Annotated in this window: 49 protein-coding genes and 4 pseudogenes; 24 read left to right on the top strand and 29 right to left on the bottom strand. The window is 60.3% G+C overall.

All coding sequences use genetic code 11. The features are described from left to right. Window positions 1-284: 284 nt before the first annotated feature. The 4 genes from A6V37_RS24385 to A6V37_RS24370 are packed head-to-tail and all read right to left on the bottom strand — an operon-like array spanning window position 285 to window position 3,091. Window positions 285-1,016 carry a hypothetical protein gene (locus A6V37_RS24385; RefSeq protein WP_131799899.1) on the bottom strand — a complete coding sequence of 244 codons (732 nt, stop codon included), beginning with the start codon at window positions 1,014-1,016 and terminating at the stop codon, window positions 285-287. Between the two features lie 58 nt (window positions 1,017-1,074). Further along, on the bottom strand, window positions 1,075-1,698 hold the full coding sequence (locus tag A6V37_RS24380) for a glutathione S-transferase (RefSeq protein WP_064269485.1): 624 nt from the start codon (window positions 1,696-1,698) through the stop codon (window positions 1,075-1,077). A gap of 27 nt (window positions 1,699-1,725) precedes the next feature. After that, window positions 1,726-2,559 carry a PhzF family phenazine biosynthesis protein gene (locus A6V37_RS24375; RefSeq protein ID WP_064269484.1) on the bottom strand — a complete coding sequence of 278 codons (834 nt, stop codon included), beginning with the start codon at window positions 2,557-2,559 and terminating at the stop codon, window positions 1,726-1,728. Between the two features lie 40 nt (window positions 2,560-2,599). Further along, window positions 2,600-3,091, bottom strand: coding sequence for a gamma-glutamylcyclotransferase family protein (locus A6V37_RS24370; protein WP_064269483.1), 492 nt, complete (start codon window positions 3,089-3,091; stop codon window positions 2,600-2,602). A gap of 223 nt (window positions 3,092-3,314) precedes the next feature. Between A6V37_RS24370 and A6V37_RS24365 the strand changes: the two genes are divergently transcribed. Then, window positions 3,315-4,799 (top strand): aminotransferase-like domain-containing protein, encoded by a 1,485-nt coding sequence (locus A6V37_RS24365; protein WP_064269482.1) that lies wholly within the window; start codon window positions 3,315-3,317, stop codon window positions 4,797-4,799. A 112-nt stretch (window positions 4,800-4,911) separates the two neighbouring features. Beyond that, window positions 4,912-5,547, top strand: a complete 636-nt coding sequence (locus A6V37_RS24360; RefSeq protein WP_423213135.1) for a nuclear transport factor 2 family protein — start codon at window positions 4,912-4,914, stop codon at window positions 5,545-5,547. Here the strand turns inward: A6V37_RS24360 and A6V37_RS24355 are convergent. From A6V37_RS24355 to A6V37_RS24345, 3 genes are all read right to left on the bottom strand, one after another. Next, on the bottom strand, window positions 5,544-5,726 hold the full coding sequence (locus A6V37_RS24355) for a hypothetical protein (protein WP_064269481.1): 183 nt from the start codon (window positions 5,724-5,726) through the stop codon (window positions 5,544-5,546). The two genes, A6V37_RS24360 and A6V37_RS24355, sit on opposite strands and share 4 nt — an antisense overlap. A 761-nt stretch (window positions 5,727-6,487) precedes the next feature. Continuing rightward, on the bottom strand, window positions 6,488-8,041 hold the full coding sequence (locus tag A6V37_RS24350) for a sensor domain-containing diguanylate cyclase (protein ID WP_341272024.1): 1,554 nt from the start codon (window positions 8,039-8,041) through the stop codon (window positions 6,488-6,490). 1,289 nt (window positions 8,042-9,330) lie between these two features. Then, the gene (locus A6V37_RS24345; protein WP_064286415.1) at window positions 9,331-12,153 is read right to left on the bottom strand and encodes an AAA family ATPase; all 2,823 of its coding nucleotides are present in this window, start codon (window positions 12,151-12,153) and stop codon (window positions 9,331-9,333) included. A 217-nt stretch (window positions 12,154-12,370) separates the two neighbouring features. Between A6V37_RS24345 and A6V37_RS24340 the strand changes: the two genes are divergently transcribed. Continuing rightward, window positions 12,371-12,850: a conjugal transfer protein TraD gene (locus A6V37_RS24340; RefSeq protein WP_064269479.1), complete on the top strand. Its 480-nt coding sequence runs from the start codon at window positions 12,371-12,373 to the stop codon at window positions 12,848-12,850. A gap of 261 nt (window positions 12,851-13,111) precedes the next feature. Here the strand turns inward: A6V37_RS24340 and A6V37_RS24335 are convergent, their stop codons facing one another. Then, window positions 13,112-15,103, bottom strand: a complete 1,992-nt coding sequence (locus A6V37_RS24335) for a ParB/RepB/Spo0J family partition protein (RefSeq protein WP_244174051.1) — start codon at window positions 15,101-15,103, stop codon at window positions 13,112-13,114. A 219-nt stretch (window positions 15,104-15,322) separates the two neighbouring features. Between A6V37_RS24335 and A6V37_RS24330 the strand changes: the two genes are divergently transcribed. From A6V37_RS24330 to A6V37_RS24295, 7 genes are all read left to right on the top strand, one after another. After that, window positions 15,323-15,736: an antirestriction protein gene (locus tag A6V37_RS24330; protein ID WP_064269478.1), complete on the top strand. Its 414-nt coding sequence runs from the start codon at window positions 15,323-15,325 to the stop codon at window positions 15,734-15,736. A gap of 52 nt (window positions 15,737-15,788) precedes the next feature. Beyond that, window positions 15,789-16,622, top strand: a complete 834-nt coding sequence (locus A6V37_RS24325; protein WP_064269477.1) for a DUF932 domain-containing protein — start codon at window positions 15,789-15,791, stop codon at window positions 16,620-16,622. A 53-nt stretch (window positions 16,623-16,675) separates the two neighbouring features. Further along, the gene (locus tag A6V37_RS24320) at window positions 16,676-17,029 is read left to right on the top strand and encodes a hypothetical protein (RefSeq protein ID WP_242665844.1); all 354 of its coding nucleotides are present in this window, start codon (window positions 16,676-16,678) and stop codon (window positions 17,027-17,029) included. Then, on the top strand, window positions 17,022-17,279 hold the full coding sequence (locus A6V37_RS24315; protein WP_064286414.1) for a hypothetical protein: 258 nt from the start codon (window positions 17,022-17,024) through the stop codon (window positions 17,277-17,279). Before A6V37_RS24320 ends, A6V37_RS24315 begins: the two co-directional genes overlap by 8 nt. A gap of 54 nt (window positions 17,280-17,333) precedes the next feature. Continuing rightward, a complete protein-coding gene (locus tag A6V37_RS24310) occupies window positions 17,334-17,696 on the top strand; it encodes a single-stranded DNA-binding protein (protein WP_064269475.1) in 363 nt (120 codons plus the stop codon). A gap of 689 nt (window positions 17,697-18,385) precedes the next feature. After that, window positions 18,386-19,096, top strand: a complete 711-nt coding sequence (locus tag A6V37_RS24300; RefSeq protein WP_064269474.1) for a DUF7673 family protein — start codon at window positions 18,386-18,388, stop codon at window positions 19,094-19,096. Window positions 19,097-19,123: 27 nt separating this feature from the next. Next, the gene (locus A6V37_RS24295) at window positions 19,124-19,384 is read left to right on the top strand and encodes a hypothetical protein (protein WP_064269473.1); all 261 of its coding nucleotides are present in this window, start codon (window positions 19,124-19,126) and stop codon (window positions 19,382-19,384) included. Between the two features lie 260 nt (window positions 19,385-19,644). On the opposite strand, the gene A6V37_RS24290 is transcribed toward A6V37_RS24295, so the two are convergent. Beyond that, window positions 19,645-20,286 carry a DNA methyltransferase gene (locus A6V37_RS24290; protein ID WP_064269472.1) on the bottom strand — a complete coding sequence of 214 codons (642 nt, stop codon included), beginning with the start codon at window positions 20,284-20,286 and terminating at the stop codon, window positions 19,645-19,647. 1,146 nt (window positions 20,287-21,432) lie between these two features. On the opposite strand from A6V37_RS24290, the gene A6V37_RS24280 reads away from it, so the two are divergent. From A6V37_RS24280 to A6V37_RS24255, 6 genes and pseudogenes are all read left to right on the top strand, one after another. Beyond that, window positions 21,433-24,366 carry a Tn3 family transposase gene (locus A6V37_RS24280; RefSeq protein ID WP_064269470.1) on the top strand — a complete coding sequence of 978 codons (2,934 nt, stop codon included), beginning with the start codon at window positions 21,433-21,435 and terminating at the stop codon, window positions 24,364-24,366. A gap of 799 nt (window positions 24,367-25,165) precedes the next feature. Continuing rightward, window positions 25,166-25,651, top strand: a pseudogene (locus A6V37_RS24275) (IS110 family transposase); the annotation flags it as partial. A gap of 644 nt (window positions 25,652-26,295) precedes the next feature. Next, window positions 26,296-26,895 carry a TadE/TadG family type IV pilus assembly protein gene (locus A6V37_RS24270; RefSeq protein WP_082902764.1) on the top strand — a complete coding sequence of 200 codons (600 nt, stop codon included), beginning with the start codon at window positions 26,296-26,298 and terminating at the stop codon, window positions 26,893-26,895. Between the two features lie 47 nt (window positions 26,896-26,942). Then, window positions 26,943-28,151 carry a TadG family pilus assembly protein gene (locus A6V37_RS24265; protein WP_064269468.1) on the top strand — a complete coding sequence of 403 codons (1,209 nt, stop codon included), beginning with the start codon at window positions 26,943-26,945 and terminating at the stop codon, window positions 28,149-28,151. Window positions 28,152-28,578: 427 nt separating this feature from the next. After that, window positions 28,579-28,869 carry a hypothetical protein gene (locus A6V37_RS24260; RefSeq protein ID WP_064269467.1) on the top strand — a complete coding sequence of 97 codons (291 nt, stop codon included), beginning with the start codon at window positions 28,579-28,581 and terminating at the stop codon, window positions 28,867-28,869. A 254-nt stretch (window positions 28,870-29,123) separates the two neighbouring features. Further along, window positions 29,124-29,546: a response regulator gene (locus tag A6V37_RS24255; RefSeq protein WP_075643548.1), complete on the top strand. Its 423-nt coding sequence runs from the start codon at window positions 29,124-29,126 to the stop codon at window positions 29,544-29,546. Window positions 29,547-29,678: 132 nt separating this feature from the next. Here A6V37_RS24255 and A6V37_RS24250 read toward each other — a convergent pair whose 3' ends face one another. The 7 genes and pseudogenes from A6V37_RS24250 to A6V37_RS24220 all read right to left on the bottom strand — a co-directional run bounded on the left by A6V37_RS24250 (window position 29,679) and on the right by A6V37_RS24220 (window position 35,997). Continuing rightward, window positions 29,679-30,125, bottom strand: coding sequence for an SET domain-containing protein (locus tag A6V37_RS24250; RefSeq protein ID WP_064269465.1), 447 nt, complete (start codon window positions 30,123-30,125; stop codon window positions 29,679-29,681). Between the two features lie 73 nt (window positions 30,126-30,198). Further along, window positions 30,199-30,552, bottom strand: coding sequence for a hypothetical protein (locus tag A6V37_RS24245; protein ID WP_064269464.1), 354 nt, complete (start codon window positions 30,550-30,552; stop codon window positions 30,199-30,201). Between the two features lie 33 nt (window positions 30,553-30,585). Beyond that, window positions 30,586-31,518: pseudogene (locus A6V37_RS24240) on the bottom strand (DNA-binding protein); the annotation flags it as partial. A 233-nt stretch (window positions 31,519-31,751) separates the two neighbouring features. Next, window positions 31,752-32,405 (bottom strand): hypothetical protein, encoded by a 654-nt coding sequence (locus A6V37_RS39445; protein ID WP_082902762.1) that lies wholly within the window; start codon window positions 32,403-32,405, stop codon window positions 31,752-31,754. Further along, the gene (locus tag A6V37_RS24230; protein ID WP_064269462.1) at window positions 32,371-33,351 is read right to left on the bottom strand and encodes an AAA family ATPase; all 981 of its coding nucleotides are present in this window, start codon (window positions 33,349-33,351) and stop codon (window positions 32,371-32,373) included. The genes A6V37_RS39445 and A6V37_RS24230 overlap by 35 nt, the downstream gene beginning before the upstream one ends. A gap of 22 nt (window positions 33,352-33,373) precedes the next feature. Then, a complete protein-coding gene (locus A6V37_RS24225; RefSeq protein WP_064269461.1) occupies window positions 33,374-35,365 on the bottom strand; it encodes a hypothetical protein in 1,992 nt (663 codons plus the stop codon). Beyond that, window positions 35,362-35,997 (bottom strand): hypothetical protein, encoded by a 636-nt coding sequence (locus A6V37_RS24220; RefSeq protein WP_064269460.1) that lies wholly within the window; start codon window positions 35,995-35,997, stop codon window positions 35,362-35,364. The genes A6V37_RS24225 and A6V37_RS24220 overlap by 4 nt, the downstream gene beginning before the upstream one ends. A gap of 187 nt (window positions 35,998-36,184) precedes the next feature. Between A6V37_RS24220 and A6V37_RS24215 the strand changes: the two genes are divergently transcribed. After that, entirely contained in the window at window positions 36,185-37,345 is a 1,161-nt protein-coding gene (locus A6V37_RS24215) for a tyrosine-type recombinase/integrase (RefSeq protein ID WP_064269459.1), read from the top strand. 639 nt (window positions 37,346-37,984) lie between these two features. Here A6V37_RS24215 and A6V37_RS40935 read toward each other — a convergent pair. The 10 genes and pseudogenes from A6V37_RS40935 to A6V37_RS24165 all read right to left on the bottom strand — a co-directional run bounded on the left by A6V37_RS40935 (window position 37,985) and on the right by A6V37_RS24165 (window position 49,051). Continuing rightward, window positions 37,985-39,253: a hypothetical protein gene (locus A6V37_RS40935; protein ID WP_131799898.1), complete on the bottom strand. Its 1,269-nt coding sequence runs from the start codon at window positions 39,251-39,253 to the stop codon at window positions 37,985-37,987. Window positions 39,254-40,028: 775 nt separating this feature from the next. Further along, window positions 40,029-40,550, bottom strand: a pseudogene (locus tag A6V37_RS24210) (ATP-binding protein); the annotation flags it as partial. Window positions 40,551-41,012: 462 nt separating this feature from the next. Continuing rightward, window positions 41,013-41,315, bottom strand: a complete 303-nt coding sequence (locus tag A6V37_RS24205; protein WP_131799897.1) for a hypothetical protein — start codon at window positions 41,313-41,315, stop codon at window positions 41,013-41,015. Window positions 41,316-41,746: 431 nt separating this feature from the next. After that, complete coding sequence (locus A6V37_RS24195) at window positions 41,747-42,085, bottom strand: DUF3579 domain-containing protein (protein ID WP_100249410.1); 339 nt, start codon at window positions 42,083-42,085, stop codon at window positions 41,747-41,749. Then, window positions 42,082-43,707, bottom strand: coding sequence for a methyl-accepting chemotaxis protein (locus A6V37_RS24190; RefSeq protein ID WP_064269455.1), 1,626 nt, complete (start codon window positions 43,705-43,707; stop codon window positions 42,082-42,084). Before A6V37_RS24190 ends, A6V37_RS24195 begins: the two co-directional genes overlap by 4 nt. Window positions 43,708-43,820: 113 nt before the next feature. After that, window positions 43,821-44,951, bottom strand: coding sequence for a porin (locus A6V37_RS24185; protein ID WP_064269499.1), 1,131 nt, complete (start codon window positions 44,949-44,951; stop codon window positions 43,821-43,823). A gap of 192 nt (window positions 44,952-45,143) precedes the next feature. Beyond that, entirely contained in the window at window positions 45,144-45,818 is a 675-nt protein-coding gene (locus A6V37_RS24180; RefSeq protein ID WP_064269454.1) for a response regulator, read from the bottom strand. A 421-nt stretch (window positions 45,819-46,239) separates the two neighbouring features. Further along, the gene (locus tag A6V37_RS24175; RefSeq protein ID WP_064269453.1) at window positions 46,240-47,100 is read right to left on the bottom strand and encodes an ABC transporter permease; all 861 of its coding nucleotides are present in this window, start codon (window positions 47,098-47,100) and stop codon (window positions 46,240-46,242) included. Window positions 47,101-47,139: 39 nt separating this feature from the next. Then, window positions 47,140-47,937, bottom strand: a complete 798-nt coding sequence (locus tag A6V37_RS24170; RefSeq protein WP_064269452.1) for an ABC transporter ATP-binding protein — start codon at window positions 47,935-47,937, stop codon at window positions 47,140-47,142. Window positions 47,938-48,037: 100 nt separating this feature from the next. Next, window positions 48,038-49,051 (bottom strand): ABC transporter substrate-binding protein, encoded by a 1,014-nt coding sequence (locus A6V37_RS24165; RefSeq protein WP_064269451.1) that lies wholly within the window; start codon window positions 49,049-49,051, stop codon window positions 48,038-48,040. Between the two features lie 693 nt (window positions 49,052-49,744). Between A6V37_RS24165 and A6V37_RS24160 the strand changes: the two genes are divergently transcribed. From A6V37_RS24160 to A6V37_RS24155, 3 genes and pseudogenes are all read left to right on the top strand, one after another. Further along, window positions 49,745-50,026 carry a hypothetical protein gene (locus tag A6V37_RS24160; protein WP_064269450.1) on the top strand — a complete coding sequence of 94 codons (282 nt, stop codon included), beginning with the start codon at window positions 49,745-49,747 and terminating at the stop codon, window positions 50,024-50,026. 49 nt (window positions 50,027-50,075) lie between these two features. Next, window positions 50,076-50,327: a hypothetical protein gene (locus A6V37_RS39430; protein WP_075643547.1), complete on the top strand. Its 252-nt coding sequence runs from the start codon at window positions 50,076-50,078 to the stop codon at window positions 50,325-50,327. A gap of 152 nt (window positions 50,328-50,479) precedes the next feature. Continuing rightward, window positions 50,480-51,085 (top strand): annotated as a pseudogene (locus tag A6V37_RS24155) (2-hydroxycarboxylate transporter family protein); the annotation flags it as partial. A gap of 512 nt (window positions 51,086-51,597) precedes the next feature. On the opposite strand, the gene A6V37_RS24150 reads toward A6V37_RS24155, so the two are convergent. Continuing rightward, on the bottom strand, window positions 51,598-53,259 hold the full coding sequence (locus tag A6V37_RS24150; protein ID WP_064286412.1) for a Na/Pi cotransporter family protein: 1,662 nt from the start codon (window positions 53,257-53,259) through the stop codon (window positions 51,598-51,600). A gap of 90 nt (window positions 53,260-53,349) precedes the next feature. Further along, window positions 53,350-53,607 (bottom strand): hypothetical protein, encoded by a 258-nt coding sequence (locus A6V37_RS40930; protein WP_131799955.1) that lies wholly within the window; start codon window positions 53,605-53,607, stop codon window positions 53,350-53,352. 233 nt (window positions 53,608-53,840) lie between these two features. Between A6V37_RS40930 and phoU the strand changes: the two genes are divergently transcribed. Then, on the top strand, window positions 53,841-54,548 hold the full coding sequence (phoU, locus tag A6V37_RS24140) for a phosphate signaling complex protein PhoU (protein ID WP_064286411.1): 708 nt from the start codon (window positions 53,841-53,843) through the stop codon (window positions 54,546-54,548). A gap of 48 nt (window positions 54,549-54,596) precedes the next feature. Here phoU and A6V37_RS24135 read toward each other — a convergent pair whose 3' ends face one another. Then, window positions 54,597-54,944, bottom strand: a complete 348-nt coding sequence (locus tag A6V37_RS24135) for a hypothetical protein (RefSeq protein ID WP_064271314.1) — start codon at window positions 54,942-54,944, stop codon at window positions 54,597-54,599. Between the two features lie 339 nt (window positions 54,945-55,283). Between A6V37_RS24135 and A6V37_RS24130 the strand changes: the two genes are divergently transcribed. From A6V37_RS24130 to A6V37_RS24120, 3 genes are all read left to right on the top strand, one after another. Next, window positions 55,284-55,718, top strand: coding sequence for an NUDIX hydrolase (locus A6V37_RS24130; protein WP_082902879.1), 435 nt, complete (start codon window positions 55,284-55,286; stop codon window positions 55,716-55,718). 226 nt (window positions 55,719-55,944) lie between these two features. After that, entirely contained in the window at window positions 55,945-56,217 is a 273-nt protein-coding gene (locus A6V37_RS24125) for a hypothetical protein (RefSeq protein ID WP_064271315.1), read from the top strand. Window positions 56,218-56,436: 219 nt separating this feature from the next. Next, window positions 56,437-57,671 (top strand): Na/Pi cotransporter family protein (locus A6V37_RS24120; RefSeq protein ID WP_244174050.1); only part of this gene is annotated, 1,235 nt, incomplete at its 3' end.

The following is a 57,671-nucleotide window of genomic DNA, read 5'->3' as shown; positions in this document are numbered from 1 at the left end:
CAGTCTTCTGCCCTCGGGCGGAGAATCCGGTCCGGACGCCAAAGCGCCCCAGCCGGCGTGATCACCGGCCGGAGGCCCTCGGTAAGCGGGGCTCAAACAGAATCGGCCGAACCGGGTCTCGCGTCGCTTTGACCGGCGCCGACCGACGGTGCACTATGCGAGGGGCACAAGCCGTGCCAGCGGCAGTCATCAGGACGTTGTCTCCAAGAGATCTGCGGCAGTTCGCTGCTGCATACGTCGGGCTGTTTCCGAAGCCGTAGCAGTTCAAGTTGATATCGGATGGATTACCGCGATGCTTCCGTGAATGGTTGCCCAGCAGCGATCTTCTCAACGAGGGCCACGGCACCTGGCGCACCACCGTGTGAAGCAATCCATTGAATCGTACGACATGCTGCCTTTGCGTAAAGTTGGTGGTCCACCAGTGCGGTCTTATTCCACTCGAACATGCCGGCAGGCAGATAGGTGGGGGCCGGAACCAGACAGCGGTTCGCTTCGCTAGCAGGCGACAGATATCGGAGATCATTGGATGAGTACATCGCTATGCCTTCGTCAAACCAGATGGGGATTCGTCCCGTTGCGAACGCCCATAGGCCAATACGGTGGTGTAATTCGTTCATCGAGAGTTCGTGAGCGGCAATGGTCACGTTGCTGCCTCGTGGAGATAGCACGGCTACCTGGTCAAAGAGCGACATGCCCCTTCGCCTGCCGCCACCGAGGCGACGGAAACAATCATCGTCCGAGCAAACAAGAATCCGGGGCGTCGCTTCGAGCGGCCCCCAGAATTGGGTCAGTTTCCTGCGAGCCTGCTCGACCGTACCGACGATTGCAAGGCGCTCGTCTTCTCCGGTCTTCTTCTGAACATAGATTTCGGGCCGCACTTCCTGAAAGCCATAACATGCGGGACAGACTGCAGCGGCGGAAGAAGGTAACGCATAGACCGTTCCTGCTATGACTGTAGCAAGTATTGCGAGAGTGCCGACGCCAGCGATGCGAAGCGTTTTTCTAATCATTTGCATCAACCGTTTGCTTGACGAGAGGAATAACCGTTTATATCGGAGCTGGACCGGGCGAGCGTCACGGGGTGCCATTTCGTCCATGCAACATGAACGCCGGACGCTGACTCAGTCGCTCAAACCAGGACTGCACAGCGGGCAGTTCCGGGCGCTCCATCGGCGTCATATACCACCGGTTCGTGGACAGTCCAAGCACCACGTCGGCGAGCGTGAAGCCAGGGCCTGCGGCATATGCACCGGTTTTCTCGAGCTGTGCGTCGAGCATCTGCATGTGTCGATTCCAGCTCGCAACGCTGATTGCGAGAGCTTGCGGGTCGTTGTGCGCCGGGCTCTTGCGCACCAGAGCCATAAACGCAAAGCGCCAGGCATTATTTAGCTCCGTGGCCTGCCAGTCCATCCACTGCTCGACGCGTGACCGATTCTCCGGATCTGCAGGAAGAAGATCGCTTCGCTGACTCCGGCTCGCGAGATACCTGCAGATCGTGTTCGACTCCCATAGGACCAACGAGCCATCCTTGATCACGGGCACCATTGCATTGGGATTGAGTTCTACGAATTCGGGCGCTTCTGTAGACCTATACCCTGAACCCCATTCCTCGTGCTCATAACTCATCTCCATCTCGGCACACAGCCAGAGCACCTTTCGCACGTTAATCGAGGAGGATTTGCCGAGGATTTTGAGCATGATTGTTACCTTTCAAGAGATGGACGTTCAGGACCGCATGATCCGCGCAGTACCGGAGACGCGGATTGAGCTTCCGCAGTTCGGTGTGATGTCGGCTCGCAGGTAAGAGCGCATGCCCATGTCCTCGCCCTGAACGACCTCAATTGCCCCCGCATGCGGCCACCGGATGTCCCGCAGGTACCCGGCGAGGGCAGCCGTCGCTGCACCGGTCGCAGGATCTTCGTACACTCCGCCATACGCAAATGGGTTGCGCGTGCTGAAGCACTGCTGCGTCTCGGCGTGCCCTAACAGAATGGTTGTCCACCCTTCCCGGATCATCAGCGCCCTGCCGGCATCGAATTCGTACTTCATCGCCGCCAGGGCCTGCCGGCTGTCAAGCATCAGCAGCAGATGACCTGCACCTGCATGAATGAGTGCGGGCGGGATGCGGAAGTCCAGATCCCTGTCCGTGTAGCCGAACAGATCCAGCGCCGCAGAAACGAGCGGGGCCGGAACCGGGGCGCTGCGCGTGGGTGGCGATTGCAGGGCAGCCATAACGAGATCACCTGTGCGCCACGCCTCGACCGTAATCTCGGCCTGGTTGAGAACCAGGGCGAATACACCGTCGCCGTGCCTGAGCGCTAGCGCTGCGCCGAGGGCAATCGTTGCATGTCCGCAGAATGGCACTTCGGATGCCGGTGAGAAATAGCGCACCCGCCAACCGCTACCCGCTCGAGCGGCAAAGGCCGTCTCCGAGAATCCAACTTCCGCTGCGATCCCCTGCATTTCGGTACTCGTCGGGAGTTCATTGACGATGACGACTCCCGCGGGATTACCTCCGGCATCCCCGTCGGAGAATGCAGCAATCCTGAGGACTTCCATTTCTTCTCCTTGATCAAAACAGTAGTACGTTGCAAGTGACTCAATCTGCCCCGGTTGATGCGCCATCTGGAAATCCCAGTTGCCGAACGAGATTTTTCCAGCGCGTGCAATAGGCGGGGTCGTGGTTCGAGTCGACGGGAGGGTCCCGGTGCACCATGCTGATGGCCGCCACAGGCCTGGCATCCTCGTCGGCGTTCACGAGGATTGCCGTAAATGGCTCGGGACGGTAGTCGTGCAGGCCGGCGTACAACGTGTCCATCTCCCGATGCGTCAACCGGAACAGCATGCCGTACGCCCGTCCTCCGTGCGAACGCAGCAGCATCGCTTTTGCCCCGAGGATTACGACGTGATCCTCGACCAACGCCGCCCGCGGGTCGCGCGGCACGACGCCTTTGGAGGAAAGCAGTTCGGCATCCATGTTGAGGCCGTAGAAGAACACGTCAAAGGTATGTTCCTGAGCCTTCGAAATTGCCGCGTTTCGCTGCGTGGCGCCCGGGAAGTCGCGGCAGGTAGATTCAGTGATCGTCGTCATATCCATTCAAGCCAATAAAGTGTCATGTGCAGACAGCAATCTATCGACATCACCGCGCTGGGGATGCCTGCAAGCTGGTGGAAAGTACTCACCAATCTGAATATCAGCGCAAATCAAGATGTAGTTTTCAAAAGACCACCTGAAGCAGTCGATTGGTAACTTAAACTACCTTCATACCAATGTTAATATCCAATTTCAAATTGGATATGAGTAAGGGCTCGACATGGTGACACCGTCAACGCTGGACAAGCTTGGCTTCCAGCCCGATCCCAAAGCGTCCCAGCCGCTCTACGTTCAATTGACCGCGGCCCTCTCTGACGCAATCCGCACCGGCCGTATCGCTATCGGATCGAAGTTGCCTTCCGAGCGCATCTACGCCGGAGAATTGGGCGTCAGTCGTACGACCGTCACCGCCGCCTATCAGGAGCTGAAAGACTCGGGCCTGGTACGGGGTTATGTGGGAAGAGGAGCGATAGTCGTTGCTGACAACCCGGATCGATCGTCCATCGACACGGTCGCCTGGTCGCGACTCGGACGACTTGCTCAACCTCGCAGTACCGCCACAGATTCCGGCCTTATCTCCTTCGGGGACGGCTGGCTGCATCCGGGTCTCACGCCTCATGCCGCACTTGCGGGCTGCGCGGCAAGTGCGATGGAGGACGCGGATGTGTTGTCAAAGGCAGCGCCGATACTGGGGTACCCGGCTCTGCGCGAAGCGCTGAGTGACATGCTGTGCACGAATGGGGTGAATGCGACCTCCGGCGAGGTTCTCATCACCGGCGGTGCTCAGCAGGGCCTCAACGTCATCGCCCGCGCGCTGCTCTCGCCTGGCGATACGGTGGTCTGTGAAAGTCCTACCTGGCACGGTGCCTTTCGGGCCTTTCAGGCCACGGGAGCGCACGTGGTGAGTATCGCCATGGATCGCGAGGGAGTCGATCCGGATGCGCTGGAGGGCGCGCTGGGCCGACTACGGCCCAAATTTGTTTATCTCATCCCGACCTTCCACTGCCCGACAGGCCGGCTGCTGAGCCTGGAGCGTCGTCGCCGGATTCTGGCGATCTGCACCCGCTTCGGCACGCCGATCGTGGAAAGCAACGTCTATGGCGATATCGCCTTTGGCGACACGCCGCCCTCATTGAAGGCCCTCGACACGGCGGGCATCGTTATCCAGCAGGGGAGCGCGTCCAAGACCATCAGCGCTGCCTTGCGCCTTGGATGGCTTGTCGTACCCCGTGCCGCAGTGCCGCTCATCGCGCAAGCCAAAGCAAGCGAGGATCTCGCGACCCCCACCTTGACCCAGGCCGTCCTGACCAGGTTCCTGAAAAGCGGCGGCTACGTCCGCCACCTGCCGCAAATTCGCGCAGCGGTGCACGCGCGCCGTGACGCCCTGATCGATGCACTCGCAACGTGGTGCCCTGAACTGAACTATGTCATACCGCAAGGCGGGCTCTATCTCTGGGCGCAACTGCCCGAGGGTATCCACGCGCATCAGATCGAGGCTGTGGCCGCGAGCGAGGGCGTATCCGTTCGCAGTGGGGAGGCTTTCCTGCCCGATGGTGGGACATCTGGCCACATCCGGCTGTGTTACGCGGCTCCGGCTCTGGCAGACATTCCTGCTGGTATCCATCGCCTTGGTAAGGCCTTACGGACTGTGTTGCAGCAACAGAGAGATCCAGCCGCAGGAGCCTCCGCGTTTGCTTCGGTCTAGTGTTGAAGTTCGCAGATTCGGGGAGTGGACAAAATCTGGGGGAGGCACGCCGGGTCGAAACTGCAACAGTTGAACGAACACTCCCCCCACTTTTCGTCCGCTCCCAGCATTTGTGAACACCGACAGCAGCAGGCCATTCGGCGCGGGAGCGTCGATGCACTGGCAAGATCCGTCTCGTCGTCGCCACCTGCAGATGCTAAAGTCCTTGCAGCCGCCGGCTTCCAACGAAAAGAAGGGGACCGTCATGACAAACAGAAACTCCCTGCTCCAGCGCGCGGCAGCCGCCGCTGCGTTCTTCGCGCTGATCGCGAGCCATGTGGCCCGCGCCGAAGATAGCGTCGCGCCGGTTCATCCGGCCGTTCGCGATATTGCCCAGGAAGAGCGCAACCGCGCGCTGGTCGTGAACTTCTATGATGCGGTGTTCAACCGGCACGATCTCACGACTGCCAGCACCGTGCTCGCCCCGAATTACATTCAGCACAATCCGCACGTGCCCACCGGGTCCGCGCCGTTCATCAGCTTCTTTACCGAATACTTCAAGCATGCCCCCGATGCCCGTTCGGCCATCGTGCGCAGTGCGACCGACGGCGATCTCGTCTTCCTGCATGTTCACTCGACCAGCAACCCGCAAGACCGCGGCAACGCGATCGTGGATATGATCCGCGTCGAGCACGGCAAGATCGCCGAGCACTGGGATGTGATTCAACCCGTGCCCGAGCAGTCGGCCAACGACAACACGATGTTCTAGTCGATCCGGCTAAACACGATGTCTGCCGCGGGCCTCGCCTCGCGCAGCGCTGCTCCGTCCGGTTTCATGAACCGAGTCTCGGGGTTTTCGTCCTTGCTCATTCGAAGCACAGATGCGACGATCACGCCAAGGCTCGCGCCAAAGGACACCCCCACTCCCAAGCCAAGCAAGAATTCCATCGTTTCCCCCGATTGCCTTTGATTGCGGGATAGAAGCCAACCGTTCATTCACCGGCAGTGTGAAACCAGCAGTCGAAATGCGGCGCCCAGACCAGCAGTTTTTGATATCGCTAGACCTCAGCGTATGGTCCTCACGGAAATCGTCCGTGATCACGTTGTGCCTATGGCGCTCCTGTTGCATCGTGTAGATCATCTCGCCTGACGCGAGAAACAATACGGCAAGGGCAATACATAGCACGCGCTTCATGTTTTCGTTTTCCGTCTTCGCGGAAATGCGAATGAAGCATTGCCGACCTGATGGCGCTGTCATCCAGAGCGCCATCGAACTGGTTCGTTGCGCTTATGGTGGAGTGCGGCGACAAGAAGCACAGATGGCAGTGTCGCCAGGAGGGCGGCCGGAGTGTGTGTGAACATGATTTTCCCCGATTGGCGTACTGTTTTTCTGCTGCCGTTTGAACTTGCTCGATGCAGCGTCTTCGTGGTCTGCAATGTGTCTACGCAAATTGCGGACCATCCCTGATTTCATCAAGGCGGGCACCCGAGGCAGAGGCGGGGCGGTTCTTCCAAAGCTCTACACCTGCACGAACCGTTTCAATCCTGTAACGCTCCTGAGCGAAAGCGGCGGTATCAACCGGTCGACTTCGACGCTCTGGCAGTCCCCGCTTCTGTTGCAGCGGGCGAGCGAAGGCGGTGTTCATCCGCATCATGGACGCGAGCGCCGAAAACGTCGCAGAAATGAGAACAGGGTGCGCTGCAGTAGATCAACGTAAAGTCGTTGTCGATGAGAGAAAGCTACCCCGGGCGGCAAGTACCCGATTTCGCCCTTTTTCCTTTGCCTCATACAGTGCCTTGTCGGCCGCCAGTATCAGCGCCGCAGGCTCGTCCGCGCCTCGAATCGGGACCCAGGCATCAACACCTGCGCTTATCGTCACGAAGCCCGTTGGATTGCCCGAATGTTCAATTTCCAGAGCACGAATGGCGCTACGGATATTGTCCGCGATTGCCACGGCGCGGGCTACATCGGTGTCCGGAAGAAGCACTGCGATCTCCTCTCCACCATAGCGGGCAGCAAGATCTCCCGGACGTCCGGCGGTCAGATCCCTGATGAGGTGGCTAATCGTTCGCAGGCAGTCATCGCCTGCGGCATGCCCATAGATGTCGTTGTATTGCTTGAAGCAATCGACATCCAGCATGATCAGTGCAAGCGCACTCGCTTCACGCGCGGCGCGGCTGAATTCGTTATGCAATGCGACATCGAATTGACGGCGATTCGCGAGCCCGGTCAGGCCGTCCTGCATGGCAAGTCGTTCAAGCGTCCGATTGAGCGTTTCAAGGGTGGCGTGCGTCTTTGTCAGTTCCGCTTCGGCGGTCGTTCGCAATTCGATTTGCAGGATCAGATGCCAGCCGAACAAGCCCACCACAATGACAAGGCAAAGCACGCCAGCGGAATGCCAGACTGTGTCACTCCACCAATCGTGCAAAATCTCGTCCTTGGACAACGCAGCGGCTACAAAGACCGGGTAATTCGGGAGGCTTCGATAATTGTTCAGCCGCGTGACGCCATCCTGCGCCGACTTGATGAAAGCCGTTCCGGCCGGCCCCTGCGTCGTGTAATAGCGGTACAGCTCGGTTCCCTTCATGTTTTTGCCGATTATTTTTACGTCAAACGGTCGACGCATCAGCATCACGCCACTATCCAGGACGAGGGCAACGGCTCCCGCATTGCCGATCTGAAGGCTATCGTAAAACGTCTTGAAAAATTGGATATCGACGGTGGCCAACACAACGCCGCCGAAACTGCCACCCGGTTTATTGATTCTCCGTGAAACGGGAATAACCCATTTTCCACTCGATCTGCTTACTACCGGGACGCCAATGTGCGGACCAGGATCAGCGTTGTGTCGATGAAAGTTGAAATATTCGCGATCCGAGTTGTTGAATCGATCGAGTGGCACCGACGTGGAATTGACGATCCAGATTCCGTTTTCGTCAAATACAAACAGACCGTCAAGCTGGGAAAGCTCCTGCCGACGCATCACCAGAACGTCGTGCAACCGGTTAAGAGCAGCCGGGCCCGTGCCATCGTGCTGCACGCGCTCGACGATGCCCAGCAACGCCGTGTCTGCTTCCTTGAACGTGTCGTCGGCCTGCTGGGCCATTGCCCGTGAGAGATTCGAGGTGGCGACATCCATTTCGCCCAACTCGACTGCCCGTGCGGTCCAGCTTCGCCAGCCATCAAGCACGACGAGAGACAGGCACACGATCACCACGAAGGTGATCGCGCGCCAGATGATGGACGGTCGGTTCAAAATCAAACAATTCTCCGTGGGCGGCCTGGAGGCGCCTGGCGGCGGGGGGTTTTCTGCCGGGAAAGTCGCCATGTCCGTAAATGCGTAGCGAGTATATCGGCATCCGGGCTCACATCTTGACGTCCGAACACCTGCGAGAGGTCCGTGCCCGCCATCGCGTGTTCGCAACCGGAGACAGGCGAGCGCGCTGGAACGCACCAACTTCGGACGCTCCGCATTTGCGCAGAAGCCTGAATCGATCGATGCCCGCTCACACAACTAAAGTTGTTACTACGGTTGTGCATCGCAAAAATTCCAGCAAACCTCCTTCCCGCAAGGCTTCCGGGCCAAATCCCATTTCAACTAATGTTGTAACCATCGCGTCGACGTCGGCAACTAAAGCTGTAACGCGATGCGCAATTTCAACGAAAGTTGTATCGCAGTGCGCGGCGGGGGGCGGCCAGACGGTCGTCGCGCGCAAGGTCGGCGGCCTGTTCCAGCGGCGACGCGGGGGAAAGGCGCACCGGATGGCAAGGCGCGCGGGCAGTCACAACTTTAGTTGAAATTTAATAACAACTTTAGTTGTGTGAGCGCACATCACCCATAAAATTGGGGCCGTATCGCATACAGTTTTGATAACTGCTATTAGCAAAACCGCGCTTAATAGCCACAATTTGTCGAGGTATCAACGAAGGTCCGCAAATGATGTCAGGCATGACGGTCTCCGCTGTCGCCAGCGAGCCAGCGAAGGGCGACCTTGGATATCCCAACGTGCGCCCTATACTGGAAGGGAGCCGCGCGGAAGCCGGTCCTAACAGCAGCAAGGGGCTCGAAGTCGCCCCATAGGACGCGGTAGCGGGGCCACGGAAACGCCTGCGACAGAACGCGGGCGTTTTCTTTTGCACTGTTCAACCCTGATAACACCACTAATCGGGGTTGATTCTAATGTACTAGCTTTTGATCCACGAGTTCACCAAAGTAATTCCCAGCGCCGAAAGTCATTTTCAACCGTGACAGCCTGACTAATGGCCGTTGATTTTAATAGGACGAATTGCCCACGGATTCAATCGTCGAAACCAGAGTGTCATGATCTGAATCAGGCGATGCCAATCGGGGTCGTCTAACAAATCCTGCAATTATTGAAATCGTTTCCTTCTCATATGGAAAATGCAGAAAACGATCCCATTGCGCACAGCTCATCTGTTCGAGTGATTGATATGGTGGCCGCATCGCCTGAAGAGACCAGTCAGATCTGAATTGAGGACTCAGGTAATTCACGTAATTTTTATCTCATTCAGTTATTCTGATATCCGAAGTCAATCGCCGAATTCCGGCCCGCCTCGACCACGGTCCTTCGTACTTTGTGACCGGTCGAGCGCGACTGGCTCACTTGCCGCCTCACGCAATGGCGCCTTGGATTCGCTACGACGATTCTGCCGTTCCTCACGCGTCATGTCCGCAAAACGTCTGAACGTTCCGCTACGCGATCCCGGTAGCGTGCCTTCAGTTGCTCGCAGATCAAGTCCGCGTTGCTGCGCCCGCGCGGCGACGACCTCGTTCACCAGAGCAGCTGCCCGCTCGGCGCCGCTGAGCTCAACGAGTGCCCTCCAGGCACGATCGTCCCTCTCAACAACGTAACGGATCTCGCGTCGCATCGTGGAGTCACGGCGGTCTAGCGCAGCCCCTGCCCGTTTCAGCGCAGCACGCTCCTTTGCAGCCAGCGGCCTGCTGTCGCCCTTGGCGACCGACGCGCGGGATAGCGCGTCGGCATACTGTTCGACGGCCCGACCGAGCGTCATTTCCGTCCGTCGCGGCCGCGGCGCATTCGAAAATTCGACGCGTCGCTGGTTCAGTGTGTGCCGGTAGCCCGTCTCCGGCCGACGATCGCGATCCGGCCTTAGTTCGTGCTGTGCACTGAACGATTTTTCGTCGGCACGCGACAGGCTGCGCATCAGCGCCGTGCCGTCCGCAAATTCGTCCCGTCCGGCCGCCACAACCAGATTTTCCTTGTGCCGGGTCATCGCGACGTAGGCCAGTTCGGCGTGCATGCTCTTCGTGGCCAGCACATACGCGCCGTCGACTGTTACACCTTGGCTCTTGTGGACCGTGAGCGCGTAACCGTAATCGAAATGGCCGTACTGTGCCGTATCGACCGCGAGTCGCCGGCCGTCATCGAGCCGCACATGCAGGACGGCACCGGTCGCTTTCCTGTCCGCCGGCGCGTCGATCCGTTCGACGGCGCCCAGCGTCCCATTCTTGACCTGCATCACGTACTCGTTCTGCAGAAACACGATCCGCTCGCCGGCGGCGATCGCAATGTGCCGGTCTTCGGCTCGCACGGTCTGTTCGGCACCCAGCTCGCCGGCGGACCGTCGCAATTCGCGCACTCGCGCATTCAGCGCGCAGCGCTCTTCGTTGGTATGAGTCAGCAGCAACAGGTCCTTGCCAGGGCTTCTCCGGCGATCATCCTGCCATTGCGCAATCAGCTGCTCGCGCGCGTCACCGACGGTGGCATACAGCTGCACGCCACCGCGCTCCGCATACGCGGACACCGCCGTTTGCACATCATGCCGGGCCAGCGCCAACGTTGCTTCGCGCTGCCAGGCCTCGTTCTGGCGCTTGATCTCGGTCAGGCTTTCCAACCGGTCCCCGGCGAGCGCTTCGCGCGATACCGCGCGGAAAGCATCGCCTGCATCGACCGCATGCAGCTGCCACGCATCGCCCACCAGGCGTACGCGCGCACCGGCCGCCTGCGCGTGGCCGAGCAGTTTTTCCATTTGCCGCGAGCCGACCATGCCGGCCTCGTCGATCACCAGAACCGTTTTTGCATCGAGCGTAACGGTGCCGCGCTCGATGCCCGAAAGCAGACTGTGCAGCGTCCGGCTCGCGATGCCGGCATCGCGCTGCATATCGTCGGCCGTCTTACCCTGCAGCGCTGCGCCGACTACGCGCAGCCCGTCCGCCTCGAGCGCTTCGCGTGCTGCCGCGAGTACGTAGCTTTTGCCGGTACCCGCTGCGCCATTCACGACCACCAGCTGGGCGCCGCCGGCGAGCGCAACAAAAGCCGCATCCTGCCCCGCATTGAACTGTCGGGTCGCACGCAGCATTTCACGCGCTGCGGTATCGCCCACCGCAGCATCGCCGGCATGACTCATTTCACGCGCGCGTTCGACCAGTCGTACCTCGATCGCACGCAGATCCGCTGACGTGAACCACTCGCCCGCCCGTCCGGAATCCTTTAGCGCCAGCAGTTCCTTCGAATTCATCAGGCGCGCGTAAACCTGCCGGAACTGTTCGGCCCCGTCGGTGTTGCGAAACACGAACTGCTCGACGTCGCGTCGTGAGAACGTGGATTGGTTGACCGTCAGGGCGGCGACGGCGATCGCCGGATTGATCAGTAGCCGCTGGCCGTTGCGGAATGCGCGCTGGCGGTTCTCTTCCAGCACACTCGCCATCACGCCGCGCTCTCCCGCGTAGCGCGCGACGCCCACCTTGACCGACGGCTCCAGTTCGATGCCCAGCGTCCGGTAGCTGCGGTGGTCGATGCGGGCCTCGATGCCCACCCGCGCCATGAAGTGATTTGCCGTGACGGCCCATTCTTCGCGCACGTCGCGCACGAACTGCCGGCTGCTCAGATAGCGGTCTTTTCCAGCGCCGCCCTTTTCAGGTTCCGTTGCATTCCAGCGCCTGAAATATTGCTCCGGATCACGCGCGATGCCGTCGTTCACGCGTTCCGTGAACATGATGTGTGCGTGCGGCTGTTCGAGTCCGTCGCTTGCCGCCGGATTGTGGATCGCCCACGTGTACGCGTGACGCTCGCCGAGCGTGTGTTCAACGAACTCGCGCACGAGCGCGACGCGCTGTTCATCGTCCAGTTCGCGCGGTATCGAAACCTCGATTTCCGTGTACGGTCGACCATTCGCGCGTTCATGGGTGTCCGCGGCCTGCCAGAAAATGCTCGCGTCATGTGCGGCCCACGCCGGCATGTTGCCGCTCTCGGTCATCTTCAGGTCGCCGCGCTCCTCGTACCGGCCGCCGCGGGAAATGTAGGCGTAGTGATCCTCACGCGCAATGTACTTGGCGTGCTCGCCAGCGGCGGCTTTCCTGCCTGCTTTCACGCTTAGGTGGTAGGTTGGCATGGCGGATTGGCATTTGTCTTACCATAAGCTGTTTCCATGCTAGCATGGAAACGCGGAAGCGCGCTTTGACCCGCTTTGCTCGCCAGATTTTACGTGGCCCATCCTTGCTAAACCGGTTTGCGATTTTTCATCATCCGGAATGGCCTGACAGGAAGGAGCCGATGGTCTGCCTGCGCTGTCGCCCAACGCAACCTGAAACTGATCCAGGAGAAACATGATGGCAAACGCCGAATGGCTCACGGAACACGTCCAGTACATCAAGGGTTTGAAGTCGCCCACCGCCACCCAATCGCTGCTGGTCGAACTCGCTGCGATTCCGAATCCAACCGCGCAGGAGTCGCGCCAGCTCGACAAGCTGGTCCGGCTTGAAAAGATCAACCAGAAGGCCGACGTAATGAAGGCCGAAGCGGCCCGCATGCTTAGCGCACGGCGCGAGGATCAGCGCAAGGCGCACACGCGCGAACTTATCGATCTCGGCGGCGTCGTTTCAACGGTTGATTTTCCGGTGGATCGCGGCACGCTGACCGGTGCGCTGCTATGGGCGCTTGATCAGTTCAGGGCGGATGGCGATCTGCAGCGGACGCTCAAAAAACGCGGTGACGCTTTCATCGCTGAGCGCGAAAGTGAGAAGAAGGTGCAAGCGCAGGGCAGCACAGAGGCAACTGCTAAAGCGGCGGCGGAGAAGGTTTCCGCGTAACGCACGACGCCCGACTGGATGGCCCTCCGGGCTGCGCTCTGGCGCGGCGGTTTCCCTGCACCTAAGGCGCGGCAAGGTCCCTGTCGATTCGCGCGCCTCAATCCGAACGCTCACGCGTGCGCAACTGGCGCTGTCGGGTTGGGTGCGGGAGAATGCACTTGCAGGAAGGTGGGCGATCAGCCCGCTGCGGTGAAAATCGGGCCGCACGAATTGCGACCCGGGAGGCGTTGCCCGAGCCGTCCGGCCCGGGCTTGTTTCACACTAGCGCGTCTGCTTGCGCTTTGTTTCGCCCTTATCGTTTGCCTTGCGCTTTCTTAGCACTTCCGGAAGCCAGCCCGATTCGGCAATCCGAAGCTCTGCACCTGCGGCCGCGTCGCCCTTCTTCATGCCTTGCAGTTCCGCGGCCGATTCCACCGAGACCGCCTCGGTCACTACGTCGATGATCCTCGCTTTCGATACGTGATTCAGATAACTTTGCTGCGTCGGCTTCCAGTAGTACGCCATGTTTATCTGCATTACATCCGCGAGCGTGTTGATGGGGTGGATGCGATCCGTCGAACTCACACTGTCGAGCGTCGCGGCCACGCAGAACGCAAACAGCCTGGCCATCACGTCCGATTCCTGTTTCAGCAGCCATGGCAGCAGGTCGTCAACGTCCTTGGGCAGCAGCTTTGCCCACTTCGCCCGGTCGGCCTCAATTTGCGTAAAAGCCACGCTCGACTCCATGTCGTCCGCCTCGCGCACCAGCGCATCGCGCGAGGTGTGTGCGTCGATCTTCACGGCGCTTTCGGCATACGCAAACCGGTAGCGCTCGTCGAACACGGTGGGAATCAGCCGGTTCATGAAAGCGGCCAGTGCGACGACTGGACGGCGGGAAAGCTCGGCCTGCACGGCAGCGGTCCGGTGCGCCGTCAGACGGCGGCACAGCTTTTCCCCGTGCAGCGGCTTCTCTTTGGGTTGCGGGTCAGCTGTCGCCATGCCTGCCTCGCCATCGCTCGCGTCGTCCTTCGGATACACGCGCGCCACATCGTCGCGCTTCACCAGTCCGCGCTCGATGTTGAGCTCGCCATCCTGGTCGATCGTGATGAACACCCCGCCCATTTTCATGTCGTCGTCGGCCCAGGTTTCAAGACGCTCTCCGAAGGTGTGGACCTGGTCGTTCAGCGCATACGCCTGTTCTTCCAGTGGCTCGCGCTGTGCATCGTCCTCGTCGGCTTCGCTGTCATTGTAAGTATTAAGCTTCGCATCGGCTTCGTCGCGCTTAGCAATTAGCGCGTCGAGCTCGGTCTGCTCGTCAGTCGTAAGCTCACGCGAAAACGACGGCAACCGTCCATAGGCCATGACTTCGCCATAGTCTCGCTTCGTGCGCGTTTCGACCCAGGCCCATCCTTCCTTGGCGACTTCCTGCGACGCCGCCACCAGTCGTTCGGTGGCCAGCTTGTGCAACAGATCCGGATCGGCGATATAACCAGCGTTCTCCGCGTCGCTGAACAGGTCGCGCCGTACATGGCCACCGGCGGCCTCGTAGGCGTCCAGACCGACGAATCTGGCCAGATGGCTGCGGCTCGCATCGATCTCAGTGCCGGTGATCGCGGCACGCAGTTCGCGCGGTTCGCGTTGCCATGCCTCGGTCGCCTCCGACCACACCCGCTGCTGCAGATCGTGATCGTCGGCCAGCGCCAGCGCCGTAACCTGGTCGATATTCATTTCGTCGTTGCGAAACAGGTTCAGCAGATTCGGCGAGACGTTCGCCAGTTTCAGCCGCCGCCGCACCATCAAGAGTGAGATTCTGAACAGCGCCGCGATGTATTCGATGCTTTTGCCTTCCCCGGCCAGCATCCGGAACGCTTCGCACTGATCTGCCGGGTGCATCGGCTCATGCTGGTTTTCCAGCAGCGACGCCGCGACGGCTTCGGCCTCGCTGACAACCTTGACCGGAACGGGATGGTCCGTCGTGATCTTGCCCCGTTCGAACAGGAGGTCGAGCGCGGCGAGACGGCGCTGACCGGCGCACACGCCGAGTTTTGCCTTTTTCGCGCGTGAACCCTTCATCGCGTGCACGACCAGGTTCTGCATCAGTCCCTTGGCCTCAATGGCAACAGCCAGCTCCTCAATTCCGGTCGGCGCTTTTTTGCGCACGTTCGACGGTGATTTGCAAAGCAGCCCATAGGCAACGTACTCGATCTTCGTTTCGTTGCCGAAACTGGTTTCAAGTACGGTCTCGGTAATTCTGTTTTCAACAGATACAGTCACGGTTTATCTCCGGTTTCGGACCACAACGGAATGTCGGGCCACGCTTATATGTTAGGTCTAAAAGACCTATTACACAAGAATAAACCGATCAACAATATTAATCACCAATCACGCATAGTTAACAACATCAATCCAATTATTCCTTGATTTAAGGTCTAAAAGACCTATTATTAAAGCGTGGCCCGACATTCCGTTGTGGTCCGAAACCGGAGATAAACCGTGATTGATAATGAATTCAAGGTATCGTCGAGCGTCGTTGCGGAAGAGCTGCGCCTTAACTTTCTTCCTCACTACCTGGGTGCGCATCATCTCGAGGGCGAAGCACTGGTGTACGACTGGGCACGCCGTCTCTGCCGTGCCTACAACGGTGGATCATGGAATTTCTTCCAGCTGTCCAACGGCGGTTTTTACATGGCCCCTGAGCGCTGTGGGCGAATGCACGTCCGGTGGCACATGAACGGCTACAACGACATGATGGGCGCCGACGCATTCGGCATCGTCGTCACGCTGTTTGCCCTGTGCCATCTGGCCGAAAAGTGTGGCAACGACACGATCATCGGTCACTACCACGCACTGCGCGCCTACGCGGCCCAGCACGTGGAAGCCGCCAACATCCTCCGCGCAATTGACTAACCGACCAGCCCTGGCCTGCGGGCCGGGGCTGATCCCGATATTGGGGAACAGCATGGACACCACTTACCTGACAAACCGCTTCAGCCGCACTGCAGTTGGCACACGTTCGGATCGCCCGCTGACGAATGACGAGATTGCGGAGGTTGCCCCGTCGATCTTTGCGCTGTCCGCACACGAAAGCCGCTCGGAGCGCTACAGCTATATCCCGACCAGCGATGTGCTGGACGGCCTGCGCAAGGAAGGCTTCCAGCCTTTCATGGTCTGCCAGACCCGCGTACGCGACGACGACAAGCGCGCCCACACGAAACACATGGTCCGTCTGCGGCACGCGGACCAGATTACGGGCCATGAAGCCAACGAAATCATCCTCCTTAACAGCCACGATGGCACCAGCAGCTACCAGATGATCGCGGGCATGTTCCGGTTTGTCTGCCAGAACGGCATGGTCTGCGGAGACACCGTTGGCGATATCCGCGTGCCCCACAAGGGCGACGTGATCGGCGAGGTGATCGAGGGGGCGTTCAGGGTGCTCGACGGCTTCGAGTCGGCGACCCGGCAGCGCGAGGGAATGGCCGGTCTGGCGCTGACCGACGGAGAACAGGCCGCTTTCGCGCGGGCCGCGCTTGCGCTGCGGTACGACGATGACAAGCCAGCTCCCATTACTGAACGTCAACTCCTGACACCGCATCGCATGGAGGATCGTGCCCCGGACCTGTGGACGACGTTCAATCGCGTGCAGGAAAACATGATCAACGGCGGTCTGCGCGGTCGTAATGCGAATGGCCGGGGTACCACGACCCGCCCCGTGACCGGCATTGACCAGAACATCAGGCTCAACCGCGCCCTCTGGGTCCTCGCTGACGAACTGCGCCGCCTGCGCGGCTAACCGGTATGCCCCGGCCTGCCGGTCGGGGCATACCCTCACGATAGGGACATCAAATGGATACCGTTCATATCCGACCTACATGGCTAACCGCACTCTTTCCCCTGCTGGCCGTCTGGCAGTATGGCGACCGGTCGGTGGTGCGCGCCGAACTGCTGCGCATGGCGCTGTCGGCCGACGCTGCTGCGAGGTCAGCCGAAGCGCTCAACCGCATCGCAAACATGCTTGACGGCGACAGTCACGCGATCGAGATGCACCGCGACGAACTTCGTGCAATCGCACGGGCCGCCCTGTCCGAGTTCGACCGGGTGCCGCCGCGCGCCCCCCTGCCGGCCTCCTCCGACGCGGACCTTTATCACGCCTTTCCGCCTAAGCCTGCAGACACCCCCGGGAGATCACACCATGCATGACGCAACCGACACGATTGTTCATGGCGTAGACGGCGCACTCGCGCTGCGCCGGGGTATCGGCGAACTCGCCCGCATCGACGTGTTTGATGAAGACGGCGATATCTTGCTGTTCACCGCCCCTGCCGACTGGTTGCCCGGACAGATCAATGTAGCGGTCCAGGCCTACCGGCGCGGCGCCAAGCACGGCGAGTTGTCCGGCGAGCGCAAAGCGCGCTACGCGATCCGGCGCTCGCTCGGCATTCACCAGTAGCACCCCACGTTCCGCAGTCCTTCATCGTTTCCCACACATATAGGAGTACATATCATGAACAGGCTTTTCTTTACTGGCCGCCTTGCTGCGACCCCGGTTCTCTCGAATCACGGTGATTCGAGGGTGGCAAAATTCACCCTGATTTCCAACGAGTACGCCGGTCGCGACGAAGGCAGCGGCGAAGCGAAAGAGCGTCAGGTGCGAATCCAGTTTACTGCCTTCGGTTCGCGCGGTGAGGCCATCGCCAGAAACGTCCTGAAGGGCGATCAACTGATCGTTGAAGCCAGGCTGTCGAACAACGACTTCCGGGACGGCCAGGGCGTCGAGCGTTACGGCTACAACTTCACTGTTGACGACTTCGAATTCGGCGCACCGGGTGAACTGAAGCGGGCGCAACTCGCGCGACGTCAGGAATAATCCCTTTCGGCCCCGGTCCATGCCGGGGCCGTTGACCGGTACAGGGGATGACGCTGGAACCGTGGGCGGTGGCGATATTCCGCACAGCCTCGCACCTGCCTGAAGATAGCATCATCAGCATGCGCGCCCCAGCCGGCCGGTAGGGCTGGCTCCTTCCTGCCAGACCCTGAGTGCGGATAACCGCAGGCGTCACGCGCGCGCCGGCGCGCCCGGATTGAGGCGCACGGGGACCCGCGCCGGCAGGCGTGGGGAGAGCGCCGGCGCGGCGCTGTAACGCCGGGACAATCCGGTCAGGCGCAAGCAGACCACGACCGGGGTCGTCAAGCAGTCGCAGGCTGCGTGATTCCCCCACGGCGAAGCCGTGGGGGCTGGATCCAGGACCGGCTTGCGAACCGTCGAGCCCCGAGTTGTCGTACGATCCGGTACACAGACTGAATCAGCAGGAGTAGATAGGAAAGGCAGAGGCGCCGAAGGACCGGGACGTCTCAAGCCACACAGGGTTGTGGCCTGGCGCCGACAAAAGCAGGACACTGGCGCTGGTTACAGGGACGTAGATTTCCGCAGTATGGTCTTGGTGCTTGCGCCAGCCGAAGCTCTGGATGCGGCGGTGTCGTTCGGCACCGCTCCTATTATCACTGAACACGGGCATGAGACCGAAGCCCTCTACGCCAGACAAGCAAGGTAACACCATGAACATTCCGCCTCGCCCACAAACGCACCGGATTACCAGCGAGGTGCCCGAGCACCTGCTCGAGGCGTTCCAGCATACCCTCACGGAGTTTTTTGCGAATGCGCACGGCGGCCTGACGCCAGCGCAGCGTGCAGCCGAGATCCGCGCGGGAGATCGGGACCGCGGCCTCGATTCGCTCCTGCAGCTTGTCGATGTTGCCGAAGGCGTTACAGAACAGGCGGAGACCGTCGCGGAATTTCTCGCGGGCCTGTACAACGGAACCGACTACCGATTCGATCTCACGGCGCTGCGTGCACTGGACGACGATCTTTTCGAGCACTGCCTGGCCGTTCTGCGGCTCGATCATCGTCCCGACGTTGAGGTGCATCGTTATTTTCCCGACGGACAGCAGCGGTGGCAGCGGATAATCGCACGCTGGAATCTGGACAAACGTCCCGCACCTGAGCCGCCTCCTGTTCGCGGCGAACGCTATCAGGCGCGCTATGTGACGCATTCGGAGGCGCCCGGCTATCGTCATGTCACGTTGGTTGTCGCGATCGACGGGGATCCAGCCCGCGAGTTGCCGATCGAGCTACACTTTTCGGCGGCGGATTCCGAGGGCATCGCGCGCGATCTTGTGGAGACTCATCGTCTGGCATGGGCGCCTCGCGAGCACCGCGACGGCCCCATCGACAGGAAGGAAGGCGAGCGCCGGCCCTTGTGGCTTTAAGAATCCGATCGCACGCAAGGAAAACAGATGACAACAACCGTTCAGATCACAATTCGCCCTGAGTGCCTGCAGCCGGCCGTCAACTGGATGGAACCCACCGGAGCGGAAATCCAGGAAGTGATTCGCCTCGCGGGATTCTCCGGCAGGCAGGCCGCTGATTTCCTTGGGCTCGCAGATAAGAGCGGCCGCCAGCTCAGACGCTGGATAAGCGGGGAAGCCGGCATTCCCTATTCGGCATGGGCGCTGCTCTGCGCTGCGGCCGGGTTAGGCCAGATATGGGAACCGTGAAGTTTGTCCTGGTCGACGGTACGCTCAGTATCACGACCGGGAGCCGGTGGATTGATATTGCGCGGCCCGTCCGGCGAAAACGGTAACCACATCAAATCAGACGGCACGCAGGTTGATCAGATCATCGTTCGAATCGAGGTCGGATATCCGGTAGCGGGAAGACGCTGACGGACGGTGATATCGCAATGCGCGTTGGTTTCCATTCCATGATGGGAAGCCCGTGAATGGCGCCCGTGACGCTACGTCGCGGGCGCATGACGTCATTCGGCGATCACCTCGCAACTGTTCAGGCGGGCTTGCGCAGCGGCATACCAGTTCGCGTCAAGCTCAATGCCAATGTATCGGCGATCCAGCTGCTGCGCAGCCACGCATGTCGAGCCGGAACCCGCGAACGGGTCGAGTACGACGTCGCCGGGTTGGGTAAAAGCCTTGATAAGCGGCATCAGGCATCCCAGGGGCTTTTCGGTCGGGTGATGGCGGTTGCCTGAGTACTTCCACGGAATGACGTCAGATACAGGCAGCTTCGGCACCGCGGGCGATCCCTTTGCAAGCAGGTAGGCAGATTCGTGCTGATATTTGACGAACCGCGCTTTGGATGCGTATGGCTTGGCGAACACGATGTGCCCAACGATCCGGAAGCCGGCACGCTTCCATGCGTCGAAAAACAGATCGGTCCGCGTCCACCCATAGAAGCTCGCGCACAACGCATCATTCCTGAGGACGCGAAACGTTTCAGCAAAGGCTGGTACAAGCCAGTCCGCATGAACATCGTTTGCGATCGAGCGCCCGCTGCGATCGTGATAATTGACAAGATACGGTGGATCGGTGAGGACGAAGTCGACGATCGCGTCCGGAATTTCCGGCAAAAGGTCGAGACAGTCGCCGTGCATGAGATAGCTCATCCTTGCTCTCCAGGAAGTTTAGGGCGTGGGTAGCAAGGCGACGCGTGCGGCCGCACAATTTCACTACCCGGCGCTGGCGAGCGTCGGGCGGGCTTCGGCGGTCAGGGGACCGTGGAATAATTGGGAGGCAGGCCGTAGGCGGGCACCGTTTATGCCGCGAAAGCCCTTGAAGGGGTGGGCTGGCGTGCGACACTCGGCGCGCGCGGCAGCACGCGCCGTCCGTCGGAGCACGACCGGCGATTGTTGGCGACGGGTAGTGAAATCCCGATTAGGATAACCAGGCTTTTTCGTTAACTGGCTTGATCCGGACGATGGCGCACGGGCACTCGGGCGGTGGTGCGTTGCTTTTTGACATGAGAAAGGCGACGTGACCGCGCAGCGGGCGCGTCATCTTTCGATCTGGAATGGCGCGCCGCGATCTGCAGCAAAAGGTTGCGGCGGCGCGAGACCTGCTTCCAGCGCATCGCCGGTCAGTATCGTCGCCTGGGGCTGCGCCGGAGAGCGGTGTCTCAGACAATCGATAATCCCGCACAATTTTTCAACCCCGCAACAGCGAGAGAATCAGGAGTTGTCCGGTGACTTTTCGATCAAGGAGCAGGTCCTTCCCGGATGGAGATTCTTTTATCGAACTACCTCGACCATTGCTCCCCCATCGTGTACGCGGAGCACATTGCCTTCGGGCGTCATCATTCGGGGAAGGTCAGCAGCGTTCGGCATCGCAGCTTTCCGGGGACCCTTCGCCGCGCGCGTGTTCGGTAGTGACTTCGCTACCGGCTCGGCGACCCGGCGTGGCGCAGCGTTGGACGCGTGACGTGGGAGAACTGCAACCTTGCGCGGCTTCGGCTTAATGCTCCGGGACGGCTGCATCTGTGCTTCGGGCGGGTTCCAGATCTCGACATAGTGTTCGCCTGCGACTCCCGTTGAAGCAACTGCAAGCAGCATTGCGCCCACGCTCAACAATCGAAACATATCCACTCCGTATGCGGGGTAATCGTCCTTTTCGTGCTAAATCTGGCGGTTCCTCCGTAGAGCCCTTATCTATAAGGCTGCCATCGGATCTAACTGTTGTCTGGAGGTCCCAAAAGCGCCTGCGATAACATACCTGCCCGCGACTGCGGATCGCGCGACCTTGATGGGAGGCAGGAGATGCCAGGTCTGGAATTTCGCTATGTGGGAAAGGATCGCCTGCCCACCCGATTGTCAGAATTCGACGTGGAGCGCTACTTCGCGTTGACTGACAGCGACGTTGCCGCCGTCAACGAGCATTTTCGGCGTGACCGCCGTGCCGGCGTCGCGATCCAGTTGGTCTTTCTGCGGGCGAGTGGCCACACTCTCGATCATGTCGGCACATTGCCACGCCAGCTGTTGCGCTATATCGGCGAGCGGCTCAGCCTGCCCACCCCCACGATTGCCTCTCTCCGCACGCTCTATCAGCGCTATAAGACGCTGTACGAGCATCAGGCCTGGACCTGCGAATACCTCGGCATGACGTCGATCAGACCGACCGACTGGGCGGAACTTGAAGCGTGGATGCGACAGGACGCCGCCGAATCGCTCACGCTCGACGAGCTGCTCCTGCACGCCCATTGCTGGCTGTATGAGCGTCGCATTCTGATACCTGCCGAGCGGAAACTGCGGGATCTCGGCCGGTCGATCTGGTCGGACGTTGAACGTGGCTTGCTCGCACTTATCGAGGCAACGGTCACAGAAACGCAGTTGATGCGCGCCGATGCTGTCCTATCTGCCCAGCACGACACCTCCGGCGTGAGAGTGCTCGAATGGCTCAAGACGCCGCCAGCGCGACACAGCCCCACGACGCTCACCGAAACCCTTGAGAAGGTCCGGTTTCTCAAGGAACTTGGCGCGCATACGTGGGAACTCGACGGCGTGCCAATCGCAAAGCAGCACGCATACGCGCAGCGCATCCAGGCTCGCCGTCCTGCGAAGGTCCGCGAACTCAAGCAGTCGACCCGCACTATTGAGCTGATCTTTTTCCTGCGCATCACGCTGCTCGAGCTGACGGACGCGCTACTCTATCAAGCAGGGCGCCGGGTCTCCGACCTCGTACGGCAGGCTTACGATCGCACGACGGTCCGGCAGGCACGTTCTGCTATCGAATACCGGCAGCAACTGGTCGCGATCAAGGCGCTGGTTCAGGATGGCAAGCGTACGGCGCAAGAGCGTCTCGACGATATTGGCAAGTTGCTTGAGGACCTCGGGGACAGGCCACCAGCAAGTCACGCAGCCAGCGTACGGGAAACGCTCACCGACGATCATCACCGCATCCGCAATCTGCTGGGGCCGTTACGTGAGCTAGGCTTCGTGGGCCGCGAAGCGGAACCGAGCCTGCGACAGCTCGAACTTGTCGGCACACTGTATGACAGCGGCGCGACCGAATTGCCGCCCGACTGCGATGTGCCGGTCAGCGCCGCCTGGCGCGATCTCGTCGAGGGTGACGATCGGACGCGCGCGTTGCGGGCACTGGAGGCATCGGCAATCACGGGTCTGCGCAAGGGGCTTCGCCGCGGCTCGGTCTGGATCAACCACAGCCTGTCGTTCCGGGAGCGCGACCAGTTGCTGATTCCACCCGCGCAATGGGAAAGCGAACGCGAACGCTACCTGTCGTCGCTCGGATTGCCGGGAACCGCGGAGCCGTTCCTCGAACGGTTGACGGAAAACCTCAAGGCAGGCCTGGCCGCGCTGGAGGAAGCGCGCGAGGCAGACCGCGTGACGATCGGGACCGACGGCGCGCTGCATCTGTCGGCTATCGAAGCGTTGCCGACCGATGGAATACCGAAACGCACGCGGGATCTGATATTCAGGGAGATCGGCACCGCACAGTTCGCCGACATGATCATGGAGATGGATGCCCACACTGGCTTCAGTGAAGTGCTCCGGTCACGCAAGGCGCGCGATGCGAACGAACTCGTCTCGCTGTACGCTGCGTTGATCGCCCATGGCACGGAACTGGACACGAAAAGCGTTGCCGCCATGATCCCGCAATTGGACCGGGCGCACATTTCGACGGCAATGCGCTTCCTTGAGATGCCCGGTCGGCTGCTGCGTGCAAACGATCGCGTGGTGCAGTTCCAGCGTACGCATCCGATTACGGAACTCTGGGGTACCGGACGGCAGGCATCGAGCGACTCAATGAGCCTGGATACGTCACCGCACCTCTTTTATGCGCGGGTCGATCCGCGACGTCGCACTCATGCGGTGGGCATGTATACGCACGTGCTGGATCAGCACGGCATTGTCTATAACCAGCCCATCGTGCTGAATGAACGCCAGGCTGGAGCGGCGATCGAGGGCGTGATCCGCCACAACGAGAACCGCGACGACGGCGGACTGTTGCGACTTTCAGTAGACACGCATGGATACACGAACGTAGGCATGACGGTGTCGAAGCTGCTCGGTTTTGATCTCTGCCCGCGTCTGCGCAACCTCTCGGAACGCAAACTGCATCTGCCGAAAGGCGTGGCTGCTCCCGAGGGACTGGCAGCGGTCGTCGCCTACGAGATCTCCATCAAGGCGATTCGCGCGGGTTGGACGGAACTGCTGCGGCTCGTCGCATCGATTCATGCGGGACGCGTGAGCGCAATGGTCGCATTGCAGCGGTTCGGCAGCGCGGCGCAGGGCGACCCGGTGTACCGGGCAGCGGACCATCTTGGCAGACTGCTGCGCACGCTTTTCCTGTGCGATTACTTCAGCAACATTGAATTCAGGCGAGAAATGCATACGCTGCTCAACCGGGGTGAATCAGTCCACCAGTTGCAGCGCGCAATCTATACCGGCAAGATTGCACCGGAGCGCGGACGGCGCCGCGACGAAATGATCGCGATATCCGGCTCTTTGACGCTGCTGACAAATCTGGTCATTGCGTGGAATACGCAGCGTATCCAGGCAACCCTTGATCGTTGGCGAAGCAAGGGTCAAGGGGTTGACGACGACTGGCTGCGGCGGATGGGGCCGGCGCACTTCGCACATGTCAATTTTCGCGGGACGTTGAGCTTTCCGATCGACCGCTATCGCGAAATGCTGCTCGACGCAGCGCCATGGCGACGCGTGGCCGGATCGTGAAGCGGTTCTGCAATAGAGCCGTGATCCCGGAGTTGAATCGGGACAACGCGACTCGTTTCCGAAGCAGTAGTTGCGACGAAACGTGCGCGCAAACAGCAGCGCATGGCGAGGATTTGCTAGCGGTACTCAATCACCCGCTCGCCTATCAGACGCAAGCGAACACAAGCGCCAGATTTGGCATCAAAAGGATTCGTTCCCGCAAAACAGGAAATTCACATCCCATTGTTTTTAAATGAAAAATCAAATCAAACCGCCAGATTTAGCACGAAAAGGACGATTACCCCAGAATGCCAATGTTGCCCGCATGCCGTTCCGGTGGTGTGACTATCGTGCCTGTGGTGACCCGCAGAGCGATCTGGAGCAGCCGGATTTGATGCAGTTCCGGACGGGCGCGATCCGGGCAGGGTCCGTCCAGCCACAGCGCGTTAGCCAACGCAATCTTCGGGCATTGGACGCCGCGCGGCTCGATCGATCTACCGATTCGCAATCCGGCAGCAAGCGAACTCCTCAAGGCCGGCAAGCCGTACTACTTGACCTTCGCGGAAGTCGCCGGACCTGTTGGCAGATTCGGCCTAGGCTGCCCGCAGCATGAAAAGTTCTATACAGGCCAATCACTTTGCGCGGGTAGTGGGCGCGTTATCCACAACTCTATGCACCGAATCTGTGGATAACGTGGCGCTTATGCACAGACCACCTCGAAATTCTGTTTCATTTGTGATCCTCTACAGTGCAAGGCCGCCACAGCCACAGCGTCTCCTCAATCGGCCGTATGCTGCTCGTTTCGCCCGGTCCTGGCTGGGCGCGTGGGTCGCTGTTCGAAACAGTGCGCACACTCGCGCCCGGAGTAATCTTGATGGAGGCGTGCGGCACCGCTCATCACTGGGCACGGCGTTTCCAGTCTCTGGGCATCGAGGTCCGCCTAATCAACCCGCAGTATGTGACGCCGTTCGTCAAGACCAACAAGAACGATCGCAACGATACACAGGCGGTTGTGGAAGCCGCGAGCCGGCCTACCATGCGACTTGTGACCGTCAAACCTGTCGAGCAACAGGATATCCTGGCCGCGCACCGCATGCGCGCGATCCTGATTCGCCAGCGCACCGCGCGGATTAACCCGATGCGTGGCCTGCTCGGAGAGCGTGGGTTCACCATCGCACGGTCGCCGGAAGCCGTCAAATGTGCAACTCCGGAACTGCTGCAAACGAGCGCCGACGAGCTGACTGAGTTCTGCCAGACGCTGCTGGCAGAACTGCTGCAGCATCTGACTGTGATTGAAGAGCCCATTTAAGGACGGGGCGCGCGGATCTCATCGAGGCGACGGGCGTGCTTCGGCAACTGCCCATCTGGCAAGCCGGATACATGCATGCAGACCATTTCGATATCACGAACAAGAAGCTTGCAAGAGGCGCCGGGTCCATACAAGCACGAAAAGGACGAATACCCCGTATTGGGTGCCGCAGCGCAACGATGTACCGGCCTCGGCCACGTTAGTTTGCGGGTTCACGTGTATGAGCCACGTCTCAAATGTGAGGCATTTGAGTCAAGACAGCAATTTGACCCTCTCTTGTGCGCAGTCAACAGGCGCACTCTTGCATTAGCGGGCGGCGGTATGGGTGCTCAGGCTGTAGCGACGATGCTGGAATAGCTAGCGGTATGTGCCCGATTAAGGAAAACACGGCGGGGTGGGCAAGCCGAGGCTGTGCCGGTCATGGTGGCAAGGCAGCCGACGTTGCGGATGTGAACCATTTTTGCCGGATATCTTCGAATGAGCACCGGTCGACGATATTGGTTTCCGCGCCAAGCCTTGATTTCCCGATGCTGGCATAGTCCGTGCGGCGCGGACGGTCACGCAGGAGAGATGGGCATCAATGAACGGGTCAGTTCATAGGTATGGGACCCCATCGAAAAACATCGCCAACGGGGCATCTGATGAGAAAATTTGCGTGCAGCAGCGCGGCGAGTACCGCGCGCGCGGAGAAATCACAGCATCGCGCCGCTCTTTCGCGGCACCACAATCATCATCAATCAAATGCAGATCCATCTCAGCGGGGCGCCAGGCGGCAGTCCGTGTCCGGGATCAGGATTGGTGCGCGACGTCAATCCGGGACAGCGGTTGTTGAGTTCGGACTCGTTTTACCCCTGCTTCTCTTGCTGCTCTTCGGAATTATCGAATTCAGCGTCATGCTTTACGACAAGGCAGTGATCACCAATGCCAGCCGTGAAGCAACGAGACAGGGGGTTGTGTACAGCATGCCGTATCCGGCTTCCGCTGTGATTGTTAGTACTGCCACGGGCAATCTGGCGAAGAACCTGATTACATTCGGTGGAAGCGGGACTCCGTCCGCTACCGTTAGCCCGACGACAGGATGCACGACCACCGGCACACCACTCACTGTAACGGTGAGTTATCCGTTCACGGGCCTCGCGATAGGCAGCGGCGTTGTTGAGGGCACCCCACTCAACCCGTTAGCCGGTTTCGCCAAGAATGCGCTCACGTTGACCGCGTCCACGACAATGAATTGCGAGTGATCCTTGCCTTTGCATCGCATGCGGACACATAAAGCAGGGAAGAAAAAATGAACGCGAACCCTCACGCTCAGGCCCTTCGCCGCCAGGCGCGGAAACATCAACAAGGTGTGGTTGCAATTCAGGTGGCGCTGTTTCTGGTGGTCCTGCTCGGCTTTGCAGCGCTCGCAATCGACATTGGACGCGCGCTGGTTGTGCGCAACGAATTGCAGAACGCCGCGGACGCCGCTGCACTTGCCGGTGTCAACCAGCTTACTGGCCTCGTCGCCGCACCGGGAACGGTCGCGCCCGCTGGCAAGTGGAATTCAGCGGACAGCGCGGCGCAATCGGCGGTGGGCACCGCCATTACCGGCAATCATGCAAATGGCGCAGCCCTGATTGACGCGCAACAGATTCAAGTGGGATATTGGAACGTGCAGGGATCGCCGGCTGGCATGCAAGCGACGACCATCACACCTGGACAATACGACTTTCCCGCTGTCCAGGTGACCGTGAGCCTTTCGGGCAAGCACAACGGTGGACCTTTGCAGCTCCTGTTGGCACCCGTGCTTGGGATATCGTCGATGCCAATCAGCGCGACAGCGACCGCAGCCGTCGCCACGCCCGGCTCCACTGCAAGCCCAGATAATCTGTTCCCTCTCGCCATCTCGCAGTGCCTTTATAAACAGTTCTGGAGCACCGCCAACAACGCGCCCGTTCTGTCACCCACCTCGGGAGTCAACAGCACATACTCCGACTACCCTCAAACAGCGGGGCAGCCGTATGTCTTCCAGATACAGTCGATCTACCACACCGCCAGCAATAACAGTTGCCAAGGGGGAGAATGGACGCCGCTGTCTGCTCCAAAAGATAACAGCGATAAAAACAACCAGAATGTCATTACGAATATCACCAATGGGGTGTCGAGTGGGGCCCCTTCCGTGACCACCGGACAACAGATATGGGTTGAGAATGGCACGAAGAGCAACCTCTTCGGCCTTACAGATGCATGCAGTGAGCTGGACGGCAATGGCGCATGTGCCTACGTGATGGTACCCGTCGTGACCGACGTCACCCCAGGCTCCGACCAGACCGTTCAGGCACTTGCCTGCCTGCATATACTCAAGGCGCCCGGAAAGGGTGCCAATGCAGACGTGTACGTCCAGATGGAGAGTCTCTCCACCATGCCGTCGTCCCGGCAATCCAAATGCACTGTTACCGGTTCGGGCGGCGGGACCACTTATTACGGTGGCTATATGCCACCAAAATTAGTTCAGTGAATCAGACAGCGAAGGCTCCGCCCGACGGCGATCGAATACTGATCGCTGTCCCGCTACCAACGACTACATACTAGATTGCAGTTTCGCGCACACGCCGATAACGTGGGGACGCGCACGGCGCAGCAATATCTTCGAAGTGCAATTTCGGCGTCCGCTGCTCCTGCAGTTCCGGTCGTTCGAGTTGATGCGACGAGTGCCTGCTTCGGGTCGGCTACGGTCCGACGCGCAATGCACGGGCTGCGAGTTCACGCATGCGGGACATCGGTCAGGGTTCGGCGAGGAACAGTCAGTGGACTGCAAGCCCAGATCGTTGGCAATCTGCAAGCAATTCAACGAATGGTCTCGAAGCGCTCGACGCGGCGCGGTGAAATGTGGCATCGCGCTTGCTATATCCTGGGATAAAGGTGCTAGGACTCGGGAGACGATGATGGATGGCGTGAACAGTGACTACGACGACTGCCGGGTGCTGGTGGCGACTCTGCGCAGCAGGGTCATCCGTCACGGACATACTGATCAAAGGCGGCTGCGCGCGGAGATCGGGCAACTGATAGATCTGATGGAAACCATCGGGCCACCCGACGAACCGTTTCGCAGCCGTCTCGATGCTGCGAGGTCATTGGTCGTACTGGAGCGCCTGTCGGCCGCGCTTGATCGAGTCGATGCACTGCTGTCGGCCGTGCGACGCGCCGGGCCGGCTCCGCGCTGGAAAAGACAATGATGAGGGTTTGCGCTTGCGAATGCAGTGATGCCGCAGTGTTGCCGGTTCGTGGTGGTGGCTTTGTCGAGGAGGCAGTTCGCCGGCACACGACGAGGCCGATTAAACGCATTGCGGCGCGCATGCCGGCACTATCCCACCTTCGCCATTTTTTCCCGGGAATGAGAATTGCGCCGGACCATCTAATGGAAAAGCATATGTGTGTTTAGATTGCCGTCCCAAGATATCGAAAGCCCCTTCCCCCTTCCGTTACTTTCATGGGATATCCAAATTATCACTGTCTCTGGACTGACCGGAGAGTAGAGTCAGCAACCGGTAGGCGGCGGCTACTCGTCGTTGACGACAATATGTTGGGTGCAGCCGCCGTGATCGCGGTACTGAAGGACGAAGGCTTCGATACCGAATTCGCTTCGAGTGGACACGATGCAGTGAACTTCGCCCGGCGCTGGGTACCAGAGATAATTCTCCTCGATATCAACATGCCTGAGCTCGACGGCTTCCAAACTGCAGGGATTCTCCGTTCACTGCTTACGACAAGCGCCGCCGCAATCGTTGCGTACACCTCTGAGGACGAAACGACAATCCATGATCGCGGTGTCTCGGCAGGATTTGATGCCTACTGTCAAAAAGGAACATCTCCCGAGGCTCTGATTTTTCTCATCACGTCATTAATGCGATAACACAACGACCGCGAATCGTTTCTAACGGCCGCTTCTTCGCAAGCCGAAGGTCACTTACGGGTCCCGCTCAGCGACAGTCGGAGAGTCCGCACCTGGACGCCTGGCGCGCGAACAAATCCGGATCCTGGGCCCCTATTCGTTCCCCATGGTCAGCATCGAACCGGTACACCGCTTCGTTCCGCAGCGGCACGCATAGTCGGCGGCCAGTTCGGGAGTCATCCCCTCATCGGTCGTGAGTCCGTAGGCGATAAAGAGTTCGTCGCCGGGCAGCACGTCCCTGAGCGTCCCGATAAAAACCCGCCCCCGCTCGTCCTCGATCGCCTCGCAGTTTGGCTGGCAGGAGTGGTTCAGCCAGCGGGCACTGTTGCCGCCGACACTACCGTCGATCACGCGCCCGTCAGCCAGTCCGAAAATGAACGTGTGGCCGCGCACGCCGGATCGCCGGTACCGGGCAGAGGCCCGTCGCCACGATGTCACCTCACCGCGATATTCGAAGATGCGCTGGCCAGCTGGGATTGCCTGCAGCGCGAACACGCCTCGCCCGTGGACCGATGATTTCCTGACCGTCACGCGCCGCACTTCATCACTCCCGATCCGTTGAAGGCTGCGAGCATACCGAGCGGCACGCTGCGCGGCAACCGGTACCGTCGCGTCAGAACAACCGGGTCTGTCTGGGGTCGCGTGGCGGGGGGCGGGATACGTCAGTCCGGCTGGTTTGCCGGCGTTTGCCGCTCCTGTCTCCGACCCGCTGTAGCCGTGCCAGCATCACGCATTGCACTGCCCCATCGTTGAAGCGCAACTCGAACGCGCCGGTTTCGCCGGGCAGACACCGCGCCGTCGCGCGGAACGACAGGCGCAGACCCTGCCGCTTCGCGCGGGCCATCATCTGCGTGCGGCTCATGCCCGGCCAGCAATCCGACATGAAACGCGTCACGGTCCCGGGCAGGGACTCAGGCGCGACGCCCGGCGGAAGCGTCAGTCCGGCGAGCAGATAGATATCAGCCATGCACCCGTTTCCTGGTGGCGAGTACCTTTGCATTTATACCGCTTTTTTTCGCCGCGTTACTGCTTTGGCCGTCGGCACCGTGGGGGACGAACGGGTCGCCGGTGGTGCCTTCCGGACTCCAGCCAACGCGGACGACGCCCGGGTTTCCCGTGCACGCGTTTCCGCTTCCCGCAGCGTCATCATCTCGGTCTGCAGCCGTAGGTTCTCGGTCTGAACAGCGTCAAGCCGCCCCTGCAGCACGCCAGCCTGATGACGCGCGTCGCCCAGCTGCGCCTGTATGGCTTCAATCGCACGGCGATGGTCGGCGTCCTTGTGGTCCGCGCGACGCATGGCTTCGTCCAGCTCCTTCTGCAGCTTGGCCGCGGTACTGCGCTCACGATCGATCTCCAGCAGGGCGCGCTTTTCGGAGGCCCGGAGGCGGTCTTCGGCGCGTTCCGCCGCTTCGCGTTGCTTCCCCAGATCGCGCGAAAACCCTTCCCTTACCTCCACGAGCTCCTGATCGCGGGCAGCCAGCGCTGCCCTGATCCGCGCCAGCTCCCCCTCCAGTGCCTGCCGCTGCGCGTGGCCTTCGGCCTGCGCCTTATCCAGTTCGCGGATCTCGACCTGCGCGGCCAGCAGCGCGGCGGTGCGCTGCTCGAGCGCGGTCTCGGTGCGACCCAGCTCGTCCCGGGCAGCCACGACCGACTGCTGCGCCTCGACGCGCTGCGCCTCGACTTCGCCGCGCAGTGCATCGAGCGCAGCCTCCGCCGATGCGGTAGCGCGCGTCCAGAGGGTGGCGACCAGTTCGCCGGCGGCGGCACCGAGGTCGGCGGGCAGGTCGGGATGGTCGATGCGCACCCGGCTCTTCTCGCGCAGTTCCGCCCAGAACTCGCCGAGCACCGCAGTCGGCGTGCCCATGCTGCCCCGCCGGACCAGCTGATACAGCCGGTTGGCGGTTGGCGTGACGCCGTGGCCGTAGATCAAAATAAATTCGTCACCGTTTACGAATTAATAGCGTCAATTCGGGTACACGCAAGGGTGGCGACTGCGGCGAACGCCGCAAAATCAGGCATCTAGCGTGAGCGAATTAAACCTGTCACGGCGCTCGCGCTGCGAAGGTGTCAATTGCTGGACGCCCTCGATTCTCCCTATGCTCTCCCCGCACTTGCGGAGCAGAGGTGAGGCGAAACGGGAGCCGTTTGCTCGCTTTGCCAGCGTCACTAGCCGCGACAACGCTCAAGATAGCGACGTGTGAATGCCTTGCGATGCTCGGGTCTCATCGGCTGCGCATTGTATGGCGTCCAGCCATAACGCGCGTATGGCGCAAGACAGTTGGCACAACGGTACCGCGCTTCAAGCAGCCGAACACTTATGCGATGCGGCGTCTCATGCCCGCAGCGTCGACATCGCGACTCCAGAATGCCGTGATGGGCGGGACACTGGCTCAGGCTTTCAAGCTGATGCACGACACTGTGATAGCCCAGCGTCAGACAGTGGCGACAGAAGCGAAAGGCGTCGCTGTACCGTTGCCGCTCCGTTCCCTCTATCAGCGCGCTGTGCAGCACTTTCCCGGGCAGGCCAAGATTTTCCCGAAGTCGGTCAACATCAACGATCCCCCGGCGTGGCGCGACCCCTTCGTAGGGGTCAACGTCCGGCCCCATGAGCCGGGCCACGACGGCGCCCGACAAGGCATTGGCCTTCTCGAATTTCCACAGGATCGAGATCAGCGACTCATGGGGGTGTAGCCACTTCCTCCGAAACACGTAGCCCAGCGCCGGCGTCAGCTTGCTCTCGTCGAGCGTCAGGATCGGGAATCGTGGCTCCTGCAGCAGCGTCCCGCTACGCCGCGGCGACGAGGACGCGTCCGGTTGCATGGCGAGACTGTACATAACCGCAGTGGCGTACCGCGTGTTCCCACAGGACCTGATCGGGGCGATAGCCTCGCGCGTCCTGTAGTTCACTATCCTTGAGGACGATCTCGACGGCGCGGGCAAACGACTCCATCGGGATCTCTAGTTGCCCTGGAAGACTGGCCTTGTGGTGCGCCTTCTCGAACGCGTTCCACAGCACGTCTGCGTCGTTGACGAGTCGATATCCAGCGTCAAACGCCTGCGGAACGTAGAAGCGTGTAAAGCTCCATCCACTTCCTTCCGGATAGGCGGTCTGATCGTAGCCGTTCAGGCATGTCGCGACGTCACGTGCATTGCGTATGCCATAAAATGACAGCTCCTCGACCATGAGACGCGCGACGATCTGCGTCTTGCCCGCAACCTGCATCGCGGTCTTCTGCGCGACCAGCTCCTGTTGACCGACAAGAATGGTGAACAATTTGATTTGCTGGCGGTCCAGCGCGTCATGAACATCACGCAGCCATTCATATTCGTTGTCGTTGTATCGTTGGGCCTCGTCGCAAAAGAGCAGCACCATCCCACTGCCCGAACAGGATGCCGCTTGACGGATTCTCAGCGTCAGGCGCATCCGCTTTGAAGGATTGGAGCCAGCGTTCGGATCCGGGTCACCGACCGCCTCAAGCAGATTTGCGAAGAACGGCCCCTCGGCATGACGCGGCTTGTGCTCGCATTGCGCATGGTAACTCGTCATCCGCGGATAGTTGCGCGCCAGCAGCAGCCGGACATATTCAATTGCACGGGTCTTGCCGATGCGTGACGGCCCATAGATAAGCGCGCCCATAATCCGGTAATGCAGACATCGAACTACCAGTTCATAAAAAGACTCGATAGCCGGTGTGGCAATGCGGTAGTTGCCTGTCACGAGCGGGTGTAGCGATGGATCGATTGGACGAGGTATCTCAAGCGACATGTTGCCTCCCACGAACGTCTGATTAAAAGACCTGGCCGGTGCCAATGGTGAGCTTTCGGGGACGCGTTGGCCCCCGCAGTGCTGCTACTCCTTCGGTCTCTGGTTCCGACGGCCGTTCCGCCGTAAGCTCAGCAACCGTTACAGTTGTCGGAGGGCCTACGGGCGGACGTGCTGTCGACGCAGCTGACATAACGCGCATCGCCTGCGAGAGGTCCGAGGCTGCCCTGCGTGTCTTCTTCGCCTTGGCCAGTTTGCCTTGAACGTACTCTTCGATCGGATTTGCCTCGACCGATGTCTGCGAACGTCGGTTACCCTTCTCCTTGAGGATTTCCTGCCGCAGTTTGAGATTGTGTGGCATCAGGCGCCAGGCGCCTTGCACATCGAGAACGCCCAGTTCGGTACCGTCCGGCAGGAACGCGCGCACGCTACGCATATCGTCCGCGTTCATATAGACCAGCAATCGCTTGCCGATGAACTGTGTGCTGCACGCAAGCACGGCGCTCGTATATCGAGCGCCGTGCAGATTGATATGTGGCCGGACACCTTTGCCGAGATAGGCGCGCACCTGGCAATGTATTGCCGATTGCATCAGGCAGAGGGAACGCCGGTGATGTTCCGGGAGCCACGTGAGCAGTTGCTGACTGCCGCGAACGAAATATTCCATGGCCTCCAATGGCGTGACATTGTTCAGCCCGGCGTGCGGCGTGCCATGGTAGCTCGCGATCGCGTACTCGATCAGTTCCTCCAGTTCGTCGAGTGATACGTACAGGCGCAGGTTACCTTTTGGATCCGCCAGAGCACGGCGCAAGTCACGCGGATGCGAACCCGTGTAACCCGGCAACCTGGACGACAGCCTGCCGGCTATGGTGCCAAAAAAGCGTTCGATATAGGGTCGCTCATCTGGACTGTACTTCGGCCCGGCATCAACACAGCAACCGACGAATTCGCACAATGCAGCGCGTGACTCGTTTGCCAGGTTCGCCTTCGCGTTGTCAAGCTTCATCCACTCCCACGTGACGTATGCGAGTTCCGGCAACCGTTGCGATGGGAATCCGTCACGTGGTCCGTAGGTTAAGCCTGGAATCGTGAAGGATCGTGGTCGATGCGGTTCCAGTGCGTTCTCGATTGTCTTGATGACGTCATAGCGGCTGTATTCGCGTCCCAGCGCAATGTGATAGCCGAGCACCGCCCGGGTGCAGACGTCAATGATCGCGAGTAGCCAGACGCGCTCAATCTCGAACTCGTGCTCGAAGCCCAGTTGATCACGCACTACTACCTTGAGCCGGATATCGAGCCGGTGCCCATCAAACTCCACGACCTGGTAAGGCCGCGTTGCTGGTGGACTGCCAAAATCGTCCTCGTGGCGTGGTATCCCTTTCAGGTGCGAAGCTCCTGCCGCCCGCGCGCCTGTGGCGAAGTTGCGCAGCATTTCCGCCTTCAGATGCGCTGCCAGTGAACGGATCGCCCGCCCGCGGGTATTGAAAGGGTAGTCTCCAACCGTTAGCCCTGCGGAGCGGCACTGCCACAGAAACTCGACGTGCAGCGGTTGCAAACCGCTCAACCTCGTATGCAGCCGGCCTTCGGTATGGATCTGCTCGAGCGTGACACGACGCCGTTTGACCTGCAAACGTAGCCATGCTGAAAGTGACGGGTAGCGTTCGAGAAGTTGGGAGAAAGCGCCTGCCGTACCGCGACTGCCCCGCTCTCCCCTCACAGTGATCTGGCCCAGTCGCGCGTATTCCGTGACTCTCACGTAATTCTGCAGCCCGCGGAACCCGTAAATCCGTCCATCAGGGTGATGTGACAGTCCACGTTCCAGCCATCGATAGAGCTGCCGCCTGTTCACGCCAGTCGACTGCTCAATGCCCTTGACCGGTTCACCCCGCGCGAAGCGCTCGATCGCCTGCATTCGTATCTTGATAACCTTACGTGCCTTCGCGTCGAAATCTGTCCATGCGACGGCGGGCCACGACGCGAGATCGAGCGCCTGCAATTCGGGTTTGCGACGGCTCATGACTGGCTCTCTTGAGACGCGAATCGCGTCATCGACGACAATGCGTCGGTTCGCAACTCAGGGGCGCTCACGCGGCCTGCATACAGCAGCCCGAAGACTGCCGCCCGCGCGAGAATCGGATCGCCCGCTGAAAACTTGCGCTCGATGGAAAGCAAGGACTGAGGACTGCAGATGAACTGCTCAACCGCGTCAAGGAGAGACGCGGGCACGAGGCCACGGGTGACGACGATACATGGCAGCATGCGCTTCCAGTTGTCAATCCACATGCGCGATGCCGCCAGATCGGCCGGACTGACGCTCCGGATATCGATCGAGTTGACATCCCTGAACTTGCCGCCGCGCGTTGGATCGTCCGCGGTAACCGGCCCCGGGAGCAGGATTAGCTCCTGCCGGTCTGCGAAAGAGACCCAGAAGTCAGCAAGCTGTCGTTGTCCACGAAGCTGAACGTACCCAGGGCGCTCGCAGAATACCCGTATTGCCGGATCTGTTTCGATGAGGATCCACTGATCGAATGCGCAGCGTCGATAGAACGTCAGCCGCCGGTTGAGCTTCGGACTGAACGCTTCCAGCCGGTGCGCGCCGCGTGGCCGATCAAGCGCGACAGGCTGCGGATTATCCAGAAAATCTTCCACGAGATTAACGCAGTAGGCACGGGCTTCGAAGTCTAGGACGCGAATTGACGAAATTAATGCGGACTTATGCGAATTGACGATTTAATTTAGTTGCGAGTGCAAATAAAATTGTCAATTAAAAATGACGCCAGCTTATACGCCTTGTCTTTGACGGGATTCTGGATTGACAGACTTATTTTGATCGACGGTGCTCGAACTGCCCGCCGACCTCGACGGCCGCGATGGCTCGAACCGGTCGCATGGCCATTCCCAGATCGCCGCCCGCGATGATCTCGCCGCGGTGCGGGCGTGGCTCGCGCGGGTTGCCGACAAAAAGACCACGTTCGAGAATTACCGCAAGGAAGCCGAACGGCTCCTGCTGTGGGCTATCGTGCAGCTGGGCAAACCGCTGTCGTCGCTCACGCACGACGACCTGCAACTGTTCCGCCAATTCCTGCAGGACCCGCAGCCGCACGAACGCTGGGTCGCCGATGGTGGGCGCAAATACCCGCGCCATGATCCGCGCTGGCGACCGTTCTACCGGACACTCCGGCCGAGCAGCCAGTACCAGGCGATGGTGATCGTCAACGCGCTATTCGCGTGGCTCGTCGAAGCCGGCTATCTGGCCGGCAACCCTCTGTCGTTGTCGCGCCAGCGCGCCCGCCGTTCCAAGCCCCGGATCACGCGTTATCTCGACCGCGAGCTGTGGCAGGAAGTGAAGGCCCATATCGACAGCCTGCCGAAGGACACGCCCCGCGAGCGGGAGCGCTACCTGCGCGCTCGATGGCTGTTCACGCTGTTCTATCTCGGCGGTCTGCGCATCTCCGAGGTCAGCGGCAACACCATGGGATGCTTCTTCTGCCGGCGCGATGCAGATGGCCACGAGCGCTGGTGGCTCGAGGTGCTGGGCAAGGGCGACAAGGAAGGGCTGGTGCCGGCCTCTGCGGAAATGATGGTCGAGCTCGGACGCTACCGGCGCGAGCGCGGCCTGTCCGCCCTGCCCTCACGGCATGAGGCCACGCCGCTCGTGCTGCCGCTGGGCCAATCCATGAAGCCGCTGACCCGCGCCGCACTCCACACCATCGTCAAGAGCATCTTTGCCGGGGCGGCCAAACGGCTCCGCCGGCGTGGTGAGGACTCCGCGGGACAGGCGGACCTGCTCGAGCAGGCCTCCGCCCACTGGCTGCGTCACACGGCCGGATCGCACATGGCCGACGGCGGCGCTGATCTGCGGACCGTGCGCGACAACCTGCGGCACGCCTCGCTGACGAGCACCAATCCCTACCTGCATACACCGGACGACGCACGTCATCGGGAGACCGAAGAAAAGCACCGGATAGACTGGCAGGTTTCGACTGACAGCTCGTGACGGGTCGCTGGAAACGCGGTTCGGCAGCCTCGAAACGCAAGTTCTCAGGCCGTCGATTAAAGCCTCATTCACATGCTTCGTCTGTCGGACATCCAGTATTCGACTCTGCTTGTAACCGGCCGTCGGATTGCCGGAGAGAACCTTACTGCCACGGCCGTTGCCAACGACCAGCTAACGACGTCGCTGGGGCGGCTGCAGATCGCTTTCCCGCCATTTGCATGTCGATGGCTGGAGGGCCGGGTCGCACTATCAGAGAATGCGTGCTCTCGACCCAAGGGACGGCCAATCTTCCGGGAAGCGGACATTGATCAACGACGAGCAGCAAACAGTCCACGTCGAGACGATGAACGGTAACTTGCGGCTGATGTTGTCACCAATTGCCGCATCCTGCCGCGACTGCTCAGGCGTGGTCGAGAACGAGTTCCATGCCACCGATAGCCTAACGCAAAAAGGCCGGAGGCCCCCACATTCCGGGCCTGTGCATTCACGTTTCGCGAGGATATGCGCCTCTCGAACAATTCTCGACAGGTTGCTATCGTAGATCGCGCCGCTCGCACAAAGCTGTACGTCTGCCGGAACGATGGTGCGCCACCTTTGCAATCTTGCAAGCCGGCTACCTGCGGACCAACAAGGTTTCGGCTAACACGACGGTGCACTCGTATATGGAGTACCAAACGTTGTCAACGTACCAAGAGGTATCTGTTTGATCGAATCTGTTCCCGTCGGAAAGTTAAGGACGAGATCTGCGCCTGCTGCCGGACCAAGTGAATATTTGAAGCATGTCGACGGCGGACTTGTTGCAAGTGACTTTACTCCTAGGGTCCCGGCAAGTCCGTATTTCACCATGGTTCCAGCCGACGCGAATATATTGGCCGACTCATCTGCCGGCCACAAAGCGTGCGGAATGAACGACGTAGGTGTTCTCTCCAATGCCACGGCTAGACCAAGCTTGAATCCGAAGAATACCGTTGCCGTTGCTTCTGCTGACGTGGAGGTTACTTCGCCCTGGGCGGAGGTCAAGGTACTTGAAGTAGTTACATTGTCGTTGGAGTCGCTAAGATTAATTTCATAGTTCAAGGTTGCATCGACGAGGGGAGCAGAAACGAAAAGGGAAAAAGGTATATTTAGAACCATGAAGCCCAATGTATAAGGAACAGGGAACTGCGGCCGGAATAACTCAAAATCTTGGTCCGCAATGAGCTTCCCCCCAAGGATGCCAATGCTACCCCTGAAATAAGGCTCAGCTGACAGAATGGTAATTAAATGTTGTCCTGCTGACTTGTGGATATTGACCTTGACATGAAAGTTCTTGATTCCAAGCGTCCCTGATATTCCCACCGAATTGCTAGATTGCGACCCTGAACAATTGAAATCGGCGTTAGATGCGGCATTGTCTATCTTGCAGTCTATCTTTGTGTCACCAGGTAGTGATATCGCAACGTTGCTTTTTGCTGCGGCAGAATCGAGAGTCAGCCCGATGTCTGGAGATGTCTCGATTACTGCTCGTGATGGATCAAGGTCAGAAAGAGTAAAATCCCCTGTCACCTGAATGTCTGATATTACCTCATCGAAATAGGCGTCCCGCGTTCCGATCGTATAGGGGGGTTGCGAGCCGACGATCTGTGTAATTACATAAGCACGATCATTGTATATAAACACGGAACCGACATCGTAATTGCCGATGTTTGCCGCTGCGGTAAATGCATTCGAAGAGTTCTGGGTGACGTTCGGATTTCCACTTAGATCCGTGACGCCGGGCTGCAAAGTCTTGGTCACAACCGCGTTTCCGAAGGCGGATGTGACTGTTTTCCCCGGATCGGAATTTTTCGATTCTCCGCCGCCGCCGCATGCCGCAAGAAGAATCGCGCTCACAATGGAAAGAATGCTATTACGGACACTTAGCTTCATTCTGCACCTCCGGGGGAAAGGACAGATGACGGGCGAAATCCTACTGCTTTGGCATTCAGCCTAGTAGGACTTGAAGATGTCCCACTGTTCGTTGCCACACATAAAGCGCGGGATGCGCGATGAACGGCTAAGCACTAGGGGCGAGCGCTTATGCCGCGTCATCAAGCGTGATGATGCAGAATTGTCCGATAGTGGTCTGAGAACAAGATCTCGCGTCGCTAGTTAACCAAGGTCACGACATACTCGCTATCACCCTCGGTTTTGGGAACGTTGATCGATATTGATGGATATTGGATCCTCTAACCGGCTGATCGACGATTTCGGAGACAGTGTCGAGCCTCCGCTTGTGGCCGACGGATAGGGGGAGCAAACGGCGAGCGCCGTCCCCTCCCTCCGAACCCGGTGTGCAGTTTTCCCGCGACGGGCTCTCCAGTCAGTTGTTTCCGCATCGGGATTGGCGCGCCAATCGAAGGGCCTCGAACATCGTGAACAGCCCAAGATTAGCGAAGAAAGCATTCGGCCATCGCGTGTGATCACGAAGACAGCGCCCCTGATCCGGACGATGGATCTGTCGGTGCAAGATCGCTCGCAGACGGCGACTGTCCGCGCCGACTGAATTTTGGGCCGGGGTGGAGACCGGTCTGAAGCAGAACCGGTTGTGGATAAGCCTATGGGTTTTCGGGTTGTTTGTCCTCCTGTGTATGAGGATGTGTTGCGTGGGGGAAGCTGTGAAGGGCGTAGCCCGTAGCAGATTCCCCCGCGCGGCCGGCGACGATCAGTCGGACTCGGAAGCACTTGCGGCGTCGCCTTTGCGCGCCGCTTCACGCGACCGGATGCGCTTCTTTGCGCTGGCGCTGCTATGCCGGAAACGGTAGCTTTCGTTGCCGGTCTCTACGATGTGGCAGTGGTGCGTCAGCCGATCGAGCAATGCCGTGGTCATCTTTGCGTCGCCGAACACACTGGACCATTCGGCAAAGTCCAGATTCGTCGTCACCGCAACGCTCGTGTGCTCGTACAGGCGACGCAGCAGGTGGAATAGCAACGCCCCGCCGGCCTGGCTGAAGGGCAAATATCCGAGTTGGTCCAGAATGACCAGATCAAGGCGCAGCAGGCTCGCCGCGATCCTCCCGGCGCGTCCCTGCGCCTTCTCCGGCTCCAGTGCATTGGCCAGATCCACGGTCAAGAAGAAGCGCACCCGCTTGCCGTGGTGCATGTTGCCAGACACGCCGATGGCGGTCGCCAGATGTGTTTTGCCCGAGCCGGGTCCACCGACCAGAACCATGTTGTGCGCACCCTCGGTGGTGCCTCCTGACTGACGGTTCACCCCGGCGACGCGCAGGAATTCGGCACCGCCAGCCGTCGCACGGTGCGAGATGAGACGCCAGTTCCGCAAGCGCAACATATTGAACTTACGCGAACTGTTAAAAACCTCGTTAGATGAGATGCACCAGAACGGCTGTCAGGCCCAGACCATAAGGTGGGCAGCCGGTTGCTTCACGCAGGAAAGGGGGCACGCTGTCACAAGTGCTGCCTGGGTAGACAGAGATAGGTGCGAAGCGGACTGACTCGGGAGCAGTCGGGTTGGCAGGGACGGTCGAAACGTGCACCCGGTTTTACGGATGGTGATTCGGCAAGGCCATTGATCTAAATGACCATGCCGCCACGGTTCGACAGGACAGGCGACGTGTGTGCGGGGTGAACAGCGGTGACGCGAGTTCGGCAGACAGTTTTCGCAAGGAAAGTACGACAACCCCGATGCTCAGTTCACAGGCTCGCACCTCACGACGGGCGCCGTATAGGGTGACGGGTATTCCGATTTGGGGCCGCTCAACACGCGCAGGCGCTGCGTGGCTAGCACCTCGGCCTTGCGCTGATCGCTCAGGTCAAGCGCAGTGTTTGAGACGCGCGCGGCATCCGCAGGCTCATTCACGGCACACTGCACCGTTTTACCGTCGGGCAGACGTACCGTTGTCTCGTACGTGTAGTCGGGCTGCGCGGCCAGGCAGGCAGTGCTGCAAACAGTCACTGCAATCAGCACGATATGCTTTGCAGGATCTTTCACTTTCCTCTCCACAAAAAACGACATACTCGTTTGACCCGTTCTCGCTCGGGCCGTTCGGCTCGTTTGGGGAAAGACCGTTCTATAGGACACTCGGTTTTCGCGACGACCCCGCAGAGAAGTAGCGAGCCGACGACTCAATCTCCAGGAGCCGCGCGCCGGCCTCGAGCGCCACGTTTCTCCAGGCGGTGCGCGTAACATGCAACGAATTGACTGAGTCCACAACCGCATCGCATCCGGCGAGAATGAGCAACAAAATGCACGTGAGGAAACCGACGCAAACGCGCCACATTGCCGCTAGAGCGTTCATCGCGCCTCTTCGCATCTGGCCCGGCTATGAGTTGAACCGCCAGTCGCCACTGCAGGTCGCGCCGCGGCGGGTTCCACCGATTGCCCGGCCCACGCACGAACGCGTCGCACCTTTGCGGCGCAAGTCAGTCGGCAGGAGCCGGACCTGACTGGCCAGCCCCGTCGCCGGGCGGGAAACGAACCTCCACTGGCAGATCATTGTCTTCGGCAAACCGGGCAACGAAGTCAAAGGCTTCCGGACAAACGCTTCGGAGTTCACCGGACACAATCAGGCATTTGATGCCAGCGTCGACGACAGGCATGGCGAGGCGCGTCGAGGCAATATGAATGCCGGGCCGACGCTCCCCGACGAACAGGATGATAACGCCCATCAGACGCTCGGCCCAGTCGCCCGGGCGGAAGACTGTCCGGTGGCGCGTGAGGCCACTGATCAGATAAGTTTCGTTTCTGTCGGCTGCCGTCATGCGTCTACGATCGATGGCCCGGACGCCATCCAGTTCTGCCTGCCGGGTTCCACTGCCGACGGCATGTCTGTTTCAGCCAGCCGGAACACGGCCACCGCGTGATCGAGCGCGCGTGCCTGTTCTTCAAGCGACATAGCCGCCGCTGCGGCCTGCTCGACCAGTGCTGCGTTCTGTTGGGTCGCGTTATCCATCTGTGTCACGGCGCGATTGATCTGATCGATGCCGCGCGACTGTTCTTCCGAGGCCACGCTGATTTCGCTGACGATGCCGGTAACGTTGCGGGCCGCTGCGACGATTTCGGTCATTGTGTCGCCAGCGCGAGCCGCCAGGTGGGCACCGTTCTTCACCTTCGCAACCGAATCGCCGATCAGCTCCCTGATTTCCTTCGCTGCAGCGGCCGAACGTTGCGCGAGCGCGCGGACTTCTCCCGCGACCACCGCGAATCCGCGCCCTTCCTCGCCGGCACGCGCAGCTTCGACGGCTGCATTCAGCGCGAGGATGTTGGTCTGGAACGCGATGCCCTCGATCGCGCCAATGATGTCGACAATCCGGTTTGAACTCGATGACATGTCCGCGATCACATCGACAACCTGACTGACGACCTCGCCCCCCCGTGCCGCGACTTCCGACGCGTTTTCGGCAAGCGCGCTGGCCTGCCGCGCGTTGTCGGCGTTTTGCCGAACGGTCGCAGTCAACTCTTCCATGCTCGATGCGGTCTCTTCCAGAGTCGCCGCCTGCTGTTCGGTACGTATCGACAGATCGCCATTTCCACTCGCGATTTCACGTACGCCGTGTGTGATCGACGCCGTTCCGCGCCGCACCTGTCCCACGGCGGCAGCAAGCCCCGCCTGCATTCGCGCAAGCGCAGCCATCAAACGGCCCATCTCGTTGGCGCGCAGCTTATCGATCGCGCTTGTCAGATCTCCAGCCGCGATGCGCTCGAAATGATGAATTGCCTCGTCAATGGGTCGCACGATCGACGCCGTCAACGCGAAACGTGCGAACAGGCCCAGTACGATCGCAGCGGATCCGATCGCGCCGAAGAGCCAGAGCAGCATATGAAAATGGTGTTGCGCTGACGCGAAACTCGCCTTTTGCTGCTCTGCCTGAAAATCCTCCAGCGCGAGCTCGGCGCTCCGGTAGTCACTGAAAAGAGTGTCAGGTGCCTGACGCTGCGTCGTGCGAAAAGACATGAAATCGTTCTGGTCGAGCGCCGCAATTTCAGGTGCAAGTGCCTGCTTCATCAATTGCTCGCGCTTCGCTCGCAGCGCGTCGGCCAGCTTCCTCTCAACCTCATTCGAAGGCGGTTGTGCCGCATAACCGGCCAGTTCGCGATCGCTGCTCGTCTGCTCGGCATGCACCCTTGCGAGCACTGCGTCAGTCGGTCTGCCCTGCGCGACGAGCGTTTCGAACGCACCGAGATCGACGCGCACCTGCAGAAGCGCGTCACTGCTGGCGGACAGGTGTCGCAGCGACGACGTTTCCTGGCGGTACATCCTGTCGAGCGCCGTGTTGGCCGCCTTCAGACCCGCAATCGACGTTGCGATCACGAGCATCAGCGCTCCCGTATAACCAGCGATGGTGATGGTCAGAGCGACCCGGATAGTGATATTTCTGAACATGGATGTCTTCCTCGACCCGCTGAGCAGAAAAAAAGCGGCAAGCGGATAAATCCGCCGCCGCAAATTGGAGGAAATCGATCAAAAAGATCTACTGCGAGGAGCTGATGCCAGAATCAGAAGCGGGTGCGGATACCCGTGGCCACTTCGAGCTGGTTGTTGTGACCAAACGTGGTCGACACCGTATAGCCACCATGCAGTTTCATGTAGTCGGCGGCCAGATACACCTCTGTGCGCTTCGAGAGGTGGTAGAAAGCTGACGCGTAGAGCGTCTCCTTGTAGCCGTTGTGAACCGTCGTGGCTGTCGTGTCGAATGCGCCGGAGTTGGCATTCGGGATGTTGCCGTCGCTGTTGTACGCGGCGTTCTTCACATGCATCTGCTGATAGCCGAGTTCATAGTCGAACGGACCCTTTGGTGCGAGCTTGAAGGACACCGTCCAAGCATTGTCCTCCCGATCCGGCAGCGAGCCCTGCTTGCCCGTGTAATGGAAGTAGCCGGCGTTGATACGGCCGATGCCGAAACGATAGTCGCCTCCCACCGAGTACGTCTGATCGGTGAAGCCGCCGTTGTTCGTGTGGCTGTAGAAGCCGCCGATGGAGGCCGGCCCAACGTTCCAGCCGAGCGCGGCCTGATAGCCCGAGCCGTTGGCGAACTGCGTCGAGTTGCTGAACTGATAGCCGGCGGCCGCATAGATGCCATTGCTGAACAGCTTGCGCCACTGGATGCCGTTCTCGGAACGCGTGCCGGTCGGGCCAGCCGCGTAGAACACCAGTTGCTTGAAGTTGTTGGAGTTGGTGTAGGCACCTTCGTTCGTCGAGAACTGCGCGCTGGTGTACGGGTCGGCGTAAAGGCCCGAAAAGTCCTTCGCAATGGTGTCCTGGAAGCCCGCCGTCACCTCCCCGATCGTGGGGTTCTCGATGCCGACCCAGGAGTCACGGTCGAAGAGCTGGCCCGGATCTTCCATCTGGCCGTTCGCAGCGACGAATTCGCTCTCCAACTTGAAAATGATCTTGTTGCCGCCACCGATGTCCTCAGCCCCCTTCAGACCCCAGCGGCTGCCGCTGAACCACGGCTCGCCGTCGTGGCCCATGCCGATCACGTGCTTGCCAGCTGCGTCGGCATTCGTCGTGTAGGCGAGGGCGCTCAAATCGATGAGGCCATAGAGTTGCACGCTCGACTGGGCGTGCGCGCCGCTCGCCGCCAGGGCGCCTGCGGCGACGGCCAATGTCAGATACTTTTGCTTCAAGGTCATCTCCTCTGATTACTGCATTGAAATTTTTTTCTCGTTGCCCGCTGCAAATGCGATCTGGACACCCGGATGACAGTCCCGTTCAGTCAATGAGTGCCATCCTAGTGACCCCAATCCTTCAGGCAGCTTTCCCGTACCATTCGCACAACTAAGTGCATTCACGGATATACGCTTCGAATTTGGCATCCGCTACGCCGCATCCCCGCTGCGCAAGATGTAGCCAAGCCCACGCAAAGTCACAATCTGTGCGCTCGACAGGGCCAGGTGCCTGCGCAAACGGTGAATATAGATGTCGATAGCATCCGCGCTCGGTTCGTCGTCGAGACTGAACACGCTTTCCATCAGAGTGGTCTTCGAGACTGTTTTCCCCTGTCTCAGCATCAGGGCTTCGAGGATGGTGTGCTCACGAGGTCGCAACGCCAGCGGCTGGTTGTTATGACGGAAGTCACGCGTGTCGGGCATGTACTGCAGGTCGCCACAAACGAGACAGCCCGACATGGCGCCTGCCTGCCTGCGGATCAGCGCCTTGATACGCGCCACCAGTTCCCGTGCATCGAATGGCTTGACGACATAATCGTCGGCGCCCGCGCTAAAACAGTCGACCTTGTCGTCGGTCGACCCATGCGCGGTCAGGATCAGTACTGGCACCTTGTCGCCACGACGGCGCAGTCGTGCCAGCACGTCCTTGCCGTTCATGGCTGGCAGCTGGATGTCCAGCAGTACCACGTCGTAGCATTGAGCCGCCAGCACCCTGTCTGCGCTTTCGCCGTCGCCCACGCAATCGATCGCGAAGTTTTCACCTCGCAGCAGGTTGACAATCCAGTGCGCGAGCTCCGCGTTGTCTTCCACGAGCAGCAGCTTCATCGCCTTTCCTCAATCGCGCGACGCGCGCACGCTAACCGTGGTGGGGGCCAATATGCTCAACCTCCTGTACCGGCCCACACCGTGCCAGCATGAGACCAGGCAACCCGTGGACATTTGACAACCCGAGCCCGCCGTGCCCGACGGTCGGCCGTGCCGCGATGAATGCGATCGAACCCATGCGTGTCTCCGCAGGAATACCCGCACCGCTCGACCCACCTCACGACCCGGTCGCCCGACGGCGACCCGAATGTCTTCAGCACTGCAGCGAACTCGTCAGGGCCAGTGCCCTTCTGCGCCGGCATCGCCACCCGACGTTCACGCCAATGACAGCAAGGCGACGCGCCTCACCAGACTGCCGGTCTGCGGCATCGTGACGCTCTGCCCCTTTCGCTCCAGCGGCGATCATCCCTTCTCCTGGACCTCAGAATGCCGCAGGTCGCCACTTCAGTAGACGCCTTTCCAGCGCGGTAAGCAGATAGTCGGCCGTGAGCGCTACCACCGCGAGCACGATCATCGCTGCAAACACGCCGCTCGCGTTGAATGCCCCTTGCGCTGTCGAGATCAGCAAGCCGATGCCTTGCTTCGAGCCGAGGAATTCGCCGACTACCGCACCGACCAGCGCGAAACCGAAGCTCACGTGCAGGCTTGCCAGAATCCATGACAGCGCTGACGGAATCACCACTGATGTGGTCAACTGACGCTTCGAGGCACCCAGGATCTGCGCATTCGCAATCATGTAGCGGTCGGCTTCACGCACACCCTGGAACGCATTACCGAATACCACGAAGAACACCATCACGACCGCCAGCGCGACCTTCGAGGCCATGCCCAGACCAAGCGCGATCACGAACACCGATCCCAGCACCACGCGCGGAATCGAGTTGGCGATCTGGATGTAAATGCTGAACACGTCGGAGAGCAGCTTATTGCGACCCAGCACGACGCCACAGACGATGCCACCAACCGCACCGATGAGAAAGCCGATGCCGGTTTCTTCGAGCGTGACCCAGACCTGCTGCAGCAGTGGGCCCTGCGAGGTGCCGTTCACGAACCAGTCCACGATCTGCGCGAAAATCGCCGACGGCATCGAGAAAAAGAACGGATCGATCCATTTATGCCGTCCGCCGATCTCCCATCCACCCAGCACGACGACCAGCACCAGTACCCGCAGGGCGATGATCAGAGCATGCCGCTGGCGCAACCTGCGTTGTGCGATTTTTTCAACAGTTGCCAGCGACGCGCTATCGAAGCCCGCCTGCAGTGCGTATTCAGGAGTTGCCATGAATGTTGTTCCGAAGTCAGGTTTATCAGGCGATCTACGTCAGGCGATCTGCACTTCTTCGCGCAGGTCATGCCAGATATCGCGCGAAATTTCGATGAAGCGCGGCTCGTAGCGAACTTCCGACGTGATCCGCGGGCGCGGAAGATCAATCTCATAGACCTTCTTCAAAGTCGCGGGCCGCGCGCTCAGCACGAACACGCGATCAGCCAGCGCGATCGCTTCTTCCAGATCGTGCGTGACGAACACTACCGACCCCGAATTAGCCGACCACAGCTGCAGCAGTTCGTCCTGCATCAGCGTGCGGGTCTGCATGTCGAGCGCCGAGAACGGCTCGTCCATCAGCAGGATTTCCGGTTTGTTGATGAAGGTCTGTGCGAGCGCGACGCGCTTGCGCATCCCGCCCGACAACTGATGCGGATAGTGCTTACCAAACTTCTCGAGCCCGACGCGACGCAGCCATTCATTGGCCTCGTCGTGCGCTGCTGATTTCGAACGGCCACGATACAGCGGCCCCGCCGCGACGTTATCGAGCACGGATCGCCACGGGAAAACCGCATCGGCCTGGAACACGAAGCCGATGCGAGGATCGATGCCGTCGACCGGCGCGCCCATCACGCGCACTTCACCGGTCGTCGGCCTCAGGAGCCCGGTAATCATGCTGAGCGTGGTCGACTTGCCGCAACCGGTCGGTCCGACGATGGCGACGAACTCGCCCTTCGCGACCGCCATGCTGAAGTCGCGCAACGCGATTGTCGCCTTGCCGTCGGGAGAAATGAAACGGCACGACACCGAGCGAAACTCGATTACCGGTGCGTTCGGAGAAACAACTTGGTTCATCTGTACATCCGTGAAGATGGCCGGTACCGCGAACGCGGTACCGGAAGCGTAACGAAGCCGGCTGCATCAGGCACAGAGACGCAACCGGCAGGCTGCTGACTTATTTCACGCCAACGAACTCGTTGGTATAGGTTTTCGCCAGCTCAATATGTTTGCCCTTGACCGACGGATTGAACGCCGACAACACCTTGAGCACGGTCGTCGGTCCATCGGCCGGCATCTTGCCATCCGTCGTGAACATCGGCAGCGAGGCTTTCAGCGCACTCACGTAAAGCGGTTTATCCTTCTGATAGTCGTCGGGCATCTTTGCGGCGATTTCTTCCGCGCTATGCGTGTGGATGAACTGCATTGTGCGAACGAACGCGTGCGCGAGCTTCGCTGCTTCAGCCTTGTGCGAATCGGCCCATGCCGCCTGCACATAGAGGCTCGACGCCGGGTAGGTGCCGCCCAACGCCGCCTTCGTGCCTTCGACCGAGCGCATGTCGACCAGCACATTGGCGTCACCGGACTTCAGCAATGCGGACACGGTGGGCTCCGTCGTCATGCCCGCGTCGATACGACTCTGCTTGATCGCCGCGATGAAGCTGGCGTCAGCGCCGACCGGCAGCATTGTGTATTCCGTCGACTGGATGCCGTGTTGGCCGGCGAGGTATTGCGTGAGAAAACTGGTCGATGATCCGAGACCGGTAACGCCGAGCGTCTTGCCCTTCACGTCGGCCATCGATTTGACTGTGTCGGCGGCCTTGGTCGAAACCATTTCCACTTCACCCGGCACCTGTCCGAACACGACAATCGCCTTGACGTCCTTGCCTTTGGTTTGCAGATCGATCGTATGGTCATAGAATCCGACGACAGCCTGGACGGCGCCGGCCAGCAATTCGTTCTCCGCATCAACCCCGGCAGGCTGCGACAGCAGTTCGACGTCGAGCCCTTCATCCTTGAAATAGCCGAGTTGCTCGGTCAGGCGCGCGGGCAGGTAGATCAGCTTCGTGATGCCGCCAACCATGATCGTGATCTTCCCGCTGTCGGCGGCTGTCGCGTGCTGCGACGCAAGACCGAACAGCAGGCTGGAAGCAACGGCGATATGGCGCAGCGTGCGAAAGCTAGGGGTCATCGATAGTCTCCATTATTGTCCGGTGCGGCGGAATGCCGCCCGTCTGCATCGATGGAGGCGATTCTAGGGGACCGATTCCTTCTGCCGACTTACACGGGGATGGGTTTTCCATACGGGATTTCCATGAGGACCAGACAGCTTGCCATTCAAAGACCGCCCTTCCAGCTTTGATGACTTGCTTCGATAACTTTCAAGGGCGCAGCGAAAGACAGTGTCCCCGCCGCGGCCCAAAAGCCGGCTCCGCAGGTTGACGATGTTGGCGAAGAAGACGCCTTCACGCTCCTGTGACCCAAGTTTTTGTGTCGGCACTTTTGCGCCCATGCATCGCTTGATGCATGAGATCTGCGCTTCAGAGGCGGACACGCTTCCCTCTTGCGTCACTAACTCGTCGACGTGGCAGTGCCGACATCCGTCGTTGCGGTTGCGGCGGAGAAGCGGGTTAACACCCATGACTTGGCGGCGGCACAGAAAGCTTGCAGAAGGTGTCCGCTTTCTACAATCCGTTTCAATCATCCAGAGAGCGCCACGTATTTGAAATGCGGCGTCACCCCGTATGCGTTGCCAGAGGTTTATCTACCATGCGGCAGCGGAGAAACAGTGGTGGACGGATGCTATTTCCCTGCGATGTGTCACGTAGCGCCGGAATCATTGCATGGCGCAGGCCCGCATTTAGCGTCATCTGTGGAAGCAGCCATGAAAGATACCGAATTGGAACGGTGGCCGTTTGCGGCCCTTGTGTGTGTCTGTCTCGGCGGTCTGATGTTGAAGGCATGCGCGTTCGGGCAATGCGCGTCAACTCTTGCTGGCGTGCCAGTTCCTACATGTGGCGACTTTCTGGTCTTTCTCGGAGGCATTGGAAGTGTCGGACTCCTTTGTAGCAAGCTCTTCGGTCCGACCAAGGTTGAGAGTACGCTTTTTTGGGTCTTCCTGACGGGGATCATCGGCGCTGCGATCCTGTTTTGCAATGGGGCGTGAAGGAAGCCATGTACATAGCGCGAATCATTAATCGACGCAGGAGGTGTCGATGACCGATGTCAGAATGTCTTTGCGAGCGGCCATCGACAAATGGGTCGGACCTACGGCAGCGCATCCCATTTTGGTCGTCCGTCATGGTCATGGACGATCGAGGCGTTACGTGCACGTCGAACTCTCTCGATCGCAGGCGGCGCACGTAATCTTCTTTTTTCGTCACGACAACGGCAACTGGAATGTATTCCCGCCAGACACCCGGCGCCCTTCGATGAACAACTTGCAATACGGGTTGCGTGACGGGTGAGGACGTCCAAATGGGCTTCGCATCCGTAGATGATCTGTCGCATGCGTGCCGACGACACCAGTAGGATCCACTGACCAGATCAAAGCTCCGCGCGCTCACTGGAACGCTTCGCGGCAATACACCACCGGCCTTCAACCGCAAGAAAACACTTCATGCAAACGAGTTCACACACCTCAACGCCCGCACCGGCGTCGGCGCAGCAACCCGGGATCAGGCCCCGCTTCTGGCCCGAGGGCTGGTGGAAGCTGATGGAATATCGGATCGGCATCATTCCGTTGCCGGTCTACGTGATCCTGCTCGCGCTGATCGCCGGATTCGCGATCACCGGCAAGGTGCCCGGCGAGATCTCGATGGCAATCGCTGTATTGGCCTTCTTCGGCTTCACCTGCGCGGAGATCGGCAAGCGTCTGCCGATCGTGCGCAATATCGGCGCCGCCGCGATCTTCGCGACCTTCATTCCGTCCGCGCTGAGCTACTACCATCTGTTGCCCAGGCCGATCCTCACGCTCACCACGGATTTCACGAAATCGACCAATTTCCTGTATCTGTTCATTGCGTCGATCATCGTTGGCAGCATTCTGAGCATGGACCGGCGCGTGCTGATTCAGGGCTTCATCAAGATCTTCGTTCCGCTCGCGCTCGGCTCGATTGCGGCCGGTATCGTCGGGACGCTGGTCGGTACGGCGCTCGGGCTCGGTGCACACCATACGTTCTTTTATGTAGTGGTGCCGATCATGGCGGGCGGCATCGGCGAAGGGTGCGACAATAATTTTGTCAACTGGGCGCCGAAACCTATGGTCGAGCCGCTTCAGCCTTGCCAGTTTATGGTGCTTCGCGGTGTGAAATAATTGTGTCAACGGTAAAACCCAAGTCCTGCGTCGATCCAAGACGCGTCGAAGCAATGACTCAGTCCGAATTCGACTTGGGAACAAGCCGTCACGTTCGACATCGCAGGCGACGAACATGGATGGCATCAAGATAGAAATCGGGGCTATTCCTCATAAGCCTTGAAACTACAATAAGAACTACGATTTATCTCTGCCTGAGGACAAACCTCCTGCCTCGGCGTCCCGCGATGCGAGCGGAGTATCAATTGCAAGTCGTGCCGCCGTTGGCGTGTCGGGTAGATGCATATGATGGGTGCCCCGGGACACTGGGAGGAGTGGCGAACGACAGGGTCCGCTGTGGCCGAAGAAGGTGCCCTTACCCTGGCTCTCTTGCCCGCGGACCGTCCCGGCTGTATGTGCGGTGTCAGCGCTCCTTTTCGCGACTACATCTCGTTCGCGGCAATGCGGCTTGGCAACAGCGCGCCCGTGCGCTCGAGGACCGGGTACGCGGCTGCGGCCACAATATGCGAATTGATGAGCTTCAGATCACGAAGCAGATCGAGGTGCAGCGCACTGGTCTGGGCGCTGTCGATGCGACCGGCGCGCAGCCGCTCAAAGTGCGAGGCCGTCGCGGCAGACTCCGCTTCCCTGAAGGCCACCTTTTCGTCGGCCAGCATGTGTGCTGTACGTGGATCCTCTGTCATGAACAGGGAAGCTGCGGTACGCAGGTTGGTCATCAGGCGGTCCATCATGGCCAGCAGGTCCGCTTCCCCTTCCTTCGAAAACGCGAGGCCGCGCTTCACGCGCTTGCTGGCGTGCGGGAGCAGGTTCAGATCGACCACATCGCCCGCCTGCTCAATGTTGATCACGAAGGTCAGAATCTCGTGCAGACGTCGATGGTCGTTGTCGGCAAGCTGCTCCGGATCGAGCGACGTCAGGTACGTCTTGATCGCTGTATTCAGACTGTCCAGCACATCATCGTGCCGGCGGGTTTCCGCGATCAGTTTCCGGTCGCCCTCTACCAGCGCCGCGCGGGCACCCGCCAGCATCTCACCGAGCACATCGGCCAGCCGCAGGGCCTCACGTGCCGCGTTGCCAAGCGCAACCATCGGAATCTGGCGTGCGGCCGGATCGAGATACAGCGGCCGCGACGGGTCGGCGGGATCAGTGCGCGGGGGCAGAAGCCGTCCTAGCAGGCGCGCGTACGGAGACAGCACCGGCAGGAACAGGCACGCCAGTACCAGGTTGAACAGCGTATGAAAATCGGCCACCACCCGGGCATTGTCCGGTTCAAGCGTGACCATGAGCCGGCCCAGTGGCCCGAGCGCGGCGAGCGCCATTACGATGCCGACGGCCCGCGAGAGCAGATTGCCCAACGGCAGCCGCCTCGAGGCCGGATCGCCGGCGGTGGCCCCCTCCACCAATGGATTGATTGCGGTGCCGAGATTCGCGCCCAGCACCAGCGCGAACGCGGCATCGGGCGGGATCACATTCTGCGCACACAGCGACATGATAAGAAGGACGATCGCGACGCTCGAATGTGCAGCCCAGGTCAGACCCGCCGCCAGCATAACATCGACCACCGGCGCGGTGGATGCGGCACCCAGCAGCATGCGCAGGCTGGGCGCATCCTCGTAGTCCGTCATCAGCCCGAGTAGCTGGTGAAGCGCAAGCAGCATCAGGCCCAGGCCAATCAGCACGCGGCCCAGATCGTGTGCCCGCGTGGTCGACGCCTTACGGAACATCAGCACGCCAATGAGGATCAGCGCCGGCGAGGCAGCTGAAACATCGAACGACAGCACCTGCACGATCAGCGTCGTGCCGACGTTCGCGCCAAGCATGATGGCGAGCGCGGGAACCAGCTCGACCAGGCCGCCGGCAGCAAAACCGGCCGTCATAAGTCCTGTCGCCGTACTGCTCTGCAATACCGCGGTGACGCCCATACCGGCCAGGAAGGCGCCCAGTCGCCCGCGCAGGGCCCGACCGAGCAGTGAGCGAAGGCTGGCACCGAATGCGCGCTGGATACCTGTCTGCACCATGTGGGTACCCCACAGCAGCAGCGCAACCGACCCGGCCAGATCGATCAGCGTCAACGTCCATGTCATGGTTAGCAGTCCTCCGTGCCGGACGACGAGCTCATGTGTCTCTCCGTGCGGGCGCCATACGGCGCGACCCTCAGCCCTCGTGCGCAGCTTCTACTTCGACCTGGGTGGCCGGCCAGTCTTGACCGGCTTGAGGGCCGCGATGGTCGCGAGCATGCGTTCCGTCGGTTCAGACGCCAGCAGAAGCACGGCCGCCCTCAGGACTTCGCTCTTTTTCGCGTCGACCCCCGCGTCGAGACACCGCTGTTTGAGCGCCGCGATCGTTTCGTAATCTGACCTCGGCATCGTGAAGGTGTCCCGCACGACCTTTTCCCGCTTCACCTGCTCCTTGCGGAACCGGGCGACGCGCATGGGGGGCGCTTCAACGGGCGTTGCCTTTCCGGCTTTCTCCATCGTCGACGAACGTCGAACTTTGGTCCTGCCAGTCGAGTCGTCGCCCGCTGGTGACTGATCCGCATCTGTGGCCGGGCGCACAGACGGTCCTTTGCCGCTTCTGTTCCTGGTGGTCTGTGGCTTCATGTTTTTGCGCAGGTTGGACAAACCGTACAAACAGTTTATCCTCTTTCTGGCAAGGAGAGTTTTCAATGCCCGACAAGCACATTTCCAGCAGGTTCGACGCCGACCTTGAGCACCTGTCGTCGAGGTTTTTCGAGATGGGCGGACTGGTCGAATCACAACTGACCGATGCGATGGACGCGCTTGGCCGCTTCGACATGGACCTCGTGGCGAAGGTGGTGGATGAGGAGCATCGACTCAACGCAATGGAAGTCGAGATCGATGCCGAGTGCGGCAACATCATCGCGCGGCGCCAGCCGACTGCATCCGACCTGCGTCAGGTGATGGCCATCTCGAAGGGCATTACTAATCTCGAACGTGCCGGCGATGAGGCACGCAAGATCGCGAAGCGCACGCGGCGAATCGCGCAGGACGGTGCAGGCAGGAACATAAACGTCGCCGATATCCAGTCATCCGGACAGATGGCCGCATCGATCCTCCATCACGCGCTCGCCGCATTTGCCCGACTCGATACGGTAGCGGCAGCCGCAATCATGTCCGAGGACGAGGCGATCGATGACCGCTACCGCGCTTTTGTGCGCAAACTACCAGCGTATATGGCCGGGAATCCTCGCGTCATCGCTTCTGCGCTCGACTACCTGTTCATTGCATCGGCCATCGAACGGATCGGGGATCACGCGAAGAATCTGGCCGAGCTCGTCATCTATGTCGTCAAGGGCACGGATGTGCGCCATGTGTCGCGCGAGCGGCTTGAGCGCGAAGCCCTGGATCATTGAGCACCGGACAGCAGCGGCCCAACGATCGTGCGAAGCGCCGGATGATCGTCACGCCTCTCTGGACGACAGCCCTGCCCGGCGTCGTAGCGTAGCCGGCGAGGGCCGTAATGGCACGACGAAGGCGTCTGCCATGTCCTGGCCAAAAAGATCGTCCACGATCGTGCATGCTGCAAAGTACCCGCCATTCAGGGCGGCAGCCTCGCTATCGAACGCGTGCCCGCCCACATCCCCCAGTCTGAGTTGCGACAATCGGGGCACCACGCTACCCGCCTCGAAAATGCGAACAACAGCTACATAGCCCGGATGAGCCAATGCGCGCTTGGTCGGGCCGCTGCAGAAGTCAGATTCGACTGCGACCTGTAGGGTGAAGCCGTTGTACTCGTATGTCCGTGTCATGGCGTGCTCCGTTGGCTTGCCGTGCTTGCAGGCTCGCATGCCTGACATGGTTTTCAGCCGCGCACAATCGACCGCAATCCCCTTGCAGTCGCCGGCGCATTGTCATAACTATCAAAGTTTATTCTTCGATAGTGCCAAAATGCATGAAAACGCATAATTGTGACATTTTTGTGACGATATAGTGTGCAAAGTACACATCGAATGCCGTTGCAAACCACACCGGATCGCCGTTTGCTGCCAGCGTCGAGGAAAGGCACCGGGTTTGGATCGCGCAACTTCATCGATTCATCGTCCGTGTCGTCATAAAATCGGCGCCTCGCATAAGAGGACAGACTTCGCATGAAAGACAGGGCAACGGTCCTGTGTATCCGGGATGGCCGGGTACTGCTGGTCGCGAGAGCGCGCGCCAGGTGGTCGCTCCCCGGTGGCAGGATCAGGCGCGACGAGACACCTGCTGATGCCGCGCGGCGCGAGCTTGAAGAAGAGACGGGACTTGTTGCGACAGAACTGACCTATCTGTTCTGGTTTGGCGGTCTGGGCACGCTGCACGATGTCTTTCTGGCGGGTGTGCCGTCCGACGCGATCGCACAGCCGAGCAACGAGATTGCGCGATGCCGGTGGTTTGTGCCGTCGAAGATCGCCACACTGTCGGCCAGCGTTCCTACACGTGGCATCGTCGAACTGCTGTTGCCGCATGGACGGATTCAGGTAGTTACGCCATCTGGTCAGACAGGGGCGCCAGCGGGCGGAAGCGTGACCATCGCGGCGAAATAAAAATCCGCTGCGCGTCGAGGACATGCTGCACCTTACCGTCACATGCGTGCAACGGGCGCCTGGCAACCTCGAACCGGTGTGATCGTTGACGAATCCTACCGGCACGTTCAGACGCGGAATCGAACTGCCCCCGCAGGCGTATGCTGGTGTATGAATGGTGGCCAGCTGATGCCTGCGACCGCCTTCGGCACCTCCCGCCAGAGCGCGTGATCCCGCGAGGTGTCACATGAAACGTATGTACGATTATCTCGGATTCGAATTCGAGGTCAGTGTCGAAACGAATCTCACGGTGGCCGATGCCGGCAAATCGCGTGAGGCACCCAGGTATGTGGCGGTCGTGACGATCAGTAAGGCGGGCGAGCCCGTTTCATGTTTCACGCCCCTGCGGCTTGGCGACGTGGATGGCCGCCCGTTCCGGAGCGAAGCAGACGCCCTGATGAGCGGCTTTTCCGCTGGGCGTCGTCTGATCGACGACCTGGGCCGCGGGGACGGCAACTAGCATTCTGCCTGCGCCTCACCGATCTGCTTCACACGCGTGATCCGCACCTCCCTTGTTAGCGGACTCGCCGTGCGCTGACGCACGAATGCCTGCGCCAGTTTTCGCGACAATGGCGTATATTCATCCGACTACCTGCGGCGCTCATGGACGGGTGTGCGGCGCCAGGTTGCAAGTGTGTCGAGCAAACCGGAAATACGACGGCACAACGGGGGCGCAGCCATGCCGACGACATTCACGCTGATCGATCTGGCGGGTTCGATCGCGCTTCTGCTGCTGGGCACGCAGATGGTCCAGACAGGTATGCAGCGGGCATTCGGTGCAAATCTTCAGCCGCTCCTCGCGCGTTCACTACGCAACCGGGGACATGCCTTCCTTGCCGGCGTGGGCGCGACGGCTGTCACGCAAAGCGGTACGGCAACCGGCTCGCTGATAGCCAGCCTGGCCCCAACCGGATGCGTCGACCTCGTTCCGGCGCTTGCCATGATGCTCGGTGCCAACGTCGGTGCGACGCTGATCGTGCAGGTGCTGTCGTTCGACGTGGCGGCGGTCTCGCCGGCACTGATACTCGTCGGCGTATTGATGTTCCGCAGGTCATCGAACGCTCGGGCCCATGATCTGGGCCGTGCGTTCATCGGACTGGGCCTGATGCTGATCGCGCTGCACGAACTGCTCGACCTGATGACGGACTACGAAGACGCGCCCAGCCTGCGCATGCTGCTGGGTGCGGCATCCACCGTGCCGCTGGTGGATGTGCTGCTGGCGGCAAGCCTGAGCTGGGCCGCGAATTCAAACGTCGCTGCCGTGCTGCTGGTCGCGTCGCTCTGCGCCAGAAACGTTGTGCCGCCCGACACCGCATTCGCGCTCGTGCTGGGGGCAAACCTGGGCACCGCAATCAAACCGGTGCTCGAATGGACCGTGCCTGACGATCCTGCAACAAGGCGACCTCCGGTTGGCAATCTTCTCATCCTGGCGACCGGCGTCACGCTCGTGCTCGTTGCACTCGGGCCGATCGGGCGGTTCATGGTCACGATGGAACCCGACAACGCGCGGGTGGTAGCCGACTTCCATACGCTGTTCAATGTGGTCCTGGCCGGGCTGTTCCTGCCACTACTGACTCCGTACGGAAACTTCCTCCGCCAGTTGATGCCGGCGCTCATCAAGGTCACTGACCCGCCCGGCCCGTTCTATGGCAAGCAGACCGGAATGCCCGTTCCGCAGGATGCGCCCCAAGGTGCAACGCGTCCAGCATCGCGCCTCAAGGCCGACCCAGGCGAACTGTTGCTCGAGGTCCGTCAGCGTCTGCGGGAAAACGACCCGGTTTCCCGCAGAGTCGTCCGTCAGCCAAACGACGTTCTGGATGTCGTCGGTCTCAACGAGCCGGCACGGCTGCCATCGCTCGACGCGGTCCGGGATCCAGAGGCGCAACCGCGCGCCGATGCCCGACACGCACCTTC

Origin of the sequence: Paraburkholderia ginsengiterrae, from assembly GCF_001645125.1 — a bacterium.
In the GTDB taxonomy this organism is placed as follows: domain Bacteria; phylum Pseudomonadota; class Gammaproteobacteria; order Burkholderiales; family Burkholderiaceae; genus Paraburkholderia; species Paraburkholderia ginsengiterrae.
This window is presented reverse-complemented; position numbering and strand designations above follow the sequence as displayed.

What these genes read in the sequence shown, in the direction of transcription:
- A6V37_RS24385 (WP_131799899.1), bottom strand. Translation starts at nt 1,016, where the DNA reads ATGCAAATGATTAGAAAAACGCTTCGCATCGCTGGCGTCGGCACTCTC.
- A6V37_RS24380 (WP_064269485.1), bottom strand. Translation starts at nt 1,698, where the DNA reads ATGCTCAAAATCCTCGGCAAATCCTCCTCGATTAACGTGCGAAAGGTG.
- A6V37_RS24375 (WP_064269484.1), bottom strand. Translation starts at nt 2,559, where the DNA reads ATGGAAGTCCTCAGGATTGCTGCATTCTCCGACGGGGATGCCGGAGGT.
- A6V37_RS24370 (WP_064269483.1), bottom strand. Translation starts at nt 3,091, where the DNA reads ATGACGACGATCACTGAATCTACCTGCCGCGACTTCCCGGGCGCCACG.
- A6V37_RS24365 (WP_064269482.1), top strand. Translation starts at nt 3,315, where the DNA reads ATGGTGACACCGTCAACGCTGGACAAGCTTGGCTTCCAGCCCGATCCC.
- A6V37_RS24355 (WP_064269481.1), bottom strand. Translation starts at nt 5,726, where the DNA reads ATGGAATTCTTGCTTGGCTTGGGAGTGGGGGTGTCCTTTGGCGCGAGC.
- A6V37_RS24345 (WP_064286415.1), bottom strand. Translation starts at nt 12,153, where the DNA reads ATGCCAACCTACCACCTAAGCGTGAAAGCAGGCAGGAAAGCCGCCGCT.
- A6V37_RS24340 (WP_064269479.1), top strand. Translation starts at nt 12,371, where the DNA reads ATGGCAAACGCCGAATGGCTCACGGAACACGTCCAGTACATCAAGGGT.
- A6V37_RS24325 (WP_064269477.1), top strand. Translation starts at nt 15,789, where the DNA reads ATGGACACCACTTACCTGACAAACCGCTTCAGCCGCACTGCAGTTGGC.
- A6V37_RS24320 (WP_242665844.1), top strand. Translation starts at nt 16,676, where the DNA reads ATGGATACCGTTCATATCCGACCTACATGGCTAACCGCACTCTTTCCC.
- A6V37_RS24315 (WP_064286414.1), top strand. Translation starts at nt 17,022, where the DNA reads ATGCATGACGCAACCGACACGATTGTTCATGGCGTAGACGGCGCACTC.
- A6V37_RS24310 (WP_064269475.1), top strand. Translation starts at nt 17,334, where the DNA reads ATGAACAGGCTTTTCTTTACTGGCCGCCTTGCTGCGACCCCGGTTCTC.
- A6V37_RS24300 (WP_064269474.1), top strand. Translation starts at nt 18,386, where the DNA reads ATGAACATTCCGCCTCGCCCACAAACGCACCGGATTACCAGCGAGGTG.
- A6V37_RS24295 (WP_064269473.1), top strand. Translation starts at nt 19,124, where the DNA reads ATGACAACAACCGTTCAGATCACAATTCGCCCTGAGTGCCTGCAGCCG.
- A6V37_RS24290 (WP_064269472.1), bottom strand. Translation starts at nt 20,286, where the DNA reads ATGAGCTATCTCATGCACGGCGACTGTCTCGACCTTTTGCCGGAAATT.
- A6V37_RS24280 (WP_064269470.1), top strand. Translation starts at nt 21,433, where the DNA reads ATGCCAGGTCTGGAATTTCGCTATGTGGGAAAGGATCGCCTGCCCACC.
- A6V37_RS24270 (WP_082902764.1), top strand. Translation starts at nt 26,296, where the DNA reads ATGAGAAAATTTGCGTGCAGCAGCGCGGCGAGTACCGCGCGCGCGGAG.
- A6V37_RS24265 (WP_064269468.1), top strand. Translation starts at nt 26,943, where the DNA reads ATGAACGCGAACCCTCACGCTCAGGCCCTTCGCCGCCAGGCGCGGAAA.
- A6V37_RS24260 (WP_064269467.1), top strand. Translation starts at nt 28,579, where the DNA reads ATGGATGGCGTGAACAGTGACTACGACGACTGCCGGGTGCTGGTGGCG.
- A6V37_RS24255 (WP_075643548.1), top strand. Translation starts at nt 29,124, where the DNA reads ATGGGATATCCAAATTATCACTGTCTCTGGACTGACCGGAGAGTAGAG.
- A6V37_RS24245 (WP_064269464.1), bottom strand. Translation starts at nt 30,552, where the DNA reads ATGGCTGATATCTATCTGCTCGCCGGACTGACGCTTCCGCCGGGCGTC.
- A6V37_RS39445 (WP_082902762.1), bottom strand. Translation starts at nt 32,405, where the DNA reads ATGCAACCGGACGCGTCCTCGTCGCCGCGGCGTAGCGGGACGCTGCTG.
- A6V37_RS24230 (WP_064269462.1), bottom strand. Translation starts at nt 33,351, where the DNA reads ATGTCGCTTGAGATACCTCGTCCAATCGATCCATCGCTACACCCGCTC.
- A6V37_RS24225 (WP_064269461.1), bottom strand. Translation starts at nt 35,365, where the DNA reads ATGAGCCGTCGCAAACCCGAATTGCAGGCGCTCGATCTCGCGTCGTGG.
- A6V37_RS40935 (WP_131799898.1), bottom strand. Translation starts at nt 39,253, where the DNA reads ATGAAGCTAAGTGTCCGTAATAGCATTCTTTCCATTGTGAGCGCGATT.
- A6V37_RS24195 (WP_100249410.1), bottom strand. Translation starts at nt 42,085, where the DNA reads ATGACGGCAGCCGACAGAAACGAAACTTATCTGATCAGTGGCCTCACG.
- A6V37_RS24190 (WP_064269455.1), bottom strand. Translation starts at nt 43,707, where the DNA reads ATGTTCAGAAATATCACTATCCGGGTCGCTCTGACCATCACCATCGCT.
- A6V37_RS24180 (WP_064269454.1), bottom strand. Translation starts at nt 45,818, where the DNA reads ATGAAGCTGCTGCTCGTGGAAGACAACGCGGAGCTCGCGCACTGGATT.
- A6V37_RS24175 (WP_064269453.1), bottom strand. Translation starts at nt 47,100, where the DNA reads ATGGCAACTCCTGAATACGCACTGCAGGCGGGCTTCGATAGCGCGTCG.
- A6V37_RS24170 (WP_064269452.1), bottom strand. Translation starts at nt 47,937, where the DNA reads ATGAACCAAGTTGTTTCTCCGAACGCACCGGTAATCGAGTTTCGCTCG.
- A6V37_RS24165 (WP_064269451.1), bottom strand. Translation starts at nt 49,051, where the DNA reads ATGACCCCTAGCTTTCGCACGCTGCGCCATATCGCCGTTGCTTCCAGC.
- A6V37_RS24160 (WP_064269450.1), top strand. Translation starts at nt 49,745, where the DNA reads ATGAAAGATACCGAATTGGAACGGTGGCCGTTTGCGGCCCTTGTGTGT.
- A6V37_RS39430 (WP_075643547.1), top strand. Translation starts at nt 50,076, where the DNA reads ATGACCGATGTCAGAATGTCTTTGCGAGCGGCCATCGACAAATGGGTC.
- A6V37_RS24150 (WP_064286412.1), bottom strand. Translation starts at nt 53,259, where the DNA reads ATGACATGGACGTTGACGCTGATCGATCTGGCCGGGTCGGTTGCGCTG.
- A6V37_RS40930 (WP_131799955.1), bottom strand. Translation starts at nt 53,607, where the DNA reads ATGCGCGTCGCCCGGTTCCGCAAGGAGCAGGTGAAGCGGGAAAAGGTC.
- phoU (WP_064286411.1), top strand. Translation starts at nt 53,841, where the DNA reads ATGCCCGACAAGCACATTTCCAGCAGGTTCGACGCCGACCTTGAGCAC.
- A6V37_RS24135 (WP_064271314.1), bottom strand. Translation starts at nt 54,944, where the DNA reads ATGACACGGACATACGAGTACAACGGCTTCACCCTACAGGTCGCAGTC.
- A6V37_RS24130 (WP_082902879.1), top strand. Translation starts at nt 55,284, where the DNA reads ATGAAAGACAGGGCAACGGTCCTGTGTATCCGGGATGGCCGGGTACTG.
- A6V37_RS24125 (WP_064271315.1), top strand. Translation starts at nt 55,945, where the DNA reads ATGAAACGTATGTACGATTATCTCGGATTCGAATTCGAGGTCAGTGTC.